The organism is Streptomyces sp. NPDC051041, from assembly GCF_044456065.1.
In the GTDB taxonomy this organism is placed as follows: domain Bacteria; phylum Actinomycetota; class Actinomycetes; order Streptomycetales; family Streptomycetaceae; genus Streptomyces; species Streptomyces glaucus.
On sequence record NZ_JBITFM010000024.1, the window covers coordinates 1 to 54224 of the forward strand.

The 54224-nt window shown below is 73.0% G+C and carries 58 protein-coding genes, 1 tRNA gene and 2 pseudogenes (1 of these 61 running past the window's edge); 27 read left to right on the forward strand and 34 right to left on the reverse strand.

The features are described from left to right. Window positions 1–401: 401 nt before the first annotated feature. The 5 genes from ACIBAI_RS26750 to ACIBAI_RS26770 form a co-directional block, all read right to left on the reverse strand. Window positions 402–1859 (reverse strand): sensor histidine kinase, encoded by a 1458-nt coding sequence (locus ACIBAI_RS26750; RefSeq protein ID WP_399038145.1) that lies wholly within the window; start codon window positions 1857–1859, stop codon window positions 402–404. After that, entirely contained in the window at window positions 1856–2590 is a 735-nt protein-coding gene (locus ACIBAI_RS26755) for a response regulator transcription factor (RefSeq protein WP_399038146.1), read from the reverse strand. Before ACIBAI_RS26755 ends, ACIBAI_RS26750 begins: the two co-directional genes overlap by 4 nt. Before the next feature lie 152 nt (window positions 2591–2742). After that, window positions 2743–3855 (reverse strand): S1C family serine protease, encoded by a 1113-nt coding sequence (locus ACIBAI_RS26760; RefSeq protein ID WP_399038148.1) that lies wholly within the window; start codon window positions 3853–3855, stop codon window positions 2743–2745. Between the two features lie 208 nt (window positions 3856–4063). Beyond that, window positions 4064–5086, reverse strand: a complete 1023-nt coding sequence (locus ACIBAI_RS26765) for a LacI family DNA-binding transcriptional regulator (RefSeq protein ID WP_399038151.1) — start codon at window positions 5084–5086, stop codon at window positions 4064–4066. A 51-nt stretch (window positions 5087–5137) separates the two neighbouring features. Then, window positions 5138–5914, reverse strand: coding sequence for a response regulator transcription factor (locus ACIBAI_RS26770; RefSeq protein WP_399038152.1), 777 nt, complete (start codon window positions 5912–5914; stop codon window positions 5138–5140). 271 nt (window positions 5915–6185) lie between these two features. Here ACIBAI_RS26770 and ACIBAI_RS26775 point away from each other — a divergent pair, with 271 nt between their 5' ends. The 8 genes from ACIBAI_RS26775 to ACIBAI_RS26810 all read left to right on the forward strand — a co-directional run bounded on the left by ACIBAI_RS26775 (window position 6186) and on the right by ACIBAI_RS26810 (window position 11565). Further along, window positions 6186–7082 carry an alpha/beta hydrolase gene (locus tag ACIBAI_RS26775; protein ID WP_399038154.1) on the forward strand — a complete coding sequence of 299 codons (897 nt, stop codon included), beginning with the start codon at window positions 6186–6188 and terminating at the stop codon, window positions 7080–7082. Between the two features lie 38 nt (window positions 7083–7120). Then, entirely contained in the window at window positions 7121–7375 is a 255-nt protein-coding gene (locus tag ACIBAI_RS26780; RefSeq protein WP_344601545.1) for a MoaD/ThiS family protein, read from the forward strand. 3 nt (window positions 7376–7378) lie between these two features. Further along, window positions 7379–8680, forward strand: a complete 1302-nt coding sequence (locus ACIBAI_RS26785) for a hypothetical protein (RefSeq protein WP_399038156.1) — start codon at window positions 7379–7381, stop codon at window positions 8678–8680. 125 nt (window positions 8681–8805) lie between these two features. After that, entirely contained in the window at window positions 8806–9546 is a 741-nt protein-coding gene (locus ACIBAI_RS26790) for a DUF2993 domain-containing protein (protein WP_399038158.1), read from the forward strand. A gap of 272 nt (window positions 9547–9818) precedes the next feature. Beyond that, the gene (locus tag ACIBAI_RS26795; RefSeq protein ID WP_355172694.1) at window positions 9819–9899 is read left to right on the forward strand and encodes a putative leader peptide; all 81 of its coding nucleotides are present in this window, start codon (window positions 9819–9821) and stop codon (window positions 9897–9899) included. Between the two features lie 117 nt (window positions 9900–10016). Continuing rightward, on the forward strand, window positions 10017–10856 hold the full coding sequence (locus ACIBAI_RS26800; protein ID WP_399038159.1) for a sulfurtransferase: 840 nt from the start codon (window positions 10017–10019) through the stop codon (window positions 10854–10856). A 46-nt stretch (window positions 10857–10902) separates the two neighbouring features. After that, a complete protein-coding gene (locus ACIBAI_RS26805) occupies window positions 10903–11190 on the forward strand; it encodes a DUF1416 domain-containing protein (protein WP_028421436.1) in 288 nt (95 codons plus the stop codon). 117 nt (window positions 11191–11307) lie between these two features. Further along, a complete protein-coding gene (locus tag ACIBAI_RS26810; RefSeq protein WP_399038161.1) occupies window positions 11308–11565 on the forward strand; it encodes a DUF3099 domain-containing protein in 258 nt (85 codons plus the stop codon). 131 nt (window positions 11566–11696) lie between these two features. Here ACIBAI_RS26810 and ACIBAI_RS26815 read toward each other — a convergent pair whose 3' ends face one another. Beyond that, window positions 11697–12059 carry a DsrE family protein gene (locus tag ACIBAI_RS26815; protein WP_399038163.1) on the reverse strand — a complete coding sequence of 121 codons (363 nt, stop codon included), beginning with the start codon at window positions 12057–12059 and terminating at the stop codon, window positions 11697–11699. 261 nt (window positions 12060–12320) lie between these two features. Here ACIBAI_RS26815 and ACIBAI_RS26820 point away from each other — a divergent pair, with 261 nt between their 5' ends. The 3 genes from ACIBAI_RS26820 to ACIBAI_RS26830 are packed head-to-tail and all read left to right on the forward strand — an operon-like array spanning window position 12321 to window position 14341. After that, complete coding sequence (locus tag ACIBAI_RS26820) at window positions 12321–12896, forward strand: FABP family protein (protein WP_344601556.1); 576 nt, start codon at window positions 12321–12323, stop codon at window positions 12894–12896. Between the two features lie 32 nt (window positions 12897–12928). Beyond that, window positions 12929–13366, forward strand: a complete 438-nt coding sequence (locus ACIBAI_RS26825; protein WP_344601558.1) for a transcriptional repressor — start codon at window positions 12929–12931, stop codon at window positions 13364–13366. 9 nt (window positions 13367–13375) lie between these two features. Further along, window positions 13376–14341, forward strand: coding sequence for a YgfZ/GcvT domain-containing protein (locus ACIBAI_RS26830; RefSeq protein WP_399038165.1), 966 nt, complete (start codon window positions 13376–13378; stop codon window positions 14339–14341). Window positions 14342–14345: 4 nt separating this feature from the next. Here the strand turns inward: ACIBAI_RS26830 and dtd are convergent, their stop codons facing one another. Next, window positions 14346–14771: a D-aminoacyl-tRNA deacylase gene (gene dtd / locus ACIBAI_RS26835; protein ID WP_399038167.1), complete on the reverse strand. Its 426-nt coding sequence runs from the start codon at window positions 14769–14771 to the stop codon at window positions 14346–14348. A 179-nt stretch (window positions 14772–14950) separates the two neighbouring features. Between dtd and ACIBAI_RS26840 the strand changes: the two genes are divergently transcribed. From ACIBAI_RS26840 to ACIBAI_RS26855, 4 genes are all read left to right on the forward strand, one after another. Further along, window positions 14951–15601, forward strand: coding sequence for an aerial mycelium formation protein (locus tag ACIBAI_RS26840; protein ID WP_399038169.1), 651 nt, complete (start codon window positions 14951–14953; stop codon window positions 15599–15601). A gap of 195 nt (window positions 15602–15796) precedes the next feature. Then, window positions 15797–17053 carry a GNAT family N-acetyltransferase gene (locus tag ACIBAI_RS26845; RefSeq protein WP_399038170.1) on the forward strand — a complete coding sequence of 419 codons (1257 nt, stop codon included), beginning with the start codon at window positions 15797–15799 and terminating at the stop codon, window positions 17051–17053. Between the two features lie 250 nt (window positions 17054–17303). Beyond that, window positions 17304–17918 carry a TetR/AcrR family transcriptional regulator gene (locus ACIBAI_RS26850; protein ID WP_399038172.1) on the forward strand — a complete coding sequence of 205 codons (615 nt, stop codon included), beginning with the start codon at window positions 17304–17306 and terminating at the stop codon, window positions 17916–17918. Window positions 17919–17966: 48 nt separating this feature from the next. Next, window positions 17967–20030, forward strand: coding sequence for a HelD family protein (locus ACIBAI_RS26855; protein ID WP_399038174.1), 2064 nt, complete (start codon window positions 17967–17969; stop codon window positions 20028–20030). Window positions 20031–20416: 386 nt separating this feature from the next. Here ACIBAI_RS26855 and ACIBAI_RS26860 read toward each other — a convergent pair whose 3' ends face one another. After that, window positions 20417–20995 carry a TetR/AcrR family transcriptional regulator gene (locus tag ACIBAI_RS26860; RefSeq protein ID WP_399038175.1) on the reverse strand — a complete coding sequence of 193 codons (579 nt, stop codon included), beginning with the start codon at window positions 20993–20995 and terminating at the stop codon, window positions 20417–20419. Window positions 20996–21565: 570 nt separating this feature from the next. On the opposite strand from ACIBAI_RS26860, the gene ACIBAI_RS26865 reads away from it, so the two are divergent. The 3 genes from ACIBAI_RS26865 to ACIBAI_RS26875 all read left to right on the forward strand — a co-directional run bounded on the left by ACIBAI_RS26865 (window position 21566) and on the right by ACIBAI_RS26875 (window position 23389). Then, entirely contained in the window at window positions 21566–22177 is a 612-nt protein-coding gene (locus tag ACIBAI_RS26865) for a helix-turn-helix domain-containing protein (RefSeq protein ID WP_399038177.1), read from the forward strand. A 69-nt stretch (window positions 22178–22246) separates the two neighbouring features. Next, window positions 22247–22927, forward strand: a complete 681-nt coding sequence (locus tag ACIBAI_RS26870) for a hypothetical protein (protein WP_399038179.1) — start codon at window positions 22247–22249, stop codon at window positions 22925–22927. 129 nt (window positions 22928–23056) lie between these two features. Further along, complete coding sequence (locus tag ACIBAI_RS26875; RefSeq protein WP_344601821.1) at window positions 23057–23389, forward strand: DUF2516 family protein; 333 nt, start codon at window positions 23057–23059, stop codon at window positions 23387–23389. 87 nt (window positions 23390–23476) lie between these two features. On the opposite strand, the gene ACIBAI_RS26880 is transcribed toward ACIBAI_RS26875, so the two are convergent. The 3 genes from ACIBAI_RS26880 to ACIBAI_RS26890 all read right to left on the reverse strand — a co-directional run bounded on the left by ACIBAI_RS26880 (window position 23477) and on the right by ACIBAI_RS26890 (window position 27263). Continuing rightward, on the reverse strand, window positions 23477–24814 hold the full coding sequence (locus ACIBAI_RS26880) for a PP2C family protein-serine/threonine phosphatase (protein ID WP_399038180.1): 1338 nt from the start codon (window positions 24812–24814) through the stop codon (window positions 23477–23479). Between the two features lie 341 nt (window positions 24815–25155). Further along, entirely contained in the window at window positions 25156–26238 is a 1083-nt protein-coding gene (locus tag ACIBAI_RS26885) for an NlpC/P60 family protein (protein WP_399038182.1), read from the reverse strand. 239 nt (window positions 26239–26477) lie between these two features. Then, window positions 26478–27263: a class I SAM-dependent methyltransferase gene (locus tag ACIBAI_RS26890; RefSeq protein ID WP_399038255.1), complete on the reverse strand. Its 786-nt coding sequence runs from the start codon at window positions 27261–27263 to the stop codon at window positions 26478–26480. A gap of 363 nt (window positions 27264–27626) precedes the next feature. Here ACIBAI_RS26890 and mshA point away from each other — a divergent pair, with 363 nt between their 5' ends. Further along, complete coding sequence (mshA, locus tag ACIBAI_RS26895) at window positions 27627–28964, forward strand: D-inositol-3-phosphate glycosyltransferase (protein ID WP_399038183.1); 1338 nt, start codon at window positions 27627–27629, stop codon at window positions 28962–28964. Then, complete coding sequence (locus ACIBAI_RS26900) at window positions 28957–29475, forward strand: YbjN domain-containing protein (RefSeq protein WP_399038185.1); 519 nt, start codon at window positions 28957–28959, stop codon at window positions 29473–29475. Before mshA ends, ACIBAI_RS26900 begins: the two co-directional genes overlap by 8 nt. 349 nt (window positions 29476–29824) lie before the next feature. Here the strand turns inward: ACIBAI_RS26900 and ACIBAI_RS26905 are convergent, their stop codons facing one another. After that, on the reverse strand, window positions 29825–30322 hold the full coding sequence (locus ACIBAI_RS26905; protein ID WP_399038187.1) for a hypothetical protein: 498 nt from the start codon (window positions 30320–30322) through the stop codon (window positions 29825–29827). A gap of 78 nt (window positions 30323–30400) precedes the next feature. Then, window positions 30401–31198: an AraC family transcriptional regulator gene (locus ACIBAI_RS26910; RefSeq protein ID WP_399038188.1), complete on the reverse strand. Its 798-nt coding sequence runs from the start codon at window positions 31196–31198 to the stop codon at window positions 30401–30403. Between the two features lie 50 nt (window positions 31199–31248). On the opposite strand from ACIBAI_RS26910, the gene ACIBAI_RS26915 reads away from it, so the two are divergent. After that, window positions 31249–31680 (forward strand): DUF2000 family protein, encoded by a 432-nt coding sequence (locus tag ACIBAI_RS26915; RefSeq protein ID WP_399038189.1) that lies wholly within the window; start codon window positions 31249–31251, stop codon window positions 31678–31680. A gap of 41 nt (window positions 31681–31721) precedes the next feature. Here ACIBAI_RS26915 and ACIBAI_RS26920 read toward each other — a convergent pair whose 3' ends face one another. Further along, the gene (locus ACIBAI_RS26920; RefSeq protein ID WP_399038191.1) at window positions 31722–33053 is read right to left on the reverse strand and encodes an MDR family MFS transporter; all 1332 of its coding nucleotides are present in this window, start codon (window positions 33051–33053) and stop codon (window positions 31722–31724) included. Window positions 33054–33241: 188 nt separating this feature from the next. Between ACIBAI_RS26920 and ACIBAI_RS26925 the strand changes: the two genes are divergently transcribed. Beyond that, a complete protein-coding gene (locus ACIBAI_RS26925; RefSeq protein ID WP_344601600.1) occupies window positions 33242–34003 on the forward strand; it encodes a phosphoglyceromutase in 762 nt (253 codons plus the stop codon). An 80-nt stretch (window positions 34004–34083) separates the two neighbouring features. On the opposite strand, the gene ACIBAI_RS26930 is transcribed toward ACIBAI_RS26925, so the two are convergent. The 9 genes and pseudogenes from ACIBAI_RS26930 to ACIBAI_RS26970 form a co-directional block, all read right to left on the reverse strand. Further along, window positions 34084–34260 (reverse strand): hypothetical protein, encoded by a 177-nt coding sequence (locus tag ACIBAI_RS26930; protein ID WP_399038193.1) that lies wholly within the window; start codon window positions 34258–34260, stop codon window positions 34084–34086. A 572-nt stretch (window positions 34261–34832) separates the two neighbouring features. Further along, a complete protein-coding gene (locus tag ACIBAI_RS26935; RefSeq protein WP_399038195.1) occupies window positions 34833–36053 on the reverse strand; it encodes a tyrosine-type recombinase/integrase in 1221 nt (406 codons plus the stop codon). Beyond that, window positions 36053–36289 carry a helix-turn-helix transcriptional regulator gene (locus ACIBAI_RS26940; RefSeq protein WP_399038197.1) on the reverse strand — a complete coding sequence of 79 codons (237 nt, stop codon included), beginning with the start codon at window positions 36287–36289 and terminating at the stop codon, window positions 36053–36055. Before ACIBAI_RS26940 ends, ACIBAI_RS26935 begins: the two co-directional genes overlap by 1 nt. Beyond that, window positions 36282–37634, reverse strand: coding sequence for a replication initiator (locus ACIBAI_RS26945; protein WP_399038199.1), 1353 nt, complete (start codon window positions 37632–37634; stop codon window positions 36282–36284). Before ACIBAI_RS26945 ends, ACIBAI_RS26940 begins: the two co-directional genes overlap by 8 nt. A gap of 83 nt (window positions 37635–37717) precedes the next feature. After that, window positions 37718–37975, reverse strand: a complete 258-nt coding sequence (locus ACIBAI_RS26950) for a SpdD protein (protein WP_399038200.1) — start codon at window positions 37973–37975, stop codon at window positions 37718–37720. A 27-nt stretch (window positions 37976–38002) separates the two neighbouring features. Next, a complete protein-coding gene (locus ACIBAI_RS26955) occupies window positions 38003–38197 on the reverse strand; it encodes a hypothetical protein (RefSeq protein WP_399038202.1) in 195 nt (64 codons plus the stop codon). A 9-nt stretch (window positions 38198–38206) separates the two neighbouring features. Then, the gene (locus ACIBAI_RS26960; protein ID WP_029381037.1) at window positions 38207–38398 is read right to left on the reverse strand and encodes a mobile element transfer protein; all 192 of its coding nucleotides are present in this window, start codon (window positions 38396–38398) and stop codon (window positions 38207–38209) included. Beyond that, on the reverse strand, window positions 38398–38589 hold the full coding sequence (locus ACIBAI_RS26965) for a hypothetical protein (RefSeq protein ID WP_399038204.1): 192 nt from the start codon (window positions 38587–38589) through the stop codon (window positions 38398–38400). The genes ACIBAI_RS26960 and ACIBAI_RS26965 overlap by 1 nt, the downstream gene beginning before the upstream one ends. A 19-nt stretch (window positions 38590–38608) precedes the next feature. Further along, window positions 38609–38788 (reverse strand): annotated as a pseudogene (locus ACIBAI_RS26970) (SpdA protein); the annotation flags it as partial. A 5-nt stretch (window positions 38789–38793) separates the two neighbouring features. Here ACIBAI_RS26970 and ACIBAI_RS26975 point away from each other — a divergent pair. Next, window positions 38794–39339 (forward strand): annotated as a pseudogene (locus ACIBAI_RS26975) (DUF1152 domain-containing protein); the annotation flags it as partial. A gap of 401 nt (window positions 39340–39740) precedes the next feature. Here ACIBAI_RS26975 and ACIBAI_RS26980 read toward each other — a convergent pair. Beyond that, entirely contained in the window at window positions 39741–39878 is a 138-nt protein-coding gene (locus ACIBAI_RS26980) for a hypothetical protein (RefSeq protein WP_390323175.1), read from the reverse strand. A 377-nt stretch (window positions 39879–40255) separates the two neighbouring features. Between ACIBAI_RS26980 and ACIBAI_RS26985 the strand changes: the two genes are divergently transcribed. Continuing rightward, a tRNA-Trp gene (locus tag ACIBAI_RS26985) sits at window positions 40256–40330 on the forward strand. A 270-nt stretch (window positions 40331–40600) separates the two neighbouring features. On the opposite strand, the gene ACIBAI_RS26990 is transcribed toward ACIBAI_RS26985, so the two are convergent. Next, window positions 40601–41020 carry a hypothetical protein gene (locus ACIBAI_RS26990; protein WP_399038206.1) on the reverse strand — a complete coding sequence of 140 codons (420 nt, stop codon included), beginning with the start codon at window positions 41018–41020 and terminating at the stop codon, window positions 40601–40603. A gap of 1291 nt (window positions 41021–42311) precedes the next feature. Continuing rightward, window positions 42312–42953 (reverse strand): hypothetical protein, encoded by a 642-nt coding sequence (locus tag ACIBAI_RS26995; RefSeq protein WP_399038208.1) that lies wholly within the window; start codon window positions 42951–42953, stop codon window positions 42312–42314. 144 nt (window positions 42954–43097) lie between these two features. Here ACIBAI_RS26995 and ACIBAI_RS27000 point away from each other — a divergent pair, with 144 nt between their 5' ends. Both ACIBAI_RS27000 and ACIBAI_RS27005 read left to right on the forward strand, forming a co-directional pair. Next, window positions 43098–43637, forward strand: a complete 540-nt coding sequence (locus tag ACIBAI_RS27000; RefSeq protein ID WP_399038209.1) for a winged helix-turn-helix domain-containing protein — start codon at window positions 43098–43100, stop codon at window positions 43635–43637. Beyond that, on the forward strand, window positions 43634–44164 hold the full coding sequence (locus ACIBAI_RS27005) for a transposase (protein ID WP_399038211.1): 531 nt from the start codon (window positions 43634–43636) through the stop codon (window positions 44162–44164). The genes ACIBAI_RS27000 and ACIBAI_RS27005 overlap by 4 nt, the downstream gene beginning before the upstream one ends. A gap of 188 nt (window positions 44165–44352) precedes the next feature. On the opposite strand, the gene ACIBAI_RS27010 is transcribed toward ACIBAI_RS27005, so the two are convergent. The 8 genes from ACIBAI_RS27010 to phoU all read right to left on the reverse strand — a co-directional run bounded on the left by ACIBAI_RS27010 (window position 44353) and on the right by phoU (window position 53323). Then, window positions 44353–44778: a ParB/RepB/Spo0J family partition protein gene (locus ACIBAI_RS27010; RefSeq protein WP_399038212.1), complete on the reverse strand. Its 426-nt coding sequence runs from the start codon at window positions 44776–44778 to the stop codon at window positions 44353–44355. A 61-nt stretch (window positions 44779–44839) separates the two neighbouring features. Next, on the reverse strand, window positions 44840–45127 hold the full coding sequence (locus tag ACIBAI_RS27015) for a hypothetical protein (protein WP_399038214.1): 288 nt from the start codon (window positions 45125–45127) through the stop codon (window positions 44840–44842). Window positions 45128–45853: 726 nt separating this feature from the next. Continuing rightward, window positions 45854–46045: a hypothetical protein gene (locus ACIBAI_RS27020; RefSeq protein ID WP_399038215.1), complete on the reverse strand. Its 192-nt coding sequence runs from the start codon at window positions 46043–46045 to the stop codon at window positions 45854–45856. 272 nt (window positions 46046–46317) lie between these two features. After that, window positions 46318–48999 (reverse strand): ABC transporter substrate-binding protein, encoded by a 2682-nt coding sequence (locus ACIBAI_RS27025; RefSeq protein WP_399038217.1) that lies wholly within the window; start codon window positions 48997–48999, stop codon window positions 46318–46320. Window positions 49000–49331: 332 nt separating this feature from the next. Further along, window positions 49332–49733 carry a DUF5955 family protein gene (locus tag ACIBAI_RS27030; RefSeq protein WP_399038219.1) on the reverse strand — a complete coding sequence of 134 codons (402 nt, stop codon included), beginning with the start codon at window positions 49731–49733 and terminating at the stop codon, window positions 49332–49334. A gap of 9 nt (window positions 49734–49742) precedes the next feature. After that, window positions 49743–52028 carry a hypothetical protein gene (locus tag ACIBAI_RS27035; RefSeq protein ID WP_399038221.1) on the reverse strand — a complete coding sequence of 762 codons (2286 nt, stop codon included), beginning with the start codon at window positions 52026–52028 and terminating at the stop codon, window positions 49743–49745. A 309-nt stretch (window positions 52029–52337) separates the two neighbouring features. Further along, window positions 52338–52493: a hypothetical protein gene (locus ACIBAI_RS27040; protein WP_344601607.1), complete on the reverse strand. Its 156-nt coding sequence runs from the start codon at window positions 52491–52493 to the stop codon at window positions 52338–52340. A gap of 140 nt (window positions 52494–52633) precedes the next feature. Continuing rightward, entirely contained in the window at window positions 52634–53323 is a 690-nt protein-coding gene (gene phoU / locus ACIBAI_RS27045; protein ID WP_344601609.1) for a phosphate signaling complex protein PhoU, read from the reverse strand. A gap of 301 nt (window positions 53324–53624) precedes the next feature. Here phoU and ACIBAI_RS27050 point away from each other — a divergent pair, with 301 nt between their 5' ends. After that, on the forward strand, window positions 53625–54224 hold the beginning of the coding sequence (locus ACIBAI_RS27050; protein WP_399038224.1) for a sensor histidine kinase. The gene runs 732 nt beyond the window's last position; only the first 600 of its 1332 coding nucleotides appear in the window; its start codon is at window positions 53625–53627; the stop codon falls past the right edge of the window.

Genomic DNA, 54224 nt, shown 5'->3' on the forward strand with positions numbered 1-54224 from the left:
CTGCGGTGCAGTCCTAGACAGCTCCACCACAGCGGAGGTCTTCGCCATGATCAAGACCCACCAGTGTTAACAACGCTCGTGGTCAATACAGCTAGGCGGCAGGCGAGCGGCATCCGCGTGAGGGCGGTGCGCACGGTCGGCGGACCGTGCGCACCGCCCTTCGCCGATCGCGCGGGGAGGGTCGTCCCGGGTGCCGTCCGCGGGCCGCCGGCCGGGGCGGGTGGCGGAGTGCGGCACGCACGCGGAACCGGCCGCACGGGCGGGGCCCGCCGGCCGTCGGAACCGGGCACGCCGACCCCGGCCCCGCACGGCCCGGTGCTCGTGTTCGGCACGGCCCCGCAGGAGGCGCTCCTCACCGGGATCGCCGGTTCCGCCGGCGCGGAACGCCTCCGCTGAGCAGGTCAGGGGAGCTCCGGCGGCGGCGCGGACGCCCCCGGCAGCCGGATCGTCGCCACCGTGCCGCCGCCGTCGGCCGGGGCGAGCGTCACCTCGCCGCCCGCCTGCTGGACGGTCCGGGCCACGATCGACAGGCCCAGCCCCGAACCCGGCAGCGCGCGCGCCGAGGGGGAGCGCCAGAAGCGGTCGAAGACGTGGGGGAGCTCCTCGCCGGGGATGCCGGGGCCGTGGTCGCGGACGGTGAGGACGCCGCCGGTGAGCCGGACCTCGATCGTGCCGCCCGCGGGGCTGAACTTCACCGCGTTGTCCAGGACGTTGACCACCGCCCGCTCCAGCGCCGACGGCTCCGCCCGTACGTACCACGGCTCCACGTCCGCCGTGATCGTCAGCTCCGGGCCGCGCAGCCGGGCCCGGCGCAGGGCCGACTCGACGACGTCCTGCCAGGCGACGATCCGCGTCCGGCCGGCGTGCTGGCCCTGCTCCGGGCGGGACAGTTCCTGGAGGTCGCCGATCAGCGCGGCCAGCTCCGTCATCTGCGCCTTCACCGAGGCGAGCAGCGCCTTGCGGTCCGCCTCCGGGATCGGCCGGCCGGTCTCCTCGCTGCGGGTGAGGAGCTCGATGTTGGTGCGCAGCGAGGTGAGCGGGGTGCGCAGTTCGTGGCCCGCGTCCGCGATGAGCTGCTGCTGCAGTTCGCGGGAGCTGGCCAGCGCCGACGTCATGGAGTTGAAGGACCGGGAGAGGCGGGCGACCTCGTCCTCGCTGTCGTCCTCCACGGGGATGCGGACGTTCAGGTCCTCGGTCCGGGCGACGTGCTCGACGGCTTCGGTGAGCCGGTCGACGGGGCGCAGGCCGGCGCGGGCGACCGCGAGGCCGGCGGCCCCGGCGCCGAGGACGCCCACGCCGGACACGGCGAGGAGGATCAGCGCCAGCTCGTTGAGGGTGGACCGGGTGCTGCCGAGGGGGACGGCGATGAGGAGGGCGGCGTCGTCGGCCAGGTACCGGCCGTCGGGACCGCTGACGACCAGCGCCGTGGTCAGCACCCGCACCCGGTTGCCGTCGCTGTCGGTGCCGTTGCGCAGCGTGCCCTCACCGAGCGCGGGGTCCTCGGCCACGCTCCTGTCGCTGCCGGCCACCTTCACCAGGGCGGTGGAGTTGCCGTAGAGGCAGGCACCGCCGTCGGCCCGGACGATCTGGACGTAGCCGTTGACCCGCGCGCCGAAGGGGAAGGCCTCCGACGGCGACTGGGGGCAGGTGTTGAGCGTGGTCCGCACGTCGCTCGCCGGCAGCGAGGGCGGCACCCCGGACCGGAGGTCGTCGTCGATCTCGCCGTACAGCTTTCCCTGCACGATGAACCAGCACGTCACCGACACCGCCGCCACCGCGAACGCCACCGCGGCCGCCACCAGCAGCGACAGCCGCGCCCGGATCGGGAGCGAGCGGAACCGGCGCAGGACCCTCCTCACTCCGTGCCGCCCTGCCGGAGCACGTACCCCACGCCGCGGACGGTGTGGACCAGCCGCGGCTCGCCGCCCGCCTCGGTCTTGCGGCGCAGGTACATCACGTACACGTCCAGCGAGTTGGAGGACGGCTCGAAGTCGAAGCCCCAGACCGCCTTCAGGATCTGCTCCCGGGTGAGGACCTGGCGCGGATGCGCCAGGAACATCTCCAGCAGCGTGAACTCGGTGCGGGTCAGCTCCACCGGCCGCCCGCCCCGGGTGACCTCGCGGGTCGCGAGGTCCATGCGCAGGTCGGCGAAGGCGAGCACGTCGCTGTCCTCGGTCGCGCCCGCCACGGCCGCCGCGTAGGAGCTGCGGCGCAGCAGGGCGCGGATCCGGGCGAACAGCTCGTCCAGTTCGAACGGTTTGACGAGGTAGTCGTCGGCGCCGGCGTCCAGCCCCGTGACCCGGTCGCCGACCGTGTCACGGGCCGTCAGCATCAGGATCGGGGTGGTGTCGCCCGTGCCCCGGATGCGGCGGGCCGCCGTCAGGCCGTCCATGCGGGGCATCTGGATGTCGAGGACGACCAGGTCGGGCCGGTACGCGGCCGCCTTCTCCAGGGCGTCGGCGCCGTCGACGGCGACCTCGGTGCCGTACCCCTCGAAGGCGAGGCTGCGCTGGAGGGCTTCGCGCACCGCCGGCTCGTCGTCGACGATCAGGATGCGCTGGGGGGCACGGTCGCCTTCTGCGGGACTCATGGGCTCGCGGTTCCTCGGGTGCGGAGTGGGCGGGGTCTGACGCTCTCAGCCTCGCACGCCCGGACGCGCCGCCGGGACGGGCCGGCCCCGCACGGTACGGCGGCGGACGGCGGCGGCGCGGCGCGCGGGCCGGACGGTCCGGACGGCGGGCCCTAGCTGCCGGAGCCCGCCCGCAGCTGGGCCAGGTCGGACTTGACGGTGTTGATCGGGATGGCGAAGCCCAGGCCGACGCTGCCCGCGTCCGCCGAGGAGCTGCCCGCGGCGGAGTACATCGCGGAGTTGATGCCGATGATGTTGCCGTTCATGTCGATCAGCGCGCCGCCGGAGTTGCCGGGGTTGAGGGAGGCGTCCGTCTGGATCGCCTTGTACGTCGTCGTGGACGAGCCGGTGTCGCCGTTGAACTGCCGGCCGCCGAACTCGAACGGCCAGCCGCCGCCGCGCTGCTGCTGTTGCTGTCCCTCGTCCGTGGAGACCGTGACGTCCCGGTCGAGGGCGGAGACGATGCCGCTGGTGACGGTGCCGGTCAGGCCCTCGGGGGAGCCGATCGCCACGACCTCGTCGCCGACCTGCACCCCGTCGGAGTCGCCGAGGGTGGCCGCCTTCAGACCGGAGGCGCCCGACAGCTCGATCAGCGCCAGGTCCTTGCTGCTGTCGGTGCCGACGATCCGGGCGGTGTACTCCTTGCCGTCGCTGGTCGTCACCGTGATGGAGGAGGCGCCGGAGACGACGTGGTTGTTGGTGACGACCTCGCCGTCGCCGGTGATGATCACGCCGGAGCCGGTGGAGGAGCCGGCGTTCGAGGTGGCGTTGATCTCGACGATGCTCGGGCTGACCGCCTTGGCGACCCCGGCGACCGTGCCCTTCTGGCCGGCGGGCACCACGCTGGTGCTGGTGGAGCTGGTGGTGACGGTGTCGCTGCCGGTCAGCTCCTGGATGCCGTACGCGGTGCCGCCGCCGATGGCGGCCGCGACGATCGCCACGGCCGCGAGCAGGGCCACCGGGCCCCGGGCGCGCTTCCCCGGCGCGGGCGCGGAAGGGGCCGCGGGGGCGGCCGGCAGGACCGCCGGGGCCGTGTCTCCGCCGTGGCCGCCGTCCCCGGCGCCGCCCTGGCCGGGCCGCACCGCGGTGCCCGGCTGGGCGGGCGGCCGGGCCGGCGGGGCCGGCCACCCGGGGTCCACGGGGGAGGAGGCGTGCTGCGGGGCGCCCTGGTAGGGGTTCGTGTACGGGGTGTCGTACTCGCCGCTGCGGCGGATGCTCTCGGTCATGTCCCCGAGCCTGCCGTCCGAGGATGAGAGTCCCCTGAGGGCTCCCTGAGAAGCCCGGCAGAACCGCGTATGCCCGATATGAACACGCGCCTCGCGGTGGCGCGGGGGCCTCTCGGGGCGGCTTTGCGGAGCCCCGGCGAGGACCCGGGTCCCCGCCGCCCCACGGGCCTTCGGCGCGCCCGCGAGGCGCCGGAGGGCCGGCGTCGCCTCAGGCGCAGCCGCACGACCTGCGGATCACCAGCCGTGACGGGAACACCTTCAGCCGCTCGCGCCGGGAGCCCACCACCCGCAGGCCGTCGTCCAGGACCAGGTCCACGGCGGCCCGCGCCATCGCCGACCGGTCGGAGGCGACGGTGGTCAGCGGCGGGTCGGCCAGGTCCGCCTCCTTGATGTCGTCGAACCCGGCCACCGCCAGCTCGCCCGGCACGTCGATGCGCAGCTCGCGCGCCGCGCGCAGCAGGCCGATCGCCTGGTCGTCGGTGGAGCAGAAGATCGCGGGCGGGCGGTGCGGCCCGGCCAGGACGTCCAGGGCGACGCGGTAGGCGTCGTAGCGGTTGTACGGGGCCTCGAAGAGGCGGCCCTCGGTGGACAGCCCGGCCTCCCGCATCGCGCGCCGCCAGCCCTCGACGTGGTCGGAGACCGGGTCGCCGACGGCGGGCGTCTCGGCGGTGCCGCCCATGCAGGCGACGTAGTCGTGGCCGTGTTCCAGCAGGTGGCGCACGGCGAGCTGGGCGCCGCCCAGGTCGTCGGTGACGACGGCGACGTCGTCGATGGCCTCGGGGCGCTCGTGCAGCAGCACCACGCGGGCGTCCCAGGCGTCGATCTCGGCGGCGGCCAGGTCGTTGAGGGCGTGGCTGACGAGGATCAGGCCCGAGACGCGCATGCCCAGGAAGGCGCGCAGGTAGTGGACCTCGCGCTCCCCGATGTAGTCGGTGTTGCCGACCAGGACCATCTTCCCGCGCTCGGAGGCGGCCTGCTCGACCGCGTGCGCCATCTCCCCGAAGAAGGGCTGGCGCGCGTCCGGGATGATCAGGCCTATGAGGTCCGTGCGCCGCGACGCCATCGCCTGGGCGACCCGGTCGGGCCGGTAGCCCAGCTCCTTGATCGCGGCGAGGACACGCTCGCGCGTGGCCGGGGCGACCGGCCGGGGTCCGTTGTTGATGACGTAGCTGACGACGGCGGTGGAGGTCCCCGCCAGTCGTGCCACGTCATCCCGAGTCACCTTGGCCACGCGCGGAGTCTACGCGGATGGAACGCCCCTGGGCAGGGCGTACGCCGCTTCCTACGCCTCGGCCGTGACCTCGGCGACGGCCGGCGCGTCCGCATTCTCCGCCTTTGCCGGGGCGGACGCGGACTTCGCCTCCTCGGCGGCGCGGTCGCCCCGCTCCGGCTTCTCCGGGGTGACGAACCGGTAGCCGACGTTGCGGACGGTGCCGATCAGCGACTCGTGCTCGGGGCCGAGCTTGGCGCGCAGCCGCCGCACGTGGACGTCGACGGTCCGGGTGCCGCCGAAGTAGTCGTACCCCCACACCTCCTGCAGCAGCTGGGCGCGGGTGAAGACCCGGCCCGGGTGCTGGGCGAGGTACTTCAGCAGCTCGAACTCCTTGAAGGTCAGGTCCAGGACCCGGCCCTTGAGCTTGGCGCTGTACGTGGCCTCGTCCACCGACAGGTCGCCGTTGCGGATCTCCATGGGGGAGTCGTCGACGATCTGCTGCCGGCCCATGGCCAGCCGCAGCCGGGCCTCCACCTCCGCCGGCCCGGCGGTGTCGAGGAGGACGTCGTCGATGCCCCAGTCGGCGGTGACGGCGGCCAGGCCGCCCTCCGTCACGACGAGGACCAGGGGACAGCCGGGGCCGGTGGAGCGCAGCAGCTGGCACAGGCTGCGCACCTGCGGCAGGTCGCGCCGCCCGTCGACGAGGATGACGTCGGCACCGGGGGTGTCGACGAGTGCGGGGCCCTCCGCCGGGGCCACCCGCACGTTGTGCAGCAGCAGGCCGAGGGCGGGAAGCACCTCCGTCGACGGCTGGAGGGCGTTGGTCAGGAGCAGCAGAGAGCTCATCGCGCTCCACCTGCCCGGGTCGTCGTCCATTCGTGCACGGTTCGCTCGCCCATAACGTCTGGTTCCTCCTCGGTCCCTACGAGGACGTTGCGGCACTGCTTCGTACGGTGCGAATCCCGCGCCCCTGGGACCCGCGGCGGCTCCGGGGAGCCGCTATGCGTTCGACGGCCCGTACACCTGCGGTTTCCCGCTTCGTATACAACGCTTCCGAAAGCACAAAAGGACCCGGGGGCTACGTTGCCCGAGTCCTATGCGCAGCACAATAGCCGACATGAGCGCCCCTTCGGCAGGTCATGGGACCCGATCCGCCTTTCGTCCGGAATCCGAGACGCGCAGAGACGCACCTTTGCGGACGTTTCTGTACACCGCCGACGGGGTGCGGATCGATTCCGTATACGAACCGGGCGCGGCCGTGCCCGACGCCTCCCGGACACCCGTCCGTGGCCCGGTGTTCGTGGTCGCGCACGGCTTCACGGGCGACGCGGACCGCCCGCACGTGCGGCGGGTGGCGCGGGCGTTCGCGCGGCACGGGGCCGTGGTCACCTTCTCGTTCCGGGGCCACGGGGCGTCCGGCGGACGGTCCACGGTCGGCGACCGGGAGGTGCTCGACCTGGCGGCGGCGGTGACGTGGGCGCGCGAGCTGGGACACACCCGCGTGGTCACCGTCGGCTTCTCGATGGGCGGCTCGGTGGTGCTGCGGCACGCGGCGCTGTACGGGGCGAACCCGCCCGAGGAGGAGCGGGAGCACGCGAGGAGCACGGGAGCGCGACCGCAGGCGCGCACGGACGCCGTGGTGTCGGTGAGCGCGCCGGCGCGCTGGTACTACCGGGGCACGGCCCCCATGCGCCGGCTGCACTGGCTGGTCACCCGCCCCGCGGGCCGGGTGGTGGGCCGCTACGGCTTCCGCACGCGCATCCACCACCGGGACTGGGACCCGGTGCCGCTGTCGCCGGTGGAGGCGGCGGAGCGGATCGCGCCCACCCCGCTGTTGATCGTGCACGGCGACCGGGACGGGTACTTCCCCGTCGACCACCCCCGGATGCTGGCCGAGGCCGCCGGTGACCACGGCGAACTCTGGCTGGAGCCCGGCATGGGCCACGCCGAGCACGCGGCCGGCGACGAGCTGCTGCACCGGATCGGGGACTGGGCGGTCACCCGGGCGGGCTAGCCTGGCGGTGTCCACCGCCCGATCGATTGAGGAACCAGATGGCAAAGGTCACGGTGCGCTACTGGGCCGCCGCGAAGGCCGCGGCCGGGACGGCCGAGGAGCCGTACGAGGCGGCCACGCTCGCCGAGGCGCTCGACGCGGTGCGCGAGCGGCACCCCGGCGAACTCGCGCGCGTCCTGCGGCGGTGCTCGTTCCTCGTGGACGGTGACCCCGTGGGCACCCGCGGGCATGAGACGGTACGGCTGGCCGACGGCGGCACGGTCGAGGTGCTCCCGCCGTTCGCAGGAGGGTGACCAGTGACGAACCAGCCGTACCAGGGGCACGACCCGTACCAGCAGCAGCCCCACCAGTCCCAGCAGCCCCAGGCCTGGCCCCAGCAGGGGTACGACGAGCCGCACACCCAGCAGTGGCAGGGCCAGACCTGGGAGACCCAGACGCAGCCGCCGGTCCAGGCGGCGGAGACGGCGTACCCGCCGGCGCAGGCATACGGGGAACCGCGGCAGACGTACCAGCAGCCGCAGCAGGCTTATCAGCAGCCACAGGCGTACCAGCAGGCTTACCAGCAGCCGCAGCAGGGTCACCCGCAGCCGCAGCCGCAGCAGGCCTATCAGCAGCCGCGCGGCCCGCAGGAGTCCTACGGGCATCAGCAGCCGCCGTACGCCGAGCCGCAGCGGTACCAGCAGACCCACCCGACCGGGGCCCACCACACGTCCGCCCCGCACTTCCAGCCCCAGGCCCAGCCGCGGCCCCGGCGGCAGCCCCAGCCCGAGCCGCAGCCGCACACCCCGCCGGCGTCCCCCGAGGCCGCCCCGGAGTACGGCCCGGCCACCCTCGGCGGCAACGCGCGGATCACGGACGCCCAGCGGGCCCGGGCCGAGGGCCGTTCGCCGATCATCGAGCCGGGCATGCAGCCGGCCGCGCTCACGGCGCTGCTCGGGCTGCTGCTGGCCGGCACGGCCGCGATCGGCACGTACGCCCTCCTCGTCCCGCTCGCCGTCCTCCAGGCCGTCACCGCCGCCGGCTGGTTCCGGCTGAACGGCATGTGGCCCGCCCGGCAGGGCATCGCGCTGGGCTTCGCCGGAGCGCTCGTCGCGGACGCGGCGCTGCTGGTCTCCGGGCGCTCCCCGGCGGCCATCCTCGGCACGCTCGGGGTGTGGGTGCTGCTCTCCCTCGTCCTGCACCTGCGGTCGCACGCCGACCCGGACGAGCGGATGTACGGCCTGATGGCGACCGTGGCCGCGGCGGCGCTGGCCATCGTCGCGGGCGGCTACCTCGCCGCCGACGCGGACGCGGTGACCGTCGGCGCGGCCGCCGTGGCGGTGGCCGTCCCGGCCCGCGCGCTGCCGCTGCCGACGCCGGCGTCCGTGGTGGTCGCGCTGCTGGCGGCGGCGGGCGCGGGCATCGCGGTGGGCGCGACGACGGGGCTCGGGACACCGGGCGCGCTGCTCGGCGCGGGCGCTGCGGTGTGCGCCCTGATCGGCCACCGCGTCGCCAGCTACGACTACCCGTCCCGGTTCGTCCACTTCACGGCGGGCGTGGCCCTGCCGCTGGCGTGCGCGGCGCCGCTCGTCTACGTGCTGGGACGGGCGCTCGGCTAGCCACCGGTGTCACAGGTGATCGACAATTCCCGGGCGGCCGTCACGGGCGGGGTTACCCTCGCGCTGGACGGCCGCCGGTCGTCAGGACCGCCGCCGTCGACCGCCCGGCCGGGAGAGAGCAGCACATGCGCGCACTGCGAATACTTCTGATCCTCGTCGTGATCCTCGGCGGCCTCTTCGTGGCCCTGGACCGCCTGGCGGTCGGCTTCGCGGAGGACGAGGCGGCGGACCGGCTGCGCACCGCCGAGAACCTGAGCGCCGCCCCGGACGTGTCCATCAAGGGCTTCCCCTTCCTCACCCAGGTGGCCGGCGGCGAGCTGGACGAGGTCGAGGTCGGCATCCGGGACTACGAGGCCGCCACCGGCGACGGCGCCGGGAAGATCCGTATCGACCGCCTCCGGGCGGACATGAAGGGCGTGGAGTTCTCCGGCGACTTCGGCTCCGCCACCGCGGCCGGCGCCACCGGAACCGCCTTCATCGCCTACGACGAGCTGCTGAAGACCGCCAAGCCCGAGCCCACCCAGGTGGCCCCCGGTGTCACCGCCGACGTCGTCGGGCTCTCCGACGGCGGCAACGGAAAGATCAAGGTCGAGGTCCGGGCGACGGTGCTGGGCACCGAGCTGCCGGAGCCGGTGTACGTGCTGAGCGACGTCAGCGTGGTCGGCGGCGACACCGTGCGGGTGCAGGCCGGCGAGCTGCCCAGGCTCGGCGGTGTCCAGCTCGCCGAGTCCCGGGTGCGGGCCGTCACCGACTTCGAGCAGAAGATCGGCCAGCTGCCGGGCGGCGTCCGGCTCGACAAGGTGGAGCCGGCGCGGAACGGCGTGGAGATCACGGTGCGGGGTTCGAACGTCAGGCTGGTGGGGTAAGGACGTCCCGCGGCCGCCGCGGGCACGGCTGACGCGAGCGCGGGCGCCGGCGGACCCGGCCGGTCGTCCGGGACCGGCGGCGCGGGCCCGCCACCCGTCCGTCCGACAGGCGAGACGTGCTGTCCGTACCGCAGATGCGCCCGCGGACCCGGACGCCCGGGAGCCGCGCGGACGCCGTTCGCACGGACTTCCGTCCCGCATCCCGGACAATCTCGTCTCACGATGCGACACACCGGTGACACGTCCGCCGGTCCGTCCCTACGATCGGGACCATGAAGCGACAGGCGGATCTCACGAAGCGGCGGGCAGTGGACCTGTGCCGCGTTGCCGCCATGCTCTGTCGCGCCTTCTGAGCGGAAGCCCCGGCTTCCGCATCCCCCCGCCCTGCTCAGGGCATCCGTGCGCCGTCTCGCCCGAGCGCGCACCCCTCACTCGCACGCCCCGCCGCAACTGCCCCGGAGGAGAAGAGCATGAGCCGCAGCGACGTCCTGGTCGACGCCGACTGGCTGGAGCAGCACCTGGACGACCCGAACCTCGCGATCGTCGAGGTCGACGAGGACACGTCCGCGTACGACAAGAACCACATCCGCAACGCGATCAAGATCGACTGGACCAAGGACCTCCAGGACCCGGTCCGCCGCGACTTCATCGACCAGGAGGGCTTCGAGAAGCTCCTGTCGGCCAAGGGCATCGCCAACGACACGCTGGTGATCCTCTACGGCGGCAACAACAACTGGTTCGCCTCGTACGCGTACTGGTACTTCAAGCTGTACGGCCACGAGAACGTCAAGCTCCTCGACGGCGGCCGCAAGAAGTGGGAGCTCGACGCCCGCGAGCTGGTCGAGGAGGTGCCCGAGCGCCCGACGACCGAGTACAAGGCCAAGCCGCAGAACACCGCCATCCGCGCCTTCCGCGACGACGTGGTGGCGGCGATCGGCTCGCAGAACCTGGTCGACGTCCGTTCCCCCGACGAGTTCTCGGGCAAGCTGCTCGCCCCGGCGCACCTGCCGCAGGAGCAGTCGCAGCGCCCGGGCCACGTCCCGACCGCCCGCAACATCCCGTGGTCGAAGAACGCCAACGACGACGGCACGTTCAAGTCCGACGAGGAGCTGAAGAAGCTCTACGAGGAGGAGAACGTCGACCTGTCCAAGGACACCATCGCCTACTGCCGAATCGGTGAGCGCTCCGCGCTGACCTGGTTCGTCCTGCACGAGCTGCTGGGCGTGGAGAACGTCAAGAACTACGACGGCTCCTGGACCGAGTACGGCTCCCTCGTCGGCGTGCCGATCGAGCTCGGCACCGGCAAGTAACCCCCCACCCGACCGACCTTTCAGGACCTCTCTTCAGGAGTACGACATGTGCGGAGCGAAGGCCGGCGGCCCGGACGCCTCGACGATCAAGCCCGGTGAGACCACGATCCAGGGCCAGGTGACCCGCGACGGCGAGCCGGTGACGGGCTACGTCCGTCTGCTGGACTCGACCGGCGAGTTCACCGCGGAGGTCCCGACCTCCGCCACCGGACAGTTCCGCTTCTACGCGGCCGAGGGAACCTGGACCGTCCGCGCCCTCGTGCCCGGCGCCACCGCCGACCGCACGGTCGTCGCCCAGAAGGGCGGCCTGGCCGAGGTCGCGATCGCCGTCTGACGACGGCGGACGGGCCGCGCTCCCGGAGTCGGACGACTCCGGGAGCGCGGCCCGTCGCCGTTCCCGCCCCTGGTCTCCCCGGCGTGCGACCGCCTTCCCCGGGCCTACGCTGGACACATGTACGCACGACGGCGGCACATGTACTTCGCCCTGATGGGCACCTGCCTGACGCTGTTCGTCCTGGCCTGGGGCGTCGTGCGCATCTGGTCGGTGCCGGCGGCCGTCGGCATGTGCCTGGTGGCGATGGTCATCCCGCCGGTCGCCGCGGTGGTCGCCAACCGCCGCGGCCCCGACGACCAGTGGTGGGACGACCCCTCCGGCGACCCGCAGTCCGACGAGTGGTGGGACGAACTGGACGGAAGGAAACGGCGCTGAGCGAGCGGCACCGCTCGCGCGAGGGGGGGAGCGGACGCGTCCCGCCGCGGCGACGCCGGACGCCCGTGAGCCGGCGTCCTTCCACCCGCGGCCGCCGCCCGGCCCGCGGAACCGGCGGCCGAGGGCCGGGATCAGTAGACGAGCGCCTGCGCGCCGTCCGCCAGCGCCTCCTGGACGAATACCTGCGCGCCCGCGATCCGCACGCCCTCGACGACGTCCCGCTCGGTGATCCCCCGGCGGGCCGCGCACTGCGTGCACAGCGTGATCCGGCCGCCCGCCAGCACCGAGTCGATCAGGTCAGGCAGCGGGGCGGCGTGCGGCAGCTCGAACTCGGCGGCCCGGCCCGGCAGGGCGAACCACGACGACTCCCCGGTCAGCCACAGGGAGACCTCGACACCGCTGGCCACGGCCACCGCCGCCACCGTGAACGCCTGCGAGCAGCGCTCAGGGGCGTCGGCCCCCGCCGTCACCTTGATCACGAGCTTCTTCGCCATGCCGGAATCGTACGGCCCGGGGGCGGGGCGCACCTCACAGGAAGAGCCGGGCCCCGGCCGCGTAAGCTGGGGCCCGGCCCTGTGCACGTAGCGCACGCACCGCACCGCTCAATCGAGGAGCACCCGTGACGATCTTCTTCGAAGCCCTGCTGGTCCTGGTCTGCGTCGGCGTCCTCGCCTTCACCGGACTGACCGTGAAGAAGCTGTTCCAGGGCCAGCGCTGAACCGCCCCGACAGACGTACGAGACCCCTGAGCTGCTCATGATCGAGATTCCGTCCGACCTGCACAAGGACCTGGTCCCCCTCGCCTTCCTGCTCGGCAACTGGGCCGGCGCGGGCGTGCACGACTTCCCCGGCGCCGAGAAGTGCAACTTCGGACAGGAGGTCACCTTCACGCACGACGGCCGGGACTTCCTGGAGTACCACTCCCACACCTGGGTGCTGGACAAGGACGGCAACAAGGTCAGGCCCCTGGAGACCGAGCACGGCTTCTGGCGCGTCGACGCCGACCGCAAGGTCGAGGTGACGATGACCCGCGACGACGGCGTCGTCGAGATCTGGTACGGCGAGCTGGCCGACAAGAAGCCGCAGATCGACCTCGTCACGGACGCGGTGGCCCGCACCGCCGCCTCCCGCCCCTACACCGGCGGCAAGCGCCTGTACGGCTACGTCAAGAGCGACCTGATGTGGGTCGGCGAGAAGCAGACCCCCGAGGTCGGCCTGCGCCCCTACATGTCGGCCCACCTGAAGAAGGTCGTCACCCCGGAGGAGGTCGAACGCTGGGCCAAGGCCCTCCCCGACGACCTGCCGGACGACGGGATCGCGTTCTTCAAGTGAGCTCCGGCGCCCGGTCGGCCTAGACTCTCCGTGTGGTGAGCACCGACTGGAAGAGCGATCTGCGGCAGCGCGGCTACCGGCTGACCCCGCAGCGGCAACTCGTGCTCGAAGCCGTGGACACCCTGGAGCACGCGACCCCCGACGACATCCTCAGCGAAGTGCGCAAGACGGCGTCGGGGGTCAACATCTCCACCGTCTACCGGACCCTGGAACTCCTGGAGGAACTGGGGCTGGTCAGCCACGCGCACCTGGGGCACGGGGCGCCGACGTACCACCTGGCCGACCGGCACCACCACATCCACCTGGTCTGCCGCGACTGCACCCACGTGATCGAGGCGGACCTGGAGGTGGCCGCCGAGTTCACCGCCAAGCTGCGCGAGACGTTCGGCTTCGACACGGACATGAAGCACTTCGCGATCTTCGGCCGGTGCAAGGACTGTTCCCTGAAGGGTTCAAGTACCGAGTCGTAGGCTAGGCATATGAAGAGCCCTCTGCTGTCCCTGCCCGGCGCCGTCCCCGCCGAGGGCGTGGACGAAGGCGTCGCCGCCCACTACGGCGACCTGTTCCGCGAACAGCGTGCCCTGGCCGACGGCACCGGATTCGTGGACCTCTCCCACCGAGGCGTCGTGACCGTCTCCGGCGAGGACCGGCTCGGCTGGCTCCACCTGCTGCTCACCCAGCACGTCAGCGACCTCCCGCCGCACCAGGCCACCGAGGCGCTCGTCCTCTCCGCCCACGGCCACATCGAACACGCGCTCTACCTCGTCGACGACGGCGAGACGGTCTGGGCCCACGTCGAGCCCGGCACCCAGGACGCGCTGATCGCGTACCTGGAGTCGATGAAGTTCTTCTACAAGGTCGAGGTCGCCGACCGGACGGACGAGTTCGCGGTCGTGCACCTGCCGGCCGGCTCCATCGCCGAGCCCCCGGACGGCGTCGTCGTCCGCGAGACCCCCCACGGCCGTGACCTGTTCCTGCCGCGCGCGGAGCTGGAGGCGTACGCGCGGCAGGCGGGCCCGCCGGCCGGGCTGCTGGCGTACGAGGCGCTGCGCGTGGAGGCCCACCGGCCGCGGCTCGGCTTCGAGACCGACCACCGCACCATCCCGCACGAACTGGGCTGGATAGGCACGGCCGTGCACCTGCACAAGGGCTGCTACCGGGGCCAGGAGACCGTGGCCCGGGTGCAGAACCTGGGCAAGCCGCCGCGCCGCCTGGTCTTCCTGCACCTCGACGGCAGCGAGGTGCACCTGCCGCCGCCCGGCACGGAGATCCGCCTCGCGGACGACGGCGCCGACGGCCGCAGGGTCGGCTTCGTCACCACCTCCGTACGCCACCACGAGCTGGGCCCGGTCGCCCTCGCCCTGGTGAAGCGGAACGTCCCGGTGGACGCGCGGCTGATGGCCGGGGACACGGCGGCGGCGCAGGAAGTCGTCGTCGAGCCCTGAGGCTTCAGACCTCCAGCAGCACCGTGAACGGGCCGTCGTTCGTCAGGGACACCCGCATCCGGGCGCCGAAGCGGCCCGTCGCCACCGTCGCGCCGAGCGCGCGCAGCCGGGCGACGACCTCGTCGACGAGCGGCTCGGCGACGTCGCCGGGGGCGGCCGCGTTCCAGGTGGGGCGGCGGCCCTTGCGGGCGTCGCCGTAGAGCGTGAACTGGCTGACGACCAGCAGCGGCGCGCCCGTGTCGCTGCACGACCGCTCGTCGTGCAGCATGCGGAGCGTCCACAGCTTGCGGGCGAGCCGGGCCGCCTTCTCCTCGGTGTCCTCATGGGTGACGCCGACCAGGACGCACAGGCCCTCGCCCTCGAACGCCCCCACCGTCTCGCCGTCCACGACGACGCTCGCGCCGTCCACCCGCTGTACCACTGCACGCATGCGGCCATGATGCCGTGCCGTCACGGGCGCTTGCCGGGCGGCCCGTACGGATGATCTTTTAGCTTTCTTTTCACTCCGTAACCCCCCATCCGGGGCGGATCGGGCGCACTCGGTCACTTCTTGTCCACCCGGAGTGGCACGATGCTCCCAATAGCCGGTCGAGGGGACGGTTGAGACAGATGAGCACACCGAGCATGGGACAGCCCCTCGGGGCTGTCTCGTTGGCCCAGGCGGTCGGGCGGGAGATGCCCCGGCCCCCCGTGCAGCGCACCGACAGCCCGCACCTGCCCCCGGATCCTCCCCCGAGCCCGTCGGGCGGGGACCGCTCCCAGCCGTCCGACCTGACCGCGCTGAGCCTGCCCGAACTGCGCGCCCTGCGCCGCAGCGCCCAGCGCGAGGAGGCCGACCTGAGCTACGTACGGCGGCTGCTGCAGGGGCGGATCGACATCCTGCGGGCGGAGCTGGCCCGGCGCTCCCCCGAGGCGGCCCCCGCCGCCGCGGGCGGGACGTCCGTGGTCGAGCGGCTCGCGGAGATCCTGCGGGACGCCCCGGCCCGGCACCGCTCCTCGGCCCGCCACGTGACGCTGGACACCCCGCACGGCGAGGAGGCCCGGCGGCTGGCGGCGGAGATGCTCGCCGAGGTGGAGCTGTCGGACCTGGCGGCCCGGACGGACCTGGAGCTGAACACCGCGATGAACCGGCTCGCGCGGTACGAGCAGCGGGTGTCGCGCAGACGGCAGCGGCTGCAGCGGACCGCCGACGGCTGCGGCGCGGAGATCGCCCGCAGGTACCGTGACGGGGAAGCACAAGTCGACGATCTGCTCGTGTGACGGCGCGCCGGACCACGAGGCGCCGCGGGTGACCTCCCCGGCGACGTCCCGCCTCCCGGGCGGTGGTCCGGCTTCCGGGCCGCGGGTGGGGACCGGGCGGTGCCGACGGCCCGGTTTCCGGGCGGCGGCCCGGCTTCCGGGCGCCCCGGTGATAATCCCGCGACTGCCTCCCCGCGCGGCGCCTACGGTGGCCCCATGAGCCGTCCGCATTCCGACACCGACGTACGCGCCGTCACCGAGGCCGAGCTGCCCGAGTGGATCCGCGCCCGGCACACCGGTTTCCTGCGCGAGCCCGTCGCCACCGAGGAGCAGGTGAGGGCGCGGCGCGACCAGTTCGTGCCCGGCCGGCTCCTCGGCGCCTTCGACGACGGCCGCTGCGTGGCGACGCTCCGCTCCTTCGCGCAGGAGATCACCGCCGTCGGCGGCAGGCCCGTGGCGGCCGACGCCGTCTCGAGCGTCACCGTCAGCCCCACCCACCGCCGCCGCGGCCTGCTCACCCGGATGATCACCCGGGACCTGGCGGCCGCGAAGGAGCGCGGGGACGTCGTCGCCACGCTGATCGCCGCCGAGTACCCGATCTACGGCCGGTACGGCTTCGGCCCGGCGACCTGGACCGCCGAGTGGACCGTCGACGTGCCGCGCGCCGGGCTGGACCCGCGCTGGGCGGGCCCGGAGGACGGCGGCCGGGTCGACCTCGTGGACGGCGAGGACGTCCGCAAGCTCGGTCCCGAGCTGCACGAGCGGCTGCGCCGGACCCAGCCGGGCGCGGTGAGCCGCGACGAGCTGTGGTGGAAGGTCAACACCGGCGTCGTCCGCCTCGAGCCGTCGTGGACCGAGCCCTTCTACGCCGTGTACCGCTCGGCGTCCGGCGAGGTCGAGGGCATGGTGTCGTACGAGGCGGACGACCGGTGGGGCGGGAACAAGCAGCCGCTGACCACGGCGAGCGTGAACTGGCTGATCGGGGTGACCCCGGCCGCCGAGCGCGCCCTGTGGCACTACCTCTGCTCGATCGACTGGATCACGCGGGTGAAGAGCGGCCGGCGGGCCCCCGACGACCTGCTCCCCCTCCTCCTGCCGGACCCCCGCGCGGCCCGCGTCACCACGCAGGCCGACTGGCTGTGGGTGCGGATCCTGGACGTCGTACGGGCCCTGGAGGCGCGGACGTACGGCGGGTCGGACTCGCTGGTGCTGGAGGTCGTGGACCGGGGCGGGCCGGCCGGCGGGCGGTACCGGCTGGAGGCGGGCCCCGACGGGGCGTCCTGCGCGCCGACCGGTGGGAGCGCCGATCTCACGCTGGGCGCCGGCGAGCTGGCGGCGCTGTGGCTGGGGGACGAGTCGGCGGTGCGGCTCGCGGCGCTGGGCCGGGTGCGGGAGGAACGAGCGGGCGCCGCCCGGCGGGCCGACGCCCTGCTGCGTACGTCCAGGCGGCCGTGGTGCCCGGACCTGTTCTGAGGGCGCTCCTTTCCGGCGGCGCGGCGTCCTGCGGGAACGCATCCGCACCGGCGAGCTCGGGGCGGGGGAGCGCCTGCCTGCGGGAGGTCGGTGCGGACCGCGTGGTCGGCGCGTTCGAGCCGCTGCTCCGGGTCCTGCGGGTCTTCCGGGGCTGACGCCGCGGCGCGCGACGGCGGGTCCGGGCGGCCGAGCGGACCGCGCCGGCGCCTCGGGTGTCCCGGCGCCCGGCCCGCTGCGTAGGCTCACCGGCATGAGCGAGCCCGGGCTGCGTGAGCGCAAGAAGCAGCGGATGTACCAGGCCGTGTCGGACATCGCCGTCCGGCTCTTCGTGGAGAGGGGGTTCGACGCGGTGTCCGTCGCCGAGGTGGCCGCCGCGGCGGAGATCTCCAAGCCGACCCTCTTCCGGTACTTCCCGGCCAAGGAGGACCTGGTCCTGTACCGGATCGCCGATCACGAGGACGAGGCCGCGCGGGTGGTGGCCGGGGCGGCGACGGCGCCCGTCGAGGCGCTGCGGCGGCACTTCCTGGCCGGGCTGGAGCGGTGCGACCCCGTCACCGGGCTCAACGACGACCCCGACGTGCTCGCCTTCCACGCCCTGCTCTACGGGACTCCCGCCCTGGTCGCCCGCCTGTACGGGCACCTGGAGCGGTCGGAGGCCGCGCTCGCCGAGGCCCTCGGGGGCGGGCTGGACGCCCGGCTCGCCGCCGGGCAGATCGTCGCCGTGCAGCGGATCCTCGCGCAGGAGAACTGGCGGCGGATCGCGGCGGGGGAGCGGGTGGCGGACGTGCGGGCGGACGCGGTGGCGGCGGCGGAGCGGGCGTTCGGGGCGCTGGCGGGCGGACTGCCGCACCTCACTCGGACGTGACCGAGTAAAGAATTTAACTGAGTTACGTTTTTCGGTACGCTCGGTGGAATGACACCGACCGACCCCGCCCTCCGCCACGAACTCGACCGGGAACGCGCCCACCACGACCACTGCCGCGCCGCCCTCGCCGCCATGGTCGACGAGGCCCGGGAACAGGTCGTCACCGGTGAGGACGTCTCCGCCTCCGGCGCCGACGCCGAGGTGCTCGGGTACCGGCTGCGCAGCCGGGCCAGGGCGCTGCGCGAACTGCCCGAGGGGCCGCTGTTCTTCGGCCGGCTGGACTTCGCGGAGGGCGACGGCGAGGACTCCGGGCGGCGCCCGCGGCCGGAGGCCGCCGACCGGGCCCTGCACATCGGGCGGCTGCGGATCACCGAGGACCCGGCCGCCCCGCCCCTCGTCGTCGACTGGCGCGCCCCCGTCTCCCGCGCCTTCTACCAGGCCACCGCGCGCGACCCCCGGGGCGTGGCCGTGCGGCGGCGCTTCGGGTGGGCGCCCGGCAGCCGGGGCGACTCCGCCGACCTGACGAGCCTGGAGGACGAGCACCTGGCCCGGGGCGAGGAGGGGCCCGGCGGCATCGTCGCCCGGGAGATCGAGCGGCCCCGCGTCGGCCCCATGCGGGACATCGCCGCCACCCTCCAGCCCGAACAGGACGACCTCGTCCGCGGCGACCTCGCGGTGTCGGTGTGCGTGCAGGGCGCGCCGGGCACCGGCAAGACCGCCGTAGGCCTGCACCGCGCCGCCTACCTGCTCTACACCCACCCGCAGCGCCTCCACCGCGGCGGGCTGCTGGTCCTCGGCCCCAACCGCACCTTCCTGTCGTACATCGCGCAGGTCCTCCCGGCGCTCGGCGAGACCGGCGTGCGCCAGTGCACCCTCGCCGACGAGATCGCCCGGCACCCGGTCACCGGGACCGACGACGAGCGGACCGCCGCCGTCAAGCACGACGCCCGGACGGCCGAGGTGCTGCGCCGGGCGCTGTACGCGCGGGTGCGGACCGACGGCGCCGGCTCCCTCGCCGTGCCGGACGGCTCCTACCGCTGGCGGATCGGGGCGGAGGAACTGGCGCGGATCGTGGCGGACGTGCGGCGGGAGGAGCCGCCGTACGCCGTCGGACGGGAACGGGTGCGCAGCCGGATCGTGGCGGGCGTGCGGGAACAGGCCGAGCGGCGGGGCGGGCCGCGCACCACCGCCTGGCTGCGCAGGATCGAGCGGGCCCGGCCGGTCGGCGCGTACCTCGACGCCGTCTGGCCCCGGGTGCGGCCCGAGGAGGTCGTCGCCGGGCTCCTCGGCGATCCGGAGGCGCTGGCGGCGGCGGCCGACGGGCTGCTGGACGCCGGCGAACAGGAGGCGCTGCGGTGGGCGAGGCCGCCGCGGTCGTGGCGGTCGGCGCGCTGGTCGGCCGCCGACCTGGTCCTCCTCGACGAGGTCGCCGGGCTGATCGAGCACCCCGAGGGGTACGGCCACGTCGTCGTCGACGAGGCGCAGGACCTCTCCCCGATGGAGTGCCGGGCGATCGCCCGGCGGTCCCGGTTCGGTTCGCTCACCGTCCTCGGCGACCTGGCGCAGGGCACCACCCCGTGGGCGGCGCGGTCCTGGGCGGCGACCCTGGCGCACCTGGGGAAGCCGGACGCGGCCGTGGTGGAGCTGACGACCGGGTTCCGGGTGCCGCGGGCGGTCGTCGCGCTCGCCAACCGGCTGCTGCGGCGACTGGACGTCGACGTCCGGCCGGCCCGCTCCCTGCGCGGGGACGGCGAGTTGCGCTTCCGGCGGACGGCGCCGGAAGAGGTGCCCGCCGCGGTCGCGGCCGCCGTGCGCGGCGCGCTGGACCGGGAGGGCTCCGTCGGCGTCGTCGCCGCGGACGCGGACGCGCCCCGGGTGCGGGAGGCGCTGGCGGCGGCCGGGATCGACGCGGCGGGCCCCGGGGACCTGGGCGCCCGGGTGGCGGTGGTCCCGGCGAGCGCCGCCAAGGGACTGGAGTACGACCACGTCGTCGCCGTCGAGCCGGCCGCCGTCGCGGAGGCGGAGGAGCGGGGCCCGCACCGGCTGTACGTGGTGCTGACCCGGGCGGTGTCCCGGCTGGACGTGGTGCACGCGCGGCCGCTGCCGTTCTGAGGCCGTCCGGCTCCCGGGGTCAGCGCCTGCCCAGCGCCTCCGCGATCCGGACGAAGCCGTCCCCGCCGTGACCGCGCCGGGGCGCCGGCCCCCCTCTCGGACCGGGGCCACCGGCGGCTGGCGAGGCTGGCCGGGACGGCCGCCGAGCCGGTCCCCCGACGCGCGTGTCACCTCCGTCCCTCGTGCGTCCGGCGCCTCGTTCCTCGCCCGGGTCCAGGTTCGGCGGAGGACGGCCCGCTGCCGCGTACGCACGGAGGAGTGCGTACGCGGGACGCCTCGCGGCGCCGTGCCCGGTCCGTTCCAGGCCGGGGTCCCGCGCGGGAATCTCCCGGGTGAGGGGCGGGGCGACCCGGGGGAGTCCGGCGGGCCCGGTTCCGGCGTGTCCGTCAGGAGGCGGAGGGCGCGGGCCAGTTGCGCAGCGTGGCGTCGAGGGCGTCCAGGATCCGGGACCAGGTCTCGTCCGTGTCCGGGGCGCTGTGGCTGAAACCGCCCCCCAGCTCCAGGGTGACGTAACCGTGGAAGACGCTGCCCAGCAGCCGGACCGCGTGGGTCTGGTCCGGCTCCGCCAGGTCGTAGCCGCGCAGGATCGCCCGCGTCAGCTGAGCGTGCCGGACGCCGGCGCTCGCGGCCGCCGTCTTCGGATCGAGCCGGAACTGGGCGGCGGCGTAGCGGCCGGGGTGCTCGCGGGCGTAGTCGCGGTAGACGTTCGCGAGGGCGGCCAGCGCGTCCTTGCCGGCCCGTCCGGCCAGGGCGCCGACGGCCCGGTCGGCGAGTTCCTCCAGGGCGAGCAGGGCGATCCTGGTCTTCAGGTCCCGGGAGCTCCTCAGGTGCGAGTACAGGCTCGCGACCTTGACGTCGAACCGGCGGGCGAGCGCCGAGACGGTCACCTGCTCGAAGCCGACCTCGTCGGCCAGTTCGGCTCCCGCGCGGGTCAGGCGTTCCGGGGTCAGGCCGGCGCGCGCCATGACCGTCCTCTCCGCCGACTCCGCTGACGCGACCGATTGTGTAATCGCCTGAATGATCCAGGCAAGCGGCCGGGGACGGGAAGGTGCGGCCGCCCGCACTTCCCGGACCCCGCCCACCGGGGAAGCCGTCGCCTGCCGCCAGGGCCGGTACGACCCGGCCGACGGAACCGGCGAGTTCGAGCCCGCCGGCACCCACTCCGGCCACCGCCGCCTCGGCCTCGCCCGAACCGCCCGCATCGCGGTGCCGCACGCCTTCGCCGACGCCGGCGGCCACCGCGCCGTCGTCCGCTCGCGCGGCGACGCATCCCATCCCCGAGCGGCTCTCCGCGTCCACGGGCTTCACCGCGTACACCCGCACCGGCACACCGACCGGCTGAGACGCCGACCGGCTCCCGCCGGTCAGAACAGCCGGGACCCGCTCGCTTCGCCGATCAGGCCGGGCGGGAACCACCCGCTTCCACCGGAACGGACAGCCGTCCGGGGCGCGCCACCGCCCGCCGGACCACCCGTGTGGCGCACTCTTGCAAGCGGTCGCTTGCAAGAGTTAGCACGGTGGGGCATCGTGGAGGCATGGCATCCCTCAACGTCGGCAATCTCGGTGAGTACCTGCGCGAGCAGCGGCGCACCGCGCAGCTGTCGCTCCGGCAGCTCGCCGATGCCGCCGGGGTGTCCAATCCGTATCTCAGCCAGATCGAACGCGGACTGCGCAAGCCGAGCGCGGAGGTGCTGCAGCAGGTCGCCAAGGCGCTGCGGATCTCCGCCGAGACGCTGTACGTGCGGGCCGGCATCCTCGACGCCGAACGGGACCGGGACGAGGTGGAGACCAGCGCCGTCATCCTCGCCGATCCCACGCTGACGGAGCGGCAGAAGCAGGTGCTGCTCCAGATCTACGAGTCCTTCCGCAAGGAGAACGGGTTCGGGATCGCCCCCGACGGGGCCGGCGACACGGCCCGGGACGAGGCATCCGCCCGGGACGAGGCATCCGTTCGGGACGAGGCGGACGCGCGGCTCGACGCCCCGGACGGCGGCGCCGCGGGCGGTCCCCGCACGGCCGGCGGCGCCGGCACCGCGATACGCCGCACGCGCGGCGGCGACGGCGGCGGCACCGCCGGGCACGCGACCGCCGCGCGTCGCCCCCGCACGACCGGCGACGACGCCGGCCCGCAGCAGCCGGCCGGCTGAGCAGGAGCAGCCGGCCTCCAGCGCGGGACCCACACCACCCCCAGCCGAACGATCCGGAGGACCAGCACCATGGCCATCACCGACGACCTGCGCAAGACCCTCAGCGACCCGACCCCGCTCTACTTCGCGGCGGGCACCGCCGACCTGGCCCTGCGGCAGGCCAAGAAGGTGCCCGCCCTGGTGGAGCAGTTGCGCGCCGAGGCCCCGGCCCGCATCGAGGCCGTGCGCAACACCGACCCGAAGGCCGTCCAGGAGAAGGCGACCGCCCGCGTCAAGGAGACCCAGGAGGCCCTCCAGACCAAGGTCGGCGGGTTCCTCAACACCCTCGACACCGACCTGAAGAAGCTCGGCAGCAACTTCGACGCGGACCTGAAGAAGCTCGGCGAGACCGCCCAGGACCTCGCGCTGCGCGGGGTCGGCGTCGCCGCCGAGTACGCCGTCAAGGCCCGGGAGACCTACGAGAAGGTCGCCGAGCACGGCGAGAAGGCCGTGCGCACCTGGCGCGGCGAGGCCGCCGAGAGCATCGAGGACCTCGCCCAGGGCGTGGAGGAACTCGCCGTGGCCGTCGAGCCGGACCCCGAGCCGGCCGAGGCCAAGCAGGGGCCCAAGCCCGCCGGGACCAACGGGGTCAAGCCCGCCGAGGCCGGGACCGGCGGGACCGGGACCGACGACTCGGAGGGGAAGGCCGCCGCCGCCAAGAAGGCCCCGGTGCGCAAGGCCACCCCCAGGAAGACGACGTCCGCCGAGTGATGCGGCGGCGCCCCGCGCGGGCCGGGCACTTCGGGAGTGCCCGGCCCGTTCTGCGGGTAGCGGACCTGCGCTTGCGGGTACGGTGACCGCGTAGAGGACGAGCCGAGTCTGGTGGTGGACGTTGTGCTGATGCAGGGGTTCGCGGGGTTCATGTGGCTGCTGAGCATCGCCCTGATCCTTTTCAGCGGCTTCGCGCTGATCGACGCCGCCACGCGCCGGGAGGACGCCTACCGCGCGGCCGACAAGCAGACCAAGCCCTTCTGGCTGATCATCCTCGGGCTCGCCTTCGTGGTGAACCTGATCTTCAACATCCTGTCGTTCCTGCCGATCATCGGTCTCATCGCGACGATCGTGTACATGGTCGACGTCCGGCCGGCCCTGCGCGGCCTCCCGGGCGGCGGCCGCAGCCGCCGCGGCTCCAGCAGCGACGGGCCGTACGGGCCGTGGAACGGCGGACGCTGAGGCGCCCGCCGGGACGGTTCCCGGCCCGCGGGACCCGGGCCGCCGGCCCGGCCGGGTCCCGGCGTCCGGGCCGCCGGCCCGGCGGGATCACCGCGCCCGGTCCAGCAGCAGGACCGCCACGTCGTCGGCCAGTTCGCCGCCGTTGAGGTCGCGGACCTCGTTCACCGCCGCCCGCAGCAGCTCCTCCCCGCGCAGGCCGGAGGCGATCTGCCGGCGGACCATCTCCACCATGCCCTCCTGGCCGAGCCGTTCCCGGCCCGCGCCGACGCGGCCCTCGATCAGACCGTCGGTGTAGAGCATCAGGCTCCACTCGGCGCCCAGCTCCACCTGCATCCGGGGCCAGCGGGCCCCCGGCAGCAGCCCGAGCGCCGGGCCGTTGTTCTCGTACGGCAGCAGCCGCGCGGGCCGGTCCGGACCGGCGATCAGCGGCGCCGGGTGGCCCGCCAGACACAGGCCGGCGCGGCGGCCGTCCGGCGCGATGTCCACCGTGCACAGCGTCGCGAAGATCTCGTCGTCCGCCCGCTCGTGCTCCAGCACCTGCTGCAGCGTGCCGAGCAGCCGATCGCCGCAGAGCCCGGCCAGGATCAGCGCGCGCCACGCGATGCGCAGCTCCACGCCGAGCGCCGCCTCGTCCGGCCCGTGGCCGCAGACGTCGCCGATCATGGCGTGCACGGTGCCGTCCGCGGTGCGGACGACGTCGTAGAAGTCGCCGCCGAGCAGGGCGCGCGAGCGGCCCGGGCGGTAGCGGGCGGCGAAGCGGAGCGGGGAGCCCTCCAGCAGGGGGGTGGGCAGCAGGCCGCGCTGCAGCCGGCGGTTCTCCTGCGCGCGTACCCGGCTCTCGGCGAGCCGCCGCTCGGCCGAGTCGGAGCGCTTGCGCTCCACGGCGTACCGGATCGCCCGGCTCAGCAGCCGGCCGTCCAGCTCGTCGCGGAACAGGTAGTCCTGGGCGCCCACCCGCACCGCCTCCGCGCCGCGCTCGGCGTCGCCGGACGCGGTGAGCGCGAGGACGGCGTGCCGGGGCGCGAGCTCCAGCACGTGCCGCAGCACCGCCAGCTCGTCGTCCTCGTCGCCCGCCCGGCCCGGCGCGGACAGGGCGAGGTCCAGCAGGATGCAGTGGACGTCGTCGGTCAGCAGCCGCTCGGCCTCGGTGAGGTTGCGGGCCGTGCGGACGCGGATCGGCTTGCCCGCCTGGTCGAGCAGGTCGGGCACGATGGGCGAGCCGGCCGGATCGTCCTCGATCAGCAGCAGCGTCAGATGGGCGTGAGTGGTGTTCCCGGTCTTGTCCGCGGTGGTCCGGGCGGTGTCCGCGCGGTGCGCCCCTTCCGCGGGGCGTTCCCCGGAGGGCCCGGCGGCTGGGGACGCGGCCTGCGCCTGACCGCTCTCCACGGCCGGGATCGCTCTCTGCCGCGGTACGGGTACGGGCATCTTCTCGGGTTCCTTCCCTCCCCCCGAGGGCATGGCGGGGGCGAGGGTCTCGGCCCTTCCCCGAGCTCTCCGGTCCGGTCGAGCGGGGATGCCCCAAGCCGGGACCATAGCGGGTGCCGACACCGCGGCGGAATGACGCGACGCACGTCGCCGGCCCGTTCGCCGCCGTCATCTGCCGCTTTCCGCAGGGCAGTTGGGCGTCCCGGCCGGGGGCGGGGATGACGAACGTCACGTCCCGAACGGGTTTGGCGACCGGTTCGGCGTGGAGTGCGTCACAGGGCGCGCGGCGCGGGCGGGGTCCGCGCGCCCGGGGCGGTCCGGGGCCCGTCCGCCCGCCGCCCTCACGCGTCCGGCCGCACCACTCCCAGGATCGGCATCGATCCCGCTCCCGCCGTCGTCACCGTCCGCCCCGGGCGCGGGGCGTGCACCACGGTGCCGTCGCCGACGTACAGCGCCACGTGGCTGGCGTCGGCGAAGTAGACGATCAGGTCGCCGGGGCGCATGGCCCCGACGTCGACGCGCTTCAGCTGCCGCCACTGCTCCTGCGAGGTGCGCGGGACGGCCAGCCCCGCCGCCGCCCAGGCCCGGGAGGTCAGCCCGGAGCAGTCGAACGTCTCCGGCCCCTCGGCGCCCCACTCGTACGGCTTGCCCACCTGGGCGGTGGCGAACTCCACCGCCTTCCTGCCCTGCTCGGACGCCTTGCCGTCGATCTCCCGCAGGACGCCGGAGCCGAGCCAGGCGGTCTGCGCCCGCTGGGCGGCCTCCCGCTCCAGCCGGGCCAGGCGCTCCTTCTCCTCCTGCTCCAGCTGGGACTCCAGCTTCTCGGCGGCCTCGATCCGCTTCTCGACCCGCTTGCGCGCCTCGACCTCGGCCTTGCGGCTCTCCTCCAGCTTCCGCCACCGGGCGGAGGCGTCCCGGGCGTACAGCTCCAAGTCCTCCTGGGCGCGGTTCAGTTCCCCGATCAGGCCGTTGGCCGCCCGCTCGCCCTGGAGCACCCGGCCCGTGCCGTCGAGGAACTCCCGGGGGTCGTCGCTGAGCATCAGGCGGGCCTCGTCCGGCAGGCCGCCGGTGCGGTACTGGGCGCGGGCGGCGGCGCCCGCGCGGTTTCTCAGCCCGGCCAGCCTCGCCCGGCCCTCGGCGGTCTTCTTCGCCAGTCCGGCCAGCTCGGCGGACTGCTTCCGGACCTTCTCCTCGGCGGCGTTGTACAGGTCCGTCGCGCGGGCCGCCTGGCGGTAGAGCGTGTCGAGCCGCTCGCGCACGGCCTCCAGGTCCTCACCGGGCGCGGCGGTCGGGGAGGCGCCGGCGGAGGCGCTCGGGGAGGGCGCCGGAGCCGGTGCGGCGAACGCCGTGCCCGGTGCCGCCGCGGTGACCGCGCAGATCACGGCCACGGCCGCCGTGATCAGGCCGCGCCTGCCCGTTCCCATACCCGTGTCCCCCCACTGATCGGCCGCCGGCGGCCCTGGTCGCCGAGGGGATCGTGCCATGCCGGCGCGCGGAACGACAGAGGCCGTGCGCGCGGCCGTACGGGGGGGGCGGCGCTCCCCGCCGCCCGCCCGGTCCCCCTCCCCGCCTCCGGCGCCCCGGGCCGTCCGCCCGGCGCTCCTCCCGCCGGGGTGGCGGACGGCCCGCGGCGGCAGTTCCCGGCGTCCCGCGCGCCGCGCCGTCAGCCGCGCGGCGCCAACGCCTCCCACCGCACGGTCACTTCGCCCTGCCGCCAGCGCGCCGGCCCGTCCGTCACCGGCCAGTGGCCCGTGAGGTCCCGCACCGCGCGGATCCAGCGCTGGCGGGCGCCGTAGGAGGCGTAGGGCGCGGCGGCGGCCCAGGCGCGGTCGAAGTCGCGCAGGAAGGCGTGCACCGGCTCGCCGGGGACGTTGCGGTGGATCAGTGCCTTCGGCAGGCGCTCGGCGAGGTCGGAGGGGCGCTCCAGGGAGCCCAGCCGGGTCGCGAAGGTGACCGTGCGCGGCCCCTCGGGGCCGAGGGCGACCCAGACGTGCCGGCGCCCGATCTCGTCGCAGGTCCCCTCCACCAGCAGCCCGCCGCGGGAGTGCCCGACGGCCGGGGCCAGGCGGGCGCACAGCCGCTCCCAGACGCCGGCGACCTCGCCCTCCTCGTACTGGCGCAGCACGTTCGCGGCGCGGATGAGCAGCGGCCGCTGGGGGATCGGGATCTCGAAGCCGCCGTGCCGGAAGGCGAGCCCCTCACGCGCGTACGGCCGGGCCGCCGCGACCCGCGCCGGTTCGATCTCGACGCCCACCACGCGCGTGCGGGGCGCCGCCGCGCGCAGCCGGTGCAGCAGCTCGACCGCGGTCCAGGGGGCCGCCCCGTATCCGAGGTCGACGGCGACGGGGTCGGCGGCGCGGCGCAGCTCGGCGCCGTGCACGGCCGCGATCCAGCGGTCCATCCGGCGCAGCCGGTTCGGGTTGGTCGTCCCGCGCGTGACCGTCCCCACCACGGGGGTCCCCCCGTTCGGGCGAGGCCGGGAGCGGGGGAGGGGCGCTGCGCGGGCTGTCATGGATACGAGGGTAGGCGGGTACCCGTGCGGCCGGGCACGCCGCGCGCCCCGCTCGACCCCCGCTCGCCCTCCCCGCTCCTTCCTGTTCGGCACCGCCCGCGCGGCGGTCCCCGCACGTGACCGCGCCCCGCCGGCCGCGCACCCGCCACGCGGATCGCGGCCGAACAGTTGAGCGAGTGGTGGTAATGATTCGGCAAAGCCCGTGAACCGGGAAATGGAGTGCCGCCCTCCGATGTTGCATCCCTCCGGGGGGTGTCGTGTGCCCCCGCAAGGCCCGCCCGCAGCAAGGAGGAACGCCACGTGAGCCAGTACGTCAGCAGGCTCGGGCGTCGCTCCCCGGCGTCCCCACCGCGGCTCAGGCTGCACCGGCGTCCCCGCCGGGTCGCCATGCTCTCCGTGCACACCTCCCCGCTGCACCAGCCCGGCACCGGCGACGCCGGCGGCATGAACGTCTACATCGTGGAGCTCGCCCAGCGGCTCGCCGCGATCGACATCGAGGTCGAGATCTTCACGCGCGCGACCGCCGCCGCCCTGCCGCCCACCGTCGAACTGGCCCCCGGCGTCCTCGTCCGGCACGTCGACGCGGGCCCCTACGAGGGCCTCGCCAAGGAGGACCTGCCGGCGCAGCTGTGCGCCTTCACGCACGGCGTGATGCAGGCGTGGGCCGGTCACCGCCCCGGCCACTACGACCTGGTGCACTCGCACTACTGGCTCTCCGGCCACGTCGGCTGGCTCGCCGCCCAGCGCTGGGGCACCCCCCTGGTGCACGCCATGCACACCATGGCCAAGGTCAAGAACGCCAACCTGGCCGACGGCGACACCCCCGAGCCCGCCGCCCGGGTCATCGGCGAGACGCAGGTGGTCGCCGCCGCCGACCGGCTGATCGCCAACACCGCCGAGGAGGCCGGCGAACTCGTCCGGCACTACTCCGCCGACCCCGCCAGGGTCGCCGTGGTGCACCCCGGCGTGAACCTCGACCGCTTCCGCCCGGCCGACGGCCGGGCCGCCGCCCGCGCCCGGCTCGGTCTCCCGCAGGACGCCCTGATCCCGCTCTTCGCGGGCCGCATACAGCCCCTGAAGGCCCCCGACGTGCTGCTCCGCGCGGTCGCCGTCCTGCTCGACCGGCGCCCCGAGCTGCGGGCGAACATCGTCGTCCCGGTCGTCGGCGGCCCCAGCGGCAGCGGCCTCGCCAAGCCCGAGGGACTGCAGAAGCTCGCCGCGCGGCTCGGCATCGCCGACGTCGTACGGTTCCGCCCGCCCGTCGGCCAGGACCGGCTCGCGGACTGGTTCCGGGCCGCCTCGGTGCTGGTGATGCCCTCCTACAGCGAGTCCTTCGGACTGGTCGCCATAGAGGCGCAGGCGGCCGGCACGCCCGTCCTCGCGGCGGCGGTCGGCGGCCTCCCGGTGGCCGTGCGCGACCGGGAGACCGGCTTCCTGGTGCGCGGCCACGACCCCGCCGACTACGCGCGCGTGCTGGGCGACTTCGCCGACGACCCCACGCTGTCCGCCCGGCTGGGCGCGGCGGCCGCCCGGCACGCCCAGTCCTTCGGCTGGGACACCGCGGCCGCCGCCACCGCCGACGTCTACACGGCCGCGGTGCACGCCCACCGCCGTCGCGTACGCTCCCCCCATGGCTGATCGAGACAGGGCTGACGGAGAGAGGACGGCGGCGCGGACCGTCGAGGCCGTCCTGGAGGACGCCGAACTGGAGTGGGAGAGCCCCGCGCCCGGCAGCTACGTGGTCAAGCTCCCCGGCACCCGCAAGCTCTCCACGACGGTCTCCCTGATCGTCGGCCGGCACTCGCTCTCCCTGAACGCCTTCGTGATCCGCCACCCCGACGAGAACGAGGCGGCCGTCCACCGCTGGCTGCTGGAGCGCAACCTGAAGCTGTACGGCGTGAGCTACGCCGTCGACCGGCTCGGCGACGTCTACGTGACCGCCCGGCTGCCCCTGTCCGCCGTGACCGCGCAAGAGATCGACCGCCTGCTCGGCCAGGTCCTGGAGGCGGCGGACGGCGCCTTCAACACGCTCCTGGAACTGGGCTTCGCGTCGGCGATCCGCAAGGAGTACGAGTGGCGGGTGTCGCGGGGGGAGTCGACGCGCAACCTGGACGCCTTCGCGCACCTCACGCGGCGGACCCAGGAGTAGGCCAGGAGGAGAACCCGCCGGGGGCGGCCGGGCCGGACGACCCGGCCGCGGGCAGCCGTACAGGCCCACGGCGGTCTCTCCTCCCGCCGTCGGGCCCCGCCCGCGAAGGGGCTGCGCACGCGCACAGGCGGAACCGGCATCGCGGCCGCGCTCGCCCTCGCGGCGTCCACCGCACCGGCCGCGGGCGGCCCCGGCGACGTCGTCCGGCGGGACCGCCGGGTCCGAGGAGGCCCGCCCGGCCCGGCAGGGTCCCGCCGGACCCGGCGGGCGAACGGCCCGGGCCCGTCGCGCGGTTCGCCGGCCTCCCGCGCTCTTCGCGCCTCCCCGTCCCGCTCGCTGGTCCGTTCGCCTATCCGTCGAGTTCGTCGGCGAAGGCGCGCAGGGCGTCGGCCAGCTCCTTCTTCGTGGGCAACTGGTCGACCTTCTCGTCGAGTTCCGCGATGCGCCGGTCGAGCTCCGCCAGATCGGCCGGCGCGGAGGGCTCGCCGGGGACGGGTTCGGCGGTGACCGGGGGATGGCTCGGTGCGTCGCTCGGGCTGGGCCGGGGGTCCGGGTCCCAGCCGCCCGTGCCGCCGTCGGTCGAGCCGCCGGTGCCGTCGCCGGGGACGGCGGTGACCTCCTCGGGCGACGGGCCCGGGAGCGGCTCGCCGGCCGACGGGGTGGGGCCGGAGGGCCGCTCGTCCTCCGCGCCGTCCGCGAGGGCGACGCCGACGCTCAGCGCCACCAGGGCCGCCGCCCCCGCGACGGCGGCCGAGAGGCGTCCGGCCCGTCCGGCGCGCCGGCTGCGCGAGCCGGTGCCGGAATCCTGGAATTCCTGTGCCTTCCGTGTGCTTCGTGAATCCTCCATGGAGGCGACGCTATCCGGCGGGATTCCCGGAGGGACGGCTTCCGCGGATTCCCCGGTCAGCCGGCCGCGCCGGCCCGGTCACCCCGCGCCGCGCGCGTACCGCCCCGGCGTGACCCCCACCAGCCTCCGGAAGTGCCGGGTGAGGTGGGACTGGTCGAAGAACCCGGTCTCCGCCGCGACCTCGCCCGGCGGCCGGCCGGCGAGCAGCAGCCGGCGGGCACGGTCGACGCGGCGGGAGTTCAGGTACTGGTGCGGCGCGATGCCGAAGGCGGTGCTGAACGCCCGTACCAGATGGGCGGGATGGGCCTGGAGCAGGGCGGCGGCCTCGGTCAGCGCGATCCCCGGCACGAGCCGCTCGTCGAGGAGGTCGCGCAGCCGGCGGGCGAGGGGCGGGTCGGGGCGCGGGGCGGGCGGGGCCGAGCGGGGCCGCAGCCGGGCGCGCAGCAGCTCGCCGAGGAGCGTCAGGCGGCTCTCGGCCTCCAGTTCCTCCCCGGGCCGGGCCAGCGCGGTGTGCAGCCGGCCGACGCGCCGCCGCAGCAGGGGGTCGCGCAGGTCGGGGGTGTCGACGGCGGGCCCGATGAGGTCGGCGCCGAGCAGCGAGGTGTCCAGGTACAGCACCCGCTTGCGGAAGCCGTCCGGGGTGGCGGGGGAGCCGTTGTGCGGCACGTGCGGCGGCAGCAGGGACACCGTGTCGTGCGGGGTGCCGTGCTCCTGCCGGTCGAGGTCGTAGCGCACGGCGCCGTCGTCGACGATGAGCAGCGTCCAGGCCTGGTGGACGTGCATCGGGTAGGCGTACTCCGTGAAGCGGGCGTGGAAGACCTCCACGATGCCCGGTATCTGCGGGCGCCAGGCGGAGACCTCCCGTTGCGCGGCCATGCAAAGAACGTACAAGACGCCGCGGCGGGCCCGTCGGCAGTGTGGGGCGCATGAACGACCACGCCGAGCCCATCCGCTTCGACACCAAGATCGCCGTCCTGCTCCGCGAGGACCTGGAGCCCTGGCAGCGCCTCAACGTCACCGCCTTCCTGGTCAGCGGCCTGGGCACCCAGGTCCCCGAGGTGATCGGGGAGCCGTACGAGGACGCGGACGGCGTGCCCTACCTGCCGATGTTCCGCCAGCCGGTCCTGGTCTTCGAGGGCACGAAGGAGACGCTGACCCGGGCCCACGCGCGCGTGCTGTCCCGCTCCCTGCCCCGCGCCCTGTTCACGAGCGACCTGTTCACCACGGGCAACGACCGCGACAACCGGGCGGCGGTGCGGGCTGTGCGGACGGAGGGGCTGGACCTGGTGGGGCTCGCGGTGTACGGGCCGAAGAACGCGGTGGACAAGGTGCTGAAGGGGGCGCGGATGCACCCGTGAGCGTGCCCGCCGGCCTCCCGGGCGCCGGGAGGCCGGCGGCATCACGCCGCGCCGACCTCCTCCGCCCGGGCCGCCGGGGACCGCGCGGGCACCGCCTCCCCGGCCTTCCCGGTCTCCTCGGCCTTCCCGGTCTCCTCGGCCTTCCCGGTCTCCTCGGTCTCCCCGGTCTCCTCGGCGGGCAGTCGGCGCATCAGCGCCGCGTACCCGGCCGCCGCCCCCGTGCCGATCACCGCGCACATCCCCCACAGCCACTCCGCCCCGAGCCGGTCGATGACGAAGCCGGACATCAGCGGGGCGACGAGGGCGGCGACGGACCAGGACAGCGTGTACATGCCCTGGTAGCGGCCGCGCCCCCGGAGCGGGGAGAGCCGGACGACGAGCCCGGTCTGCACCGGCGCGTTGACCATCTCGCCCAGGGTCCACACGCAGACGGTGAGGGCGAAGACCCAGACCGACCCGGCGAAGGCGGTGAGCCCGAAGCCGTACCCCGCGAGCAGCGACGACACCACGAGCAGCCGCCGGGCGTCCCGGTGCTCGACGAACCGGGTGACGGGAATCTGCAGCGCGACGATCAGCACGCCGTTGACGGCGATGGCCAGACCGTAGTCGGCCGGGGTGAACCCGGCCTCGCCCATGGCGACCGGCAGCCCCACGGACCCCTGCTGGAAGACGAGCGCGACGAGGAAGGACAGCCCGACGACGCTCATGAACCGCCCGTCGCGCAGCACGGTGCCGAGGCCGACCGGGTCCCCGCCCTCCGCGTCCCCCGGCGCGGCGGCCGGCCGCGACTCGGGCACCTTCAGGAAGACCACGACGGCACAGACCAAGGTCATCCCCGCCTCGATCAGGAACCCGGCGAGATAGCTGACCTCGGCGATGAACCCGGCCGCCATGGAGGACACGGCGAATCCGAGGTTGATGGCCCAGTAGTTCAGGGAGAAGGCCCGGATGCGGTCCTCGGGCCGCACGATGTCGGCCATCATCGCCTGCACGGCGGGCCGGGAGGCGTTGCTCGCCATGCCGACCAGGAAGGCGACGGCCGCGATGGCGACCGGGTGCTGCACGAAGCCGAGCAGGGCGACGGACACCGCGGTGGACACCTGGGCGAGCAGCAGCGTCGGCCGCCGCCCGAGCCGGTCGGTCATCACCCCGGCGCCCAGGGAGGAGATCACCCCGCCGAGCCCGTGCAGCGCGGCGACCAGACCGGCGTACGAGGCGGAGTAGCCGCGGTCGAGGGTCAGGTACAGCGCCATGAAGGTGGCGACGAAACCGCCGAGCCGGTTGACGAGCGTGCTGGTCCACAGCCACCAGAACGCCCGGGGGAGCCCCGCGACGGTCTCGTGCGCGGCACGTCTCAGCTGGGCGAGCGGCATGGAGGTCCCCCCGGATGTGAGAAGAGGTGCGAGGAACGCGGGAGACGCGGAGATGTAAGCGTCCCAGGCGGCATCCACAACTTACGAACAGGGGTGGTCGGGACACCACTCAATTAACAGATGCCGTCAAACGTCCGGCTGCCGGGCGGCCACGCGCGAGGGCGAACACCTGGATTACGCTCTGAGACATGGCCGACGCACCGTACAAGCTGATCCTCCTCCGCCACGGCGAGAGCGAGTGGAACGAGAAGAACCTGTTCACCGGCTGGGTGGACGTCAACCTCACCCCGAAGGGCGAGAAGGAGGCGACGCGCGGCGGCGAGCTGCTCAAGGACGCCGGTCTGCTCCCCGACGTGGTCCACACCTCCCTCCAGAAGCGCGCCATCCGCACCGCGCAGCTCGCGCTGGAGGCCGCCGACCGCCTCTGGATCCCGGTCAAGCGCTCCTGGCGCCTGAACGAGCGCCACTACGGCGCCCTCCAGGGCAAGGACAAGGCCCAGACGCTCGCCGAGTTCGGCGAGGAGCAGTTCATGCTGTGGCGCCGCTCCTACGACACCCCGCCGCCCCCGCTGGACCGCGACGCCGAGTACTCCCAGTTCTCCGACCCGCGCTACGCCACGCTGCCGCCGGAGCTGCGCCCGCAGACGGAGTGCCTGAAGGACGTCGTCGTCCGCATGCTGCCGTACTGGTTCGACGCCATCGTCCCCGACCTCCTGACCGGCCGCACGGTCCTGGTCGCCGCCCACGGCAACAGCCTGCGCGCCCTGGTCAAGCACCTCGACGGCATCTCCGACAAGGACATCGCGGGCCTGAACATCCCCACCGGCATCCCCCTCTCCTACGAGCTGGACGCCGACTTCAAGCCGGTCAACCCCGGCGGCACCTACCTCGACCCGGAGGCCGCCGCGGCGGCGATCGAGGCGGTCAAGAACCAGGGCAAGAAGAAGTAACCGCCCCGGAAGAAGCCCCCTACCTGCAGTTTTGCTGCCAGGAGGGGGCTCTTCTATGCGCCTGGGCCGTACCTGGGCCGTCAGGTGCGGCGGCTCCAGCGGCGGACCCGGATGTCGAGGGCGATCAGCAGCGCCATCGGTACGGCGATCCCGGCGGGTACGTCCCCCCACCAGGGGGACCCCGCCACGGCCGCGCCGACCAAGCAAAGTGGCAGATCGCGAAGACAGATGTCGATGCTCAGTCCGAATTGTGGCATGCTTATGTTCTCCAACGTGTTGAGGAGCTTCCCAAGTGTTTCGAACGCGGATGGAGACGGGGCCGCCTCCGGGCCAACGGAGGCGGCCTTTCCAATCCGCGAGCAGAACTTAATCACGGATCATCCGAGAGTCAAAATTGCCTGCGGATACCCCTCGGGGGAATCAGTCGATAATTCCGACTGCATGGCCAACCTCAGTCATGCTAAGCGCCTCAAGGGGGCGCTGCGGCGCACCTGCCGATATTGACTCCGATTCTTCTTTCCGTGCCCTCCCGCCCGGCCGCCCTCCCGCCCGGCCGCCCTCCCGCCCGGCCGCCCTCCCGCCCGGCCGCCCTCCCGCCCGGCCGCCCTCCCGCCCGGCCGCCCGGGCGGGAGGGCGGGAGGCGAGGTGGGTGGCGTCGGCAATTGCGTGTCGCAGCATTCTTGCCGGGCGAAAGTTCACGGATGGTGATTCCAAATGCTGCGGTCGGAGAATTACGTGTCGCAACATTGTCGGCGGACCAAAGTTCGCCGACCGAAGCTCGTGGATGGAAGCTCACGGATAGAGCGTTTGAGGTGCATCCTTCTGTGGGTCAGGCGAAGACGGTCGCAATCGCCTTGCGGGTGCGCTCCTGGCTGGAGGGCATGAGATGCGCGTACACGCGGAGCGTTAGGCCCGGGTCCGAGTGGCCGAGGTACTCCGCGAGGGCCTTAACGTTCTCCCCGGCGTCCAAAAGCACCGAGGCGTAGAAGTGGCGCAGGGCATGCATGCCGTTCTCGCGGGACCCGGCGTACGACTCACCCGGCTTCCGCTCGGGAATCACCCCAGCCGAGGCCAGCGCCCGCTTCCACACCTCCTCGTTGAGGGACGTCCGCCAGACGTGCCCGCCGCGCGGCCCGGTGAAGATGAGCCGCTTGGTCACCGGAGGGCCGTCGGCGACCTTCCACGGCAAGGTGATCTCGACCGGCGGGAACCGCTTCATGTGCTCTCGAAGCGCGTCGGCGACGGGACCGGGGAGCGGTACGTCCCGTAGCTTGCCGCCCTTCGGAGGCGCGAACACGGCCTTGCTGCGGCTGAGCTTGAGTTGCCGAACCACGTGGAGCGTGTCCGAGTCGAAGTCGATCGCGTCGACGGCCACGCCCAGGATTTCGCCCTGACGGAGCCCGCAGCCGGCGCCCAGGTCGACCATGGCCCGGTAGCGCTCGGGCATGGCGGCACGGACGGCGAAGACCCGTTCCGGCGTCCACGGGACCACACGTTTGGTGTCGACGGTCGGTGGCCGGACCGAGCGGGCAGCACACGGGTTCCGGGGGAGGTGGCCGTCGTCCACGGCCGCGCTCAGGGCCGCGCGCACGTTGGAGTAGATGGTCCGCGCGTACGACCCCCGGACGCCGTTCTCCTGTAACTGCCGCACCCAGTCACGGATGTGCGCCGGCTGGAAGGAGCCGAGCGGACGCGAGCCGAGGTAGGGGAAGGCATGCAGGCGGAGCTGCGATTCCATCGAGGCCTGGGTGTTCGGGTCGGCGCCCTGTGTGGTGACCCAGCGCTCGGCGTACTGCTGGAAGGTGATCCGGGCGGCGCGCGGGTCGATGTACTGCCCGCGCGCCATGTCCGCCTCGATGTGCGCCAGCCACTGATCGGCGAGCCGCTTCTGTCGGTCGGGGAAGCTTTTGGACTTCTCCGTGCCGTCCGGGCCGACGTAGCGAGCGCGGTAGCGGAGACCGGACCCGTAACGCTCGGTCCTGACCTTGCGCACCTTTCCGTCCGGGCCGGTCTCGGTCCTGTACCAGCGGTCCTGGACGTGTCCGGCCATCAGGCGGCGGCCTCTTCCATCAGTGAGTCGACCCAGGCCCGGACGTCCACGGGGTCGTAGCGCAGGTGCCGGCCGACCCGGAAGCCACGCGGTCCGGTGCGCTTCCGGCGCCACTGGTAGACCGTCTCCACCGGCACGCCCAGGAGCTCGGCGACGTCCACCGGAGTCAGGTAGCGCGGAGGGAGCGCGCGTGGTGCGGCGGCCGTGTCCGCGGTGGTGAGGCGTCGGTTACGCACGGGTGGGCTCTCCTTCCGTTCCGGGGGCGGGTTCGAGGGAGGCGGCGAGCCAGGCTTCGGCACGGGAGAGGCCGGTACCGGCGAAGGCCCAGTGGGCGAGGACGAGCGTGGTCTCGTCGTCCTGCGGGACGGGCGGGGCCGCTTGGGCCCGGCGCCAGTCGGCGCGGGCGTCGCGGAGGGCGCCGAGGGTGGTGGAGTAGCGGCGGGACTTTGTGGAGAAGTGGCCGCGGAAGCCGAGCATGTGGGCCCAGGCCCGCAGGCGCAGGTCCGCCAGCTCGGGACGGGCGCCCAGGGTCCAGGCGGTGCGGATCATGCGCCGGGCGTGGTCGGTGATCCGGGCCTGGGCCAGCTCGGCGAGGAAGCGGATCGGCCGGTCGAGGGTGCCGGTCGCCGTCTCGGCTCCCTTGGTGGCGTACTTGGCGATGTAGGCGGCCACGGCCCGCTCGGTCAGCTCCCGGCCGCCGTCGAAGTCGGCGGAGCGGATCGGGCGGACGTCGAGCTGGCGGCCGAAGGCGAAGGTGTGGGCGCGGCCGTCGATGGCCGGGCCGTCGACGCGGGCGGCGGCGGCCGCGGCGCGGATGGCGTCGGTCAGCAACTCGGCCGTGGCCCAGGCCGGGGACGGGGTGTCGCCGCCGCCGGGGCCGTCGAGGCGGATGACGGCGTGGAAGTGGACGGCGCCGCGCTTCTGGTACTCGGCGACCTTGGCGAAGGACACGCGGGCGTGGTCGTGGAAGGCCCGTTGCGTGAGGCCGGCCCGCTTGGCGACCTCCCGGCGCAGGTAGATCGAGAAGCGCCGCCACAGGGCGCTGGCGTGCGCGTTCCACAGCACGGCCGCTTCGTAGTCGTAGGTGTCGGGGTCGAGGGGTGTGCCCAGGGCGGCGTCGCCCTCGTCGTGCCGGGTGCCGCAGCGGCAGGCACGGCCGCCGGAGGGGCGGTTGTGGACCGGGCCGAAGCCGGGGGCGGTGAAGGTGGCGAAGACGCGCGGATGGGTGGCGACCCGCTCCGGGGTGCCCTTGCCGCCCCGGAGTCCGGCGGTGATCAGGTGGAAGGTGTCGCGGCGGTAGGTCTCGGCGCAGGCCGGGCAGCGGGTGGCGCGGCGGTTGTTGCAGCGGACGAGGAGCTGGCCGGCGGGAAGGTCGGCGGAGTCGAGGTGGTGCAGGACGCGGCCGATCTCGCCGGTGGTCCGGTCCACCGCGTATTCGGTGCGGTGGCCGTCGAGGCGTACGGGGCGGGTGCAGCCGCCCAGGGTGGAGAGTTGGCGGGCCAGCTCGGGCAGGGTGCCGAGGGAGGCCAGCGTGGAGAGTTCCGCCAGCGGGGGCGGAGTCTGCCGGGTAATGATGGGCATTCCTTTCGGCTGTTTCGGCGGTCGGGAGGGACGGCCCCGGGGCGGCGGGATGCTTGGCGGCTCGTTGCCGCCCCGGTGGCCGGTCAGCGCTGGTGCGCGCCATTGAGGAGGGAGCGCAGGACCACGGCGGCGACGGCCACGGAGACGGCCGAGACGGCGACGGCCGCCAGGAGCGCGGTCAGCACGACGCCGACGACGACCACGGCGGCGACCGCGCCGGCACCGGCCCCCACGAGCGGGGCGACCGGGCGGCCGGCGGAGGGAGCCGGGGGGTGGTTCTGCGGGATGTGGGTGGTGATGCTCGGGACGTGCGGGGTGTCGGGCAGTTTGGGACGGAACATCGCGGGACTCCTTGTGCCGGTCGGGGGTCAGTCGTGGGTGCCGTTGACGACGTCGACTCCGGAGCGGGTGCCGGACTCGATGGCGGGGGCGAGGAAGGTGTGCGAGAGCCAGAAGCCGAACAGGGCGATCACGACGGCGACCCAGAGGCGGACGCCGAGGAACTTGATCGCGGTCCAGGCGATGACGCCCAGGACGAGGACGAGCGGCAGCGAGACGGTCACGGGATCTCCTCAGCGGACGGCGCAGCGGTGGGTGCGGGCGGCCAGCTCGGCGGCGGCGCGGCTGTCGTAGTCGGCGGAGAAGCCGCAGCGCGGAGCCGTACAGACGGCGGTGTGCTTCTCGCGGCCCCGGCCGTCGTAGGAGGTGCCGACCTGGACGGGGCCGATGCGGACGACGCGGCGGAAGCGGCGGTTGGCGGGCATCAGGGGGTCTCCTTGTCGGATTCGCCGGTGAAGTCGGTGACGTGGTCGGTGAGCCAGCGGCGGATCTCGTCGCCCTCGACGGGGTCGGCGGCGAGGATCACCGGCTCGGCGATCAACACGGCTTCGGTGAAGCGGTTCTGTCGGGTCAGCTCTGCGGCACGCTTCAGCGCGCGGAGCGTGGACGGGCGCACGGGAGAAAGTCCTCCGGGGTCAGGTGAGGTGGGCGGTGATGACTTCGGCGAGCGGCATCGGGACGCCGAGCCGGGCGCGAAGCGTCGGGGTGTCGATGGGGGTTCCGGTCCGGGCGCGGTGGTCGTCGGCGACCTTCCGGGCGAGAGCGACGAGGGCGGGCGGTACCGGGGAAGGGGAGGCCGGCACCGACTCCGGTTCGCCTGGTCGTCCACACCCTCACGGCCAAGGACGTGGAGCCGGTCGGCTCGGTCCTGGAGTGGCACCCCTCCGAGGCCACCGGGATGCTCGCGGCGACGGCCCGCGGAGTACGCGGCACCTGCGAGGTCCGGGACGCGGGACTCCCCATCCCCCTCACCGACGAGGGCCCGACGATCCACGAAGTCGACCTGGACGAAGCCCTGAACCGCAACCGACTGGCCCGCGCGATCATGACGACGGCCACCCTGGACGAGGTCGAGGCCCTGAGCCGCGAAGTGTGCGGCTTCTCGGAGATCGACTACGAGCGCAACAAGGCGCTGTGGCTCAAGGAGCAGCCGGCGGTGAAGCTGGACGCCGAGGCAGTGCTGCCCCGGCTCGACCAGTTCGAGGCCGACGCCCGAAGCCGCGGCATCACGCATACGACGTTCCGCCGGCTCACAGAGGCACTGAGCCTGAACGGCACTCAGCGCGAGGCCCTGCGCCAGCTGCTCATCAACAGCCGACCGGAGCAGTACGCCGCTCCACTGTGGCGCATCCCAGCCGAAGCCTGAGTAACAACTTTCTTCACGGGTTCAAGGCGGCTCGCTCCGCTCCCCGCGCGCGGCCCGACCCCCGGCCGGGCCTGCGCTCCTGTCTCCGCCCCGCTCCAGCCCGGCCGGCGCCCGTGCCGCGCGGACAGCAGTCAGCCGCCTGATGCCAGAGAAGGGGTACGTCGTGGCTGGGGCGGTCGGCTCCACGGCTTTAGGCAGCCACTTTGGCGCGAGCCTCGAAGATCATGGCCCCAACGTCGTGCTTTAGCGGGCAGGTCCACAGACTGCCCGACGCGCCGGAAGCTTACGGGTCCATGATCACTCGCCCCAAAGCAGCTCCCGCCCAAAGCCGTTCCGCCAACCGCGTGAGCAAGTGCGGGCGGTTGGCACCCGGTGAGGGTTCCAACCGCCCGATGAGGCTGCTACTTGCGACGCAGAAGGATGCGAAGGACTTCAGCGATGTCCTTGCGGTTGCAACGCAGAAGAGCCAGAACCCCGAAAATCAGGAAGACCATCAAACTGAGCGCGATGAGTGCGGCCGTGATCTGGTTTTCGAGCATGTGTATCTATGCCTCTCTTACAGGCATAGAACGACACGGTTCACCAGGTGAGCCCGCTACGGCTCTTCACACCGGTGCGATCTATGTACGGGTGATTGGGGTACTGCCTCAGAAGTAAGCGGACATCAAGTCTACGACATGAGCGCAGTACAGCAATGAAGTACAGCAACTACGGCGATCCCTGGCGACCATCACAAACCGCAGGCACCCTCCTGACCAGGTCAAAAGACTTCAGTGACCGTCCCGCCCGTAGTTCGCATCGAGAGGTAGCCCGACAACGTGCCACGGTCGTCGAGACCCCCACCGACGTAGCGGCGCTGGGAGTACCGAAAGCCGGGTCTGTACCGAAACGCGATGGGCTAGGATCCCCGCCGGGCGAAGCCGTAGCGCAGAGGTCGTCGCGCGCGGTCTCCAAAATCGCGAGGACGCCGGTTCGAATCCGGCCGGCTTCGCCCGCGTCAACCTTGCTCCTTGAAACGGTGCTCATATGACGCAGTAGTCGACGGCAGTGACGGCAGCGCTGACGGCAACGACAGCGGATGCCAGCGGCGCTGTGCGACCCGGCGCGGTAACGGTGGGGTACCGACGGGCCATCACTCCATGGCTTGCCCGCATCTTCTAAGCGCCTGGCCACATGCCGGGCTAGTCGACTACTGAACTTGACTGGGTGATATCGGGGCGTTCGGCTAAGCCACAGGCCGCGGTGTCCTTCCTTCAGGTACTCAGGCTGCGGCTTCACCCGGGTCATCGTCGCCTGGGCTCAGGTAGAACCACCGGCGAACCAAGGTGTAACCGGGAGGGAGATCGTTGCCCGTCAGTTCCTTGTATCTCGCCTTGGCCGCCTCGCTGGCCTGCTGACCGGCGGGGAGCCTTCGCAGGAAGGGGTCGCGGTCAGGGTCGAGGGAGGACCGACGAGGCTCGTCCATGGCTTCGCGGCCGGAAACCTGATTGGAATCCTCGATGTCTTCGGCGTCGTACCTCTCGCCGTCCTGCCTCGTGGCGAGATGGGCAACCACGGCCAGGCCCACGGCCAGAGTCACGGCGCCGATGATGCGGATCTTCGGCTTGTGTCTCTCGTACCAGCTCTTCGTCTTCTCGACGAAGGAGGTGGGCTCGCCGTCCTCGGGCGTGGAGTCATGCACGCACAGACATTTACCGGACCCACTCCTCACCTGTCAGGCAATCACCCGACATCGCCCAATCAAGTTCAGTAGGGTGCGTCGCATGACCGACACTGCGGCCTGTCCCGAGTGCGGCCAACTCATGAGGTCCGGCGGCTTCGTCCTTTCTCAGCGGGAGGACGATGGCCGGCGGACCTGCCGGACGCTATGGGGTGTACCGGTCGGCATGTCTGGTGCCGCTGGGCCGACCGGCCGCACGAGCCTTTCGAGGTCTGCCCGGTACCAGAACTGTTCCGCTGACATCCAACGCTGACATCAATGACCCCGGACGGCGGCAACACACGGCAGCCAATCGTGGCGTCAGGGCCCGAGGTGTGCCCCAACCAGGCCGAAGGCGCATCGAACTCCTAATGCGGTGGTCACGGTAGAAGGTCGAGCCCCGTCACCTAGCGCAAAGCCCTGCTGCTGAACTACAGCAGCAGGGCTCGACCCGTCACGGCGGCGCACGACCCGTGCGTCTAGGAGTCACCGGCGCCTCCGCTCAAACACCCGCAAAATGCGTTCGGATAGGAGACGTGCGTCTCGCCTTCGCGCGGGCCTGCGCGACCACACAGCTGGCAGGAAGATCGCAGCTAGCACGATCAGTGGCAGGCTCAGAAGGGACACGGTGATCCACCAGGGGGCGGCTACGATCGACGCTGATGCAGTTCCTGCGCCCAGCGTGATCAGCAGCCCGCGGGTCACGGGCCGGGGGTGCTGGCCATCGCACATAGTCCTTTCGGTCAGACCGGAGTTGGCGGTCTCCAGTTCGGGGCGGTCATGGCTCCACGCCGTGGCGGGTCGACGCGAATGGAGAGGCCAGGGACCCATAGTCATGTCTGCGAGTTCCGGACGACGGCTTGGCCTCGCCCTCGGCCGGTGACCCGTTCCTGGACATGCCGTTTGGTATAGGCACTTCCAAGGCAGAATTTTGCGTGATGGCTCAAGACGGGTACGTCAGGTCTTGAACGCTGTTACAGAGTTGTGAAGGCTCAACGAGGCAGTTCGCTACGGCCAACACCAGCGGTGCGACGGTTCCGTGACGTGAGCGATGTTGTGTGCTGCGTCCGAGAGGTTGCACCACAACCGCACCAGATCGAGCGGGGAACAGCGGGGACTCACGGGGGAGCCGCCGAGGCCAGTAAGCCGGTCGTCCGCCGTTCGCTCGGGTCAGCGCGCGAACCAGCCCCAAATGGCCGCAGCTTCCCAAGCTGAGAGCGCGAGGCCATTGCTCGTTGCCCATCCTGGGGACCCATGGCCGCCGGAGCTCACATCACCCGACCACGGGGGGAGGCGGCGTGCCTGCACTGTCGCGTTCGGCACGACGCCGGAGCCGGTCTTCCTCCTGGGCCTCCGCGATGGCTTCCCACTCGTCCCGCTTGGCCTGCATCGACTCCCGCGCCTCCCGGAAGGCGTGGTTCGGTTCGGGCAGTGCCTCTTCCCGCTGCCACGCTCCTATGCACTCCACAGCATGGGCAATCACCCCGCGCAGCACCCCGGCACGGGAGCGGCCGTGGAAGGCATACACCAGCCCACTGTCCCACTCTTCCAGCAGGTTCATGGTCTCGTTGAGGCGGCGGCGCAGCTTCTTGTCCCGGATGACCCCGATGGCCAACCGGGCCGGCGCAATGAAATCTTGCAGTTTCTCATCCCACGCCTGTCGTGCCGCCGTGACGGCGGCAGTCGCCCCGGCGTCCATCCCCGGCTCCCATTCGCCTGGGACCTCCCGGACATGCTTCTGAAGATCACCAAAAGTCTCGGCCAATGTGGTTACGGCTTGGTCCTGCTTGGCCTGGAGGCGGGCCAAGCGGGCATCAGCCAGTGCCTTAGCCTGCGCCCGGTGTGTACCGAGGTATGACAATCCCGCACCCACCAGGGCGCCAACGAGTCCGGAGACGGGTGAGATCCAGTCCATGGTCGCTAGTCTGCTGGATGGCCTATTGCTCTGGCCGCGTGTTTCCCACAAACGAGGAGAATTACCGGGTGAGTGTCTACTGAGGTTGAACTCGTGTTGTCGTAGGGGCTGACGGGCCGCGGTCCCCTGCGGTATCACCGGGGCATGCGGTATCCACAAGGGGGCGGGCTGACCGCCGAACGTCAGCAGTTTCGCGAGGAGTTACGGCTCCAGGCGGCCGAGCGGTTCGCCCTCGGCGAGGCGAGCTCGGTGATCGCCAAGGACTTGCGCGTCAGGGTCCGGTCGGTGCAGCGGTGGCGGCAGGCGTGGGACGAGGGCGGTCCGCGTGCTCTGCGATCGCAGGGGCCGGCGTCGTTGCCGGGACTGAGCGAGAGGCAGTTCGCACAGCTGGAGGCGGAACTGGCCAAGGGACCGGCCGCGCACGGCTGGGAGGACCAGCGGTGGACCCTGGGCCGGATCAAGACCGTGATCGGCCGGCGCTTCCACCTGGCCTACACCCTTCAGGGTGTGCGAAAGTTGCTGGTCCGCAACGGCTGGTCCTGTCAGGTCCCCGTCCGCCGGGCCCTGGAGCGCGACGAGGAGGCCGTGGCCGGCTGGGTGAAGGAGACCTGGCCCTGCGCGGAAGACTCGCGGCGGCCCGTGGAGCCTGGCTCGTCTTCGAGGACGAAGCCGGCTTCTCCATGACGCCGCCGCAGGCGAAGACCTGGTCGCCCCGTGGCCGCACACCGGTGGTGCGCGTCCGCGGCCGCTCCCGCAGACGCATTTCCATCGCAGCGTTGACCTGCTACCGGCCCGGCCACCGCTCGAGGCTGATCTACCGGCCTCGCCGCGACGACGGCAACCGCGACGGACGCAAGAGCTTCTCCTGGCGCGACTACCGCGACCTGCTGACCGCGGCACACCAGCAGCTCGGCGGCCCGATCGTCCTGATCTGGGACAACCTCAACGTCCACAAGGCCACCGACCTGCGGAAATGGGCGGCAGCCCGGGATTGGCTGACCATCTACTACCTGCCGCCCTACGCACCCGACCTCAACCCCGTCGAAGGCATCTGGTCGCTCCTACGACGCGGCTGGCTGTCCAACGTCGCCTTCAGCACCCCCGAACACCTCATCCAGCGCATCCGCCACGGCCTGCGGCACATCCAGTACCGCAGCCACCTCATAGACGGCTGCCTCGCCGAGACCGGCCTGATCATCAGACCCGCCTGACCAGCACGACATCACGAGTTCAACCTCAGTAACTGCGTGACAACGCCAGCGAACATCGGCGAACAACCGCGAACGCCTGCGGACCATCAGCCCAGGTGAGCGCCGTACCAGCTCAAGGCAGCGCTCTCACCCAGGTTGCTTCGGGACGAAGAGGTCACAGCTGGCTGGGCCGCACAGGTATATGACTCCTACCCGGCAGCCAACTTCGTATCGTCCATGTCCGGCGAGGGGCCACCACAGCAATCGATGTGCGCAACCCACGCACGTAGCGTCTCGGTTCCCTCTTGGTGTGCAGCGTTGAAGCGATGGCATCCGTCAAGCAGACAGTAGTTGCCCCGGTCTGGAGTGAGACCGTGGACGAGTACAAGCGGCGGCAGGGGGTCATTGCGGCGGAGCGCTGAACGCAACCCTTTCACGCGCTGAGTCTCGTCATGATCATCGAGGTCGTCCATGATCTGGACCCGATCGATCTCACCAACTGGCACTACCTCGGACTTCCAGCACCGAAGCTGCGCGGTGCTGCGGTAAAGGACGGCCAGGTTATCCAGGACCGCACCGTAGTCCTTACACGGCTCGGACCGGTGCAGTCCCGCCAGCGTCGACCAAGTCGTCATGGCGTGACGCTACCCCACTCTTGGCAGCGACCTGAGCTGACGCGGCGTAGACCTGGCCTCACTAAAGATCGACGCCCACGATCTCCGCAAGGCGGGAAATCGCCTCGGTGGACCGTTCCATGTGTACGGGGATGAGTCGGTCCCGTGCTTCTCTAGGAAGATGCTGGTCCGCCTCCTCCATGAGCGTGACGTACTCCCTGACTACCTGCACGTAAAGATTCGCGAGCTGCGCCGCTTGACGGCGAGTCGGATCGTCTGCGTCAAGGTCCACATCAAACAGTGTCAGAGCATTTTCCAGGACCGAGTGACGGTTGGGCGCCAGGGCGCCGGGTGCGGGTCGCTCATTCACAGGCCCAGTCTGACGGCTCGCACAACCGACAGTGAAGAGGCGCGGCATCGTCAAGAGCACAGCCGATGTCTGTGGCACTTCTCGACGCGGCACAGGTTCGTGCCATACACGTGCCAGATGGGGCGGGGAACCACGGGGAACAGCGGGGACCAAGCCGCCAGCCAGTCAGGGCTTGTACCGGCTCCACAGCATGTCAACACTGTGCTCGTCCGAAGAAGACCCAAGCTTCCCAAGCTGAGGGCTCGGCCGGTCGCCGTCAGGCGCTGGCCGTCGAAACAGGCAGCATGGCTGAGGTCGGCGGGGGTGCAGCGAGGCACACGCGTGCGTGGTCGATTGGCGCACCCGCCATCGTGGCGGGCTGTCGTCGGCTGAGGTTCGGGCTGGGCGCGTCGAAGGTGCTGGCCGTCAGTCGAGCGCGGCGAAGCTGGGCCGTCCCTGGGCCGTCCGAGGCCGCTCGACAGCGGCCAATGACGACCAACGACGACCACCAGGCGCACGGGCCCACCGCCCCTGACCAGCGAAAACGCAGGTCATCAAGATCCCCGGCAAGACCCAGGGCAAGAAGAAGTAACCGCCCCCGAACAAGCCCCCTGCCTGCGGGTTCTCCGCCGGGAGGGGGCTTTTCGCCGCCTGTGGGCCGTCACCGGCCTGCCGCTCAGACGATCGTCCACCGGCCGGAGGAATCGTCCGGCGAAGCCTCGGTCATCCGGTGGGCTCCCGCGGCGATCAGCCGACCACGCCGAGCGGCGAGCAGAGCGTGGCTGCGGACGGCATCGGCACGGACCGGTACGAGGCGGTGGCGTGCTGCCGGAATCCGGCGTCGGACAGTTGCGGCACACCGGGGCAGGTCCCCCGGCCCAGACGCTCCCGCCAGCCGTCCGCCGCGTCATGCCAGGCCGTCGGCGTGCTGCCCGGCACCAGGGCGTAGCACCGAGGGCCGCGCGGATCACAGATGACCGGCCCGCCCCCGGGCACCATGAGGAGGGTCGGGTGGGGCGCCGGACGTCCATCAATGGACGCGCACCGTGCGACGGCCTGCCCGGCCCCGGCGGCAGGTGTCCGCCGGAACCGGGCACCGTACGAACCCCGGGCGGCTCACCGGAGGTGCCTCGCCCGAGCCGGACCCGGGCCAGGACCGTCGGCAGCCCGCGGCAGCACACATGACCGCGGGCACCGGCAGCGGCGGTCGTTCAGTCCGTGCAGGGCGATCCCTGCGCCTTGCTCGACTGCCCCTGCCGGTAGGCGCCGCAGGCGAGTACCGCCTGCGGCTTTCTCCCCGACTGGCGCAGCAGGACGAGCGTCTTGTCCCGGGGCGGGGCGTTGGCGCCGTCGTAGGAGATGTATCCGGTGGCTCCGTCGAAGACGATGCCGGCGCGCAGGGCCAGCAGGACGGATTCGCGGTTGATGTCCCGGTCGGCCTGCCCGGCCTCGCGCACCGCGTCCGACAGGACGTGGAAGGCGTCGTACGAGACGGCGGAGTGGCCGTCCTGCGGCCAGGGGTCCTCGCCCTCGGTGGTGGCGTCCACGTAGGCGTCGTAGGCCTCCACGAACTTCCGGGTCGTGTCGCTCACGTTCGGGTCATCGGCCGGCAGCCGGTGCGCGGAGTAGTACAGGCGCAGCCAGCTCTTGCTGGCGAACGCGCCGGTCTGCGCCACGTTGGTCAGCTCGTTGCCGCCGAGCACCGTCACGTCGCGCGCGGTGCACGTCCCGGCGGTGTCCATGGACTCGATGAGCGCGACGAAGTCCTTGGCCCGCGCCGACCAGTACACCACCGAGTCCGGCTCCTCCCGCAGCGCCTCGCACAGCGCCCGTGCCAGTTGAGCGGCGTCGGACTGGCTGACGGCGCCGCTCAGCGGTGCGGAGCCGAAGCGGCCCTCCTGGTTGAAGTCGAACACCTGGTACGTGCCGCTGAACCTGCTGATGAAATGACCGGCGAGGCTCTGGCTGTACAGGTCCGCGGAGTTCTCGATCACGATCGCGTGCCCGGCCGGGGTGCAGCGGTTCTCGGAGCCGGGCTCGGCCACGATGTTCTCCGTGGCCGCGAAGGCCGCCTCGATTCCGGCCTCCCGCGAATTGAACGGTGTGGACGGCCAGTAGGTCCGTGTGGCGGGGCCGGTGAGCATCTCGTTGGCGGTCGCGGTGGTGCCGATCGTGGGGATGCCCGCCTCGCCGAGGACCCGGAGGGCCGCCCGGGTCTCGGCACGGCTCTGCGCGAAGCCCAGGACGCCGACGACTCGCTCGGAGGCCGGGACGCTCTCCTCGTCCGCCACCTCCGCGACGAGCTTCTCCGCCTCCCTCTCGGCGTCACGGAAGGCGACTCCGGTCTCGCGCACGTCCACGCGCAGGGGTACCAGGGAGTCGTCGGAGGCGGCCAGGTCGTTCAGTCTCTCCTGCCACATCGCGATGCCGCGCAGCTCCGGGATCGTCCCGTCGAAGCGCGTCTGGTCGTCGGTCCGCGGCGGGTCGGACACGAAGGCGACGACCGTCCGCACGGTACGGCCCTGGGAGGCGTACCGGTGCTCGATGCGCGCGTTCTGGCGGTCGATGCTCTCCACGGCCGCCTGGTACCAGGCGGCCGTCTGCACCGGTACCGGCTCCTTGGGAGCGGAATCCGCCACGGATCCGGTGCCGCCGAGGCAGGCGCGCGGCGGGGGGAAGAGGACGGGCGGGAGCAGCAGCCCCGCGACGAGCAGGGCGAGCACGGCCACCCCGCTGACGACCGCGGTCGGAACGTACCGGCTGAACCTGAACGTCCTCGGCCCGACGGGCAGAACGGGCACGCCGCGCGCCGCCAGGGCGGCTTCGGAGAGGGTGACCAGCACCGGGGGTTCGCCGGCGGCACCGTTGTCGGCGAGGCGCACGCTCGCTTCCGGGAACGTGCTCTCGACCGGGTCGCCCAGTTCCCGCAGCAGGGCGTCGGAGGGCACGCCCACGGCGACGACCAGCGGACCCGGCGGTCCGGCGGCGGCCTGGGCCCGGCGCACGGAACGCAGGAAACGCTCCGCGGCGCGGGCGCCCGGCTCCCCTTCCGGAGGCACCTCCACGAACAGGACCGGGCGGCTGGTCCTGCGGCGCCGGCCGGGCAGGATCCGGCCGATCGCGGGTCGGCGCAGGTCTTCCAGCAGGGCGCGCAGAACGAGCCAGTCGAGTTCCTGGAGCGCCTCCTCGTGGGCAGGGTCGTCCAGGAGCTGGACGGAGCGCGCGGCGGCCACGCGGTCCATCACCCGGAAGAGGTTGCTGCCGCCCTGGGCCACCGGTTCCGTGCCGAGCCAGCCCCGCATCACCTTGCGGGAGATGCGGCGGGCCCATAACCACCGCGGGAGCAGCTGGACGAACGACAGCCAGCTGAGGCTGGCCAGGAAACCGGCGAGTCCGTCGAGAGCCGGGCCCTCCATCCTGGTGAAGGCCAGCGGTCCGCCGCGATGGGCCCGCTGTTCACCGGCGTGGGTCCGCAGCACCGCTTCGTGGTTCTCGTGTGTCGCCCACTCCTGCGGGTTCGACCTGACGTACTCCACCAGGTCGCACATGACGTGGAAGTGCGGGAAGCGGTCGGGGGTCATGTGCTGCGGGAGGTTGCGCTGCAGCTGCGCCCCGGCGCTGACGGAGAGCAACCGGGCGTCGGCCTGCTCCCCGGTTCCGGCCGGCAGGTGGGCGAACGGCACCCGCTGTTGCAGCGCCCCGCTCAGGGCGGAGATGACACGGTGCACGCCGTTCGGGTACGACGCCCGCGGCACGCGCAGGAGGAACAGCGGCGGGCTGGTGGCCAGCTTCGCCCGGTTCTCGTACGCGGGGGCCACGGTGACCTGGAACTCCCGTACGAATTCAATGGCCCGATCGCTGGGGAATCTGGAATCGCCGATAGGTGTGGTCATGTAGAGCTCCCCCGTGTTCAACCTGACGACACGAGCCGGCGGACGGCGCTGACTGCCGGCTGGCTCGGCCCGCCGAGAGCGAGCCGAGAGAAGGCGGCCGAGAGAAGGCGGCCGGGAAAAGGAAAGTGAAGGATAGTCGTGGTGTGGCAGGCGTCACAATGGAGGGTCGATAATGTTTCGGCCGTCTTCCGGTGTGCCCTCGGTTCCTTCCGTATGTGGTGCTCTTCCGGCTCGAGTTGCGCGTTCGGCGGTCCATCCGGCCGTCGACGAGGCCCGGCCGCCGCGGCCCGGACGGTCCCTCAGGCCACCGCGGCCGCGGCCCGGGCCGCCCGTCAGGCCCCCAGCACTCCCCGCACCGTCTGCGCCAGTTCCCCGACCGCGACGGCGAGCGGGGTCACCGGCTGGGCGAACGCGGTCAGGCGGTCCAGGGCGCGGCGCAGGACCGGGGGCTGCGGTTCCTCCTCGTCGAGTTCCTCGCGCAGGCGCCGCAGTTCCGTCGTGGTGGCGTCGGGGTCGGCCAGTTCCGAGCGGTGCTGCTCCAGCAACTGCTCGATGTGCGTGAGGAGTTCGCCGATGCGGGCGGCCTGCCCGGTGTCCTGCGCCCGGAAGCCGACCGAGCCGGAGAACGCCTGGGCGCGGTGGCCGATCGCCTGGTTGCCCACGTAGTGGGTGCCGCCTTTGATCACCAGGCCGTTGTTGACGGGGGGATCGTGACGGCCGTCGTCGTTGCCCATGGGAACTCCCTACCTCCCGGAGCCGCCGGCGGCACCGGCGGCGGCCGGTCCCGGCTGCTGCGTGACGTGCTGCGTGGCGCTGGCCCCGGCGCCGATCGCCTGGTTGCCGATGATGCTCATGCCGCCCTGCTGGATGAGGCCCTGGTTGAGGATGGTCTGCTGCTGGCTGCGGAAGTCGGTGGTGTCGTAGCCGCGGGCGTCGAGGAAGGCGCGGATCGCGGCGAGGGTGTGGCGTTCCACCGCGGACGTGATCCGTCCGGCGTCCACGACCTGGAAGTAGTTGTGGTACCCGGGGCTCAGTGCCATCTCCCGTACGCTCAGCCGGGCGCCCTGGTCGAAGAGCGGGTCCTGCTCCATGGCGGTCAGTTCGTCCACCATCCGCCGGGTGTGCCGGGCCTCGAAGCGGGCGTGGCGCAGCGCGCGGGACGGAGCGCGGAGGAACGCGGGACCGGTGCGGGAGAGGGCGGTCACCAGCAGCCCGCGCCGCCGCTCGGGGGTGAGGGGATCGCTCAGGTGGTCCACGACGTGGTAGGCGGCGTCCACGGGGCCGAGCACATGGACGTCGCAGTGCAGGTGCAGGGTCCTGCCCGCGGCGGCGAAGTGCAGGAACACGCTCGGCACCACGTCCCCGCCCCACAGCGGCACGTGGACCGCCAGGCAGTGGCGGACCGCGCCGGTCGGGCGCAGCATGATCTCCTCGACCGTCTCGGGCGACAGCCGTGCGGCCGGGGCCAGGCCGTCGGGCGCCGTGAACCGGCTGTCGCCGCCGACGATCGTGCCGTTCGCGAAGATCCGGTCCTCGACGACGAGGGACCCGAGGGCCTCCGGGTCGGCGTCGGCCGTCCCTTCGGCGTCGCCGCGCGCGGCGATCGCGCGGAGCCGTGCGCGCAGGTGGCCGACGAGTTCGACGACGGTGAAGGCCTCCGGCTCACCGGGGCGCGCCCCCGCGTCGACGGGGTCGTCGGCGGGCAGCAGCGGCACGGCGATCGACCAGTTGGAGACGGTCTCCGCGTAGCCGATGAACGGGGAGAACCCGCTGTAGACGGTGACGTTCCCGTCCCGCGCCCGCTCGACGTCCGCCAGCCGGCCGGCGAGCCACTCCCCTCGGGGCAGGGACGGCGGGGACTGCCGCGCGAACGCCTCGCGGGTCATGGTGGTGCGCAGCAGCCGGTCGGTGTCCAGTTCGTGCCGCGCCACCGTCACGTACGCGAACAGCATCGCGCCGGCGGACGCGAGCGCGGCCGGCACCCCGGCCAGGTAGGCGCCGAGCAGCCAGCCCGGGAAACCGGACACGGGCAGCGACGCGACGGTGGTGCCGAGGAGGAGGGCGCCGAGCGCCGCCGCCCCGGCCCTGACGCCGGCGTTCACCAGCACCCCGCCGCCGGGCTGGAGACGGCCACGGGTGGCCGGGCCCGGCCGGGAGCGGTCCGCCGCCGTGACGAGCGGCAGGAGCACCGCGGTGAACACCAGCCAGAGCGGTGCGAGCACCGCCACCACCCCGAACGCCCCCGCCAGCCGCAGGTCGCGGCGGTGACGGAGTTCCCGGGCCGCCAGGCAGTGGCGGGCCACCGCCACCAGGTCGACATCGGGCGAGGGCGCCACGGCGCCGGTCTCGTCGGCCAGGACGTCCTCCACCACCCGGTCGGCGAACCTCTCGTCGACGTGGGCCGCGGCGCACAGATACCGGGTGACGTCTCCCGGCGCGCTCCCGACCGGCGTGTGCACCTGCGAGGCCGCCATACCGGTCTCTCCCTTCCTCCGACGGAGCGGCGCCTTCGCGGCGCCGGCGGATCCGGCGCGGCGCGGGCCGGTGAACCCGGAACCCCCGGCCCGCGGCGGCCCGGCGACCAGGAGGGCGAGGAGCACCCCGGTCACCAGGCCGAAGGCGAGGGGCGCGTGCAGCAGGTGGTTCCGCAGGCCGCCGAGGGACAGGTCCGCCTCGTCGACGAAGACTTCGAACAGGCCCCACTGCAGCAGGGCCACGAGTTCGGACACCAGCACGCCCACGACGAGGCAGGCGAACCGGCCCGGGGCCCCGCGGTTCGCCAGCCTCGTCGTGGCGGAGGCGAGCGCCACGACGAGGACCAGGACGCTGAGGTCGTTCACGACCACCACGGACGTGCTGGAGTACTCGTCGGGGGACACCGCCCACCCCGGGACGAACGCCCCCTCGACCAGCCACCGCACGGTGTGGTTCCCGTACTGCGCCACGTAGAGGTCCAGCACGTGCTCCTGCACCCAGGGGCTGCCCAGGACCAGGAGGAGCAGGCACAGCAGCATGACGCGTCCGCGCAAGGACGAACGCGTCCCGGACGCGCTCCGCCTGGACAAGGACACTGGGGTCCCCCCGTCACCGCTCCCCGGATTCCGTGGCCGCACCCTATGGCAATCCCCCTTCGAGGCAGCCGTGAATCCGCGAACTTCCTTGAAAAGACGGGAGGTTGATGAGATTCACGGGGGAGCTGGGGCAAGGGGGAACTGCTGCCGGCCGGGCGGCGGCCCGCGCCGCGCCACCGCGTCCGCGAGGGCGGCCGCACGCCGAAGGGCCCCGGCGTCGGCACCGGAGCCCCTCGGGTCGTACGGGATCGGCGGCGGCGTACGCCGTCAGCCGCACTGACAGGGCGCGCCCGACTGGCACCCGCAGCCGCAGCCCGATCCGCAGCCGCACGCGCCGATCAGCGTGAGGTTCCTGATCTCGGCGGGCTGCTCGGTCCGGCGTTCCTGCGCGGGGTCGGGCGTCGTGCTGGGGGATTCGGCCATGGTCCCTCCTCGAGGCTGGTGCCTGGGCCCATTGGACGCCCGCCCCGCTGGGCGCATCAACGGCGCACAGTGGCTTGCGCCCGCCTCGCTCCGGCCCCTTCGCGCCGGGCCCGGACCGGGCCGCGGCCCCGCCCGGCCCCTCAGGCCCCCTCGACCTGCGCGACCGGCTGGATGTCCGGCTGCAGCTCGTCCGCGTGCTCGCCCGTCACCAGGTACACCACCCGCTTGGCGACCGCGACGGCGTGGTCGGCGTACCGCTCGTAGTAGCGGCCGAGCAGCGTCACGTCGACGGCCGTCTCGATGCCGTGCTTCCAGCGGTCGTCGATCAGGTGCTGGAAGAGCGTGCGGTGCAGCAGGTCCATCGCGTCGTCGTCCTGCTCCAGCTGCAGCGCCAGGTCGATGTCCTTGGTGATGATCACCTCGGCGGCCTTCGCCATCAGGCGCTGGGCGAGCTGGCCCATCTCCAGGATGGTCGCGTGCAGGTCCTGCGGGACCGCGCGCTGCGGGTAGCGCAGCCGGGCGAGCTTCGCCACGTGCTGGGCGAGGTCGCCGGAGCGCTCCAGGTCGGCCGACATCCGCAGCGAGGTCACCACGATCCGCAGATCCGTCGCCACCGGCTGCTGCCGCGCCAGCAGGGCTATCGCCCGCGCCTCCAGGTCGTGCTGGAGTTCGTCGATCTTCTGGTCGGCCTCGATCACGCTCTCGGCCAGCTTCAGGTCGGAGTCGAGGATGGCGGTCGTGGCGCGCCCGATCGCCGACCCGACCAGCCGGGCCATCTCCACCAGACCGTCGCCGATCGAGTCCAGTTCCTCGTGGTACGCGTCCCGCATCAGGGTTCCTCTCGTACGTGTCGTTCGGGGATCCGGGCGCCGGCGCCCGGCCGTATCGGTGCCCTGTCAGTGTCCTGCCGGAGCTCCGCCGGTGCCCTGCCGGGAGCGCCGGCGACCGCGGCCGCCGGCCGTGACCGGGCCGGTCCGTACCCCCACGGTTCCACGTTCCGGCCCGTACGCGACCGTTTCCGGCATCCCGAATGAACCAATACTGGCCCCAAGGTGAACTCTGGGCGACGAGTGTCCGAGGTCGCCCCCTGACTGCTGTGGGGATGTCGTACCCCATGCCTAACCTGGACGCATGGACGTGAACGCGGCGGTCGCCGCAGCGGCAGCGATCGCCGGTGTGCTCACCGGTGTCATCGCCATGCTGGCGTTCCGCTGGAGCGAGCGGGAGCAGAAGCGCCCGACCCGCACCTCCCTGCACACCGACCCCGTGCTGCCGCCGGGCGTGGACACGGTGCTCTCCGTGCTGCGCTCCTCGGCCGTCGTGCTCGACGAGGCGGACGCCGTGGTCAAGGCCAGCTCGGCCGCCTACGCCCTCGGCCTGGTCCGCGGCGGCAAGCTCGCCGTCGAGCCCATGCTGCAGATGGCCCGCGACACCCGGCGGGACGGGGAGATACGGCAGGTCGAGCTGGACCTGCCCCGGCGCGGCACCGGACGGGGCGAGGCCCTCGCCGTCTCCGCGCGGGTGGCGCCGCTCGGCTCCCGGCTGGTGCTGCTGCTGGTCGAGGACCTCACCGAGGCCCGCCGCATCGAGGCGGTACGGCGCGACTTCGTGGCGAACGTCAGCCATGAGCTGAAGACCCCGGTCGGCGCGCTCTCCCTGCTCTCCGAGGCCGTCATGGACGCCAGCGACGACCCCGAGGCGGTCCAGCGCTTCGCCGGCCGCATGCAGATC

Coding starts and splice junctions, on each gene's coding strand:
- ACIBAI_RS26950 (WP_399038200.1), bottom strand. CDS start 37,975: ATGTTCCGTCCCAAACTGCCCGACACCCCGCACGTCCCGAGCATCACC.
- ACIBAI_RS26840 (WP_399038169.1), top strand. CDS start 14,951: ATGAGCACACCGAGCATGGGACAGCCCCTCGGGGCTGTCTCGTTGGCC.
- ACIBAI_RS26870 (WP_399038179.1), top strand. CDS start 22,247: ATGGCCATCACCGACGACCTGCGCAAGACCCTCAGCGACCCGACCCCG.
- ACIBAI_RS26995 (WP_399038208.1), bottom strand. CDS start 42,953: ATGGACTGGATCTCACCCGTCTCCGGACTCGTTGGCGCCCTGGTGGGT.
- ACIBAI_RS26810 (WP_399038161.1), top strand. CDS start 11,308: ATGTACGCACGACGGCGGCACATGTACTTCGCCCTGATGGGCACCTGC.
- phoU (WP_344601609.1), bottom strand. CDS start 53,323: ATGCGGGACGCGTACCACGAGGAACTGGACTCGATCGGCGACGGTCTG.
- ACIBAI_RS26805 (WP_028421436.1), top strand. CDS start 10,903: ATGTGCGGAGCGAAGGCCGGCGGCCCGGACGCCTCGACGATCAAGCCC.
- ACIBAI_RS26960 (WP_029381037.1), bottom strand. CDS start 38,398: ATGCCCGCCAACCGCCGCTTCCGCCGCGTCGTCCGCATCGGCCCCGTC.
- ACIBAI_RS26980 (WP_390323175.1), bottom strand. CDS start 39,878: ATGCTCGAAAACCAGATCACGGCCGCACTCATCGCGCTCAGTTTGATG.
- ACIBAI_RS26930 (WP_399038193.1), bottom strand. CDS start 34,260: ATGCCACAATTCGGACTGAGCATCGACATCTGTCTTCGCGATCTGCCA.
- ACIBAI_RS26755 (WP_399038146.1), bottom strand. CDS start 2,590: ATGAGTCCCGCAGAAGGCGACCGTGCCCCCCAGCGCATCCTGATCGTC.
- ACIBAI_RS26925 (WP_344601600.1), top strand. CDS start 33,242: ATGGCCGACGCACCGTACAAGCTGATCCTCCTCCGCCACGGCGAGAGC.
- ACIBAI_RS26920 (WP_399038191.1), bottom strand. CDS start 33,053: ATGCCGCTCGCCCAGCTGAGACGTGCCGCGCACGAGACCGTCGCGGGG.
- ACIBAI_RS26880 (WP_399038180.1), bottom strand. CDS start 24,814: ATGCCCGTACCCGTACCGCGGCAGAGAGCGATCCCGGCCGTGGAGAGC.
- ACIBAI_RS26760 (WP_399038148.1), bottom strand. CDS start 3,855: ATGACCGAGAGCATCCGCCGCAGCGGCGAGTACGACACCCCGTACACG.
- ACIBAI_RS27025 (WP_399038217.1), bottom strand. CDS start 48,999: ATGACCACACCTATCGGCGATTCCAGATTCCCCAGCGATCGGGCCATT.
- dtd (WP_399038167.1), bottom strand. CDS start 14,771: ATGCGTGCAGTGGTACAGCGGGTGGACGGCGCGAGCGTCGTCGTGGAC.
- ACIBAI_RS27040 (WP_344601607.1), bottom strand. CDS start 52,493: ATGGCCGAATCCCCCAGCACGACGCCCGACCCCGCGCAGGAACGCCGG.
- ACIBAI_RS26800 (WP_399038159.1), top strand. CDS start 10,017: ATGAGCCGCAGCGACGTCCTGGTCGACGCCGACTGGCTGGAGCAGCAC.
- ACIBAI_RS26770 (WP_399038152.1), bottom strand. CDS start 5,914: ATGAGCTCTCTGCTGCTCCTGACCAACGCCCTCCAGCCGTCGACGGAG.
- ACIBAI_RS26865 (WP_399038177.1), top strand. CDS start 21,566: ATGGCATCCCTCAACGTCGGCAATCTCGGTGAGTACCTGCGCGAGCAG.
- ACIBAI_RS26875 (WP_344601821.1), top strand. CDS start 23,057: ATGCAGGGGTTCGCGGGGTTCATGTGGCTGCTGAGCATCGCCCTGATC.
- ACIBAI_RS26860 (WP_399038175.1), bottom strand. CDS start 20,995: ATGGCGCGCGCCGGCCTGACCCCGGAACGCCTGACCCGCGCGGGAGCC.
- ACIBAI_RS27005 (WP_399038211.1), top strand. CDS start 43,634: ATGACGCCGCCGCAGGCGAAGACCTGGTCGCCCCGTGGCCGCACACCG.
- ACIBAI_RS26885 (WP_399038182.1), bottom strand. CDS start 26,238: ATGGGAACGGGCAGGCGCGGCCTGATCACGGCGGCCGTGGCCGTGATC.
- ACIBAI_RS26780 (WP_344601545.1), top strand. CDS start 7,121: ATGGCAAAGGTCACGGTGCGCTACTGGGCCGCCGCGAAGGCCGCGGCC.
- ACIBAI_RS26935 (WP_399038195.1), bottom strand. CDS start 36,053: ATGGCCGGACACGTCCAGGACCGCTGGTACAGGACCGAGACCGGCCCG.
- ACIBAI_RS26830 (WP_399038165.1), top strand. CDS start 13,376: ATGAAGAGCCCTCTGCTGTCCCTGCCCGGCGCCGTCCCCGCCGAGGGC.
- ACIBAI_RS27000 (WP_399038209.1), top strand. CDS start 43,098: ATGCGGTATCCACAAGGGGGCGGGCTGACCGCCGAACGTCAGCAGTTT.
- ACIBAI_RS26850 (WP_399038172.1), top strand. CDS start 17,304: ATGAGCGAGCCCGGGCTGCGTGAGCGCAAGAAGCAGCGGATGTACCAG.
- ACIBAI_RS26900 (WP_399038185.1), top strand. CDS start 28,957: ATGGCTGATCGAGACAGGGCTGACGGAGAGAGGACGGCGGCGCGGACC.
- ACIBAI_RS26910 (WP_399038188.1), bottom strand. CDS start 31,198: ATGGCCGCGCAACGGGAGGTCTCCGCCTGGCGCCCGCAGATACCGGGC.
- ACIBAI_RS27030 (WP_399038219.1), bottom strand. CDS start 49,733: ATGGGCAACGACGACGGCCGTCACGATCCCCCCGTCAACAACGGCCTG.
- ACIBAI_RS27010 (WP_399038212.1), bottom strand. CDS start 44,778: ATGACGACTTGGTCGACGCTGGCGGGACTGCACCGGTCCGAGCCGTGT.
- ACIBAI_RS26905 (WP_399038187.1), bottom strand. CDS start 30,322: ATGGAGGATTCACGAAGCACACGGAAGGCACAGGAATTCCAGGATTCC.
- ACIBAI_RS26820 (WP_344601556.1), top strand. CDS start 12,321: ATGATCGAGATTCCGTCCGACCTGCACAAGGACCTGGTCCCCCTCGCC.
- ACIBAI_RS26815 (WP_399038163.1), bottom strand. CDS start 12,059: ATGGCGAAGAAGCTCGTGATCAAGGTGACGGCGGGGGCCGACGCCCCT.
- ACIBAI_RS26855 (WP_399038174.1), top strand. CDS start 17,967: ATGACACCGACCGACCCCGCCCTCCGCCACGAACTCGACCGGGAACGC.
- ACIBAI_RS26915 (WP_399038189.1), top strand. CDS start 31,249: ATGAACGACCACGCCGAGCCCATCCGCTTCGACACCAAGATCGCCGTC.
- ACIBAI_RS26845 (WP_399038170.1), top strand. CDS start 15,797: ATGAGCCGTCCGCATTCCGACACCGACGTACGCGCCGTCACCGAGGCC.
- ACIBAI_RS26790 (WP_399038158.1), top strand. CDS start 8,806: ATGCGCGCACTGCGAATACTTCTGATCCTCGTCGTGATCCTCGGCGGC.
- ACIBAI_RS26795 (WP_355172694.1), top strand. CDS start 9,819: ATGAAGCGACAGGCGGATCTCACGAAGCGGCGGGCAGTGGACCTGTGC.
- ACIBAI_RS26945 (WP_399038199.1), bottom strand. CDS start 37,634: ATGCCCATCATTACCCGGCAGACTCCGCCCCCGCTGGCGGAACTCTCC.
- ACIBAI_RS26775 (WP_399038154.1), top strand. CDS start 6,186: ATGAGCGCCCCTTCGGCAGGTCATGGGACCCGATCCGCCTTTCGTCCG.